At 69.2% G+C, this 57671-nt stretch carries 46 protein-coding genes (1 of these 46 running past the window's edge); 21 read left to right on the top strand and 25 right to left on the bottom strand.

Going from position 1 to position 57671, the window contains the following annotated elements; translation table 11 throughout:
• From RWN05_RS09100 to RWN05_RS09085, 4 genes are all read left to right on the top strand, one after another.
• On the top strand, window positions 1-1101 hold the 3' portion of the coding sequence (locus RWN05_RS09100; protein WP_167620465.1) for a DUF3375 domain-containing protein. 447 nt of this gene lie to the left of the window's left edge; 1101 of the gene's 1548 nt are visible here — the last part of the coding sequence; the start codon falls outside the window, past its left edge; the stop codon is at window positions 1099-1101.
• Window position 1102: 1 nt separating this feature from the next.
• A complete protein-coding gene (locus RWN05_RS09095; RefSeq protein WP_079002478.1) occupies window positions 1103-1948 on the top strand; it encodes a DUF4194 domain-containing protein in 846 nt (281 codons plus the stop codon).
• Window positions 1945-5325 carry an ATP-binding protein gene (locus RWN05_RS09090; protein ID WP_079002477.1) on the top strand — a complete coding sequence of 1127 codons (3381 nt, stop codon included), beginning with the start codon at window positions 1945-1947 and terminating at the stop codon, window positions 5323-5325. The genes RWN05_RS09095 and RWN05_RS09090 overlap by 4 nt, the downstream gene beginning before the upstream one ends.
• A gap of 71 nt (window positions 5326-5396) precedes the next feature.
• Window positions 5397-5720 carry a hypothetical protein gene (locus RWN05_RS09085; protein ID WP_064293797.1) on the top strand — a complete coding sequence of 108 codons (324 nt, stop codon included), beginning with the start codon at window positions 5397-5399 and terminating at the stop codon, window positions 5718-5720.
• A 19-nt stretch (window positions 5721-5739) separates the two neighbouring features.
• On the opposite strand, the gene RWN05_RS09080 is transcribed toward RWN05_RS09085, so the two are convergent.
• From RWN05_RS09080 to zapE, 3 genes are all read right to left on the bottom strand, one after another.
• The gene (locus tag RWN05_RS09080; RefSeq protein ID WP_240555436.1) at window positions 5740-6285 is read right to left on the bottom strand and encodes a type II toxin-antitoxin system PemK/MazF family toxin; all 546 of its coding nucleotides are present in this window, start codon (window positions 6283-6285) and stop codon (window positions 5740-5742) included.
• A gap of 98 nt (window positions 6286-6383) precedes the next feature.
• Window positions 6384-7613 carry an ammonium transporter gene (locus tag RWN05_RS09075; protein WP_064293796.1) on the bottom strand — a complete coding sequence of 410 codons (1230 nt, stop codon included), beginning with the start codon at window positions 7611-7613 and terminating at the stop codon, window positions 6384-6386.
• Window positions 7614-7811: 198 nt separating this feature from the next.
• Entirely contained in the window at window positions 7812-8873 is a 1062-nt protein-coding gene (gene zapE, locus RWN05_RS09070; RefSeq protein WP_314139326.1) for a cell division protein ZapE, read from the bottom strand.
• Window positions 8874-9009: 136 nt separating this feature from the next.
• Between zapE and RWN05_RS09065 the strand changes: the two genes are divergently transcribed.
• Both RWN05_RS09065 and RWN05_RS09060 read left to right on the top strand, forming a co-directional pair.
• Complete coding sequence (locus RWN05_RS09065; RefSeq protein WP_079002475.1) at window positions 9010-9912, top strand: sulfurtransferase; 903 nt, start codon at window positions 9010-9012, stop codon at window positions 9910-9912.
• 83 nt (window positions 9913-9995) lie between these two features.
• Window positions 9996-10430 (top strand): SufE family protein, encoded by a 435-nt coding sequence (locus tag RWN05_RS09060; RefSeq protein ID WP_071260092.1) that lies wholly within the window; start codon window positions 9996-9998, stop codon window positions 10428-10430.
• Window positions 10431-10446: 16 nt separating this feature from the next.
• On the opposite strand, the gene RWN05_RS09055 is transcribed toward RWN05_RS09060, so the two are convergent.
• Complete coding sequence (locus RWN05_RS09055) at window positions 10447-11703, bottom strand: alpha/beta fold hydrolase (protein ID WP_314139325.1); 1257 nt, start codon at window positions 11701-11703, stop codon at window positions 10447-10449.
• A gap of 25 nt (window positions 11704-11728) precedes the next feature.
• Here RWN05_RS09055 and RWN05_RS09050 point away from each other — a divergent pair, with 25 nt between their 5' ends.
• The 4 genes from RWN05_RS09050 (at window position 11729) to RWN05_RS09035 (ending at window position 16987) form a co-directional block, all read left to right on the top strand.
• Window positions 11729-12325 carry a DUF3000 domain-containing protein gene (locus RWN05_RS09050; protein WP_079002473.1) on the top strand — a complete coding sequence of 199 codons (597 nt, stop codon included), beginning with the start codon at window positions 11729-11731 and terminating at the stop codon, window positions 12323-12325.
• The gene (locus RWN05_RS09045) at window positions 12318-13565 is read left to right on the top strand and encodes an HRDC domain-containing protein (protein WP_399542904.1); all 1248 of its coding nucleotides are present in this window, start codon (window positions 12318-12320) and stop codon (window positions 13563-13565) included. The genes RWN05_RS09050 and RWN05_RS09045 overlap by 8 nt, the downstream gene beginning before the upstream one ends.
• A gap of 74 nt (window positions 13566-13639) precedes the next feature.
• Window positions 13640-14845 carry a thiolase family protein gene (locus RWN05_RS09040; protein ID WP_314139323.1) on the top strand — a complete coding sequence of 402 codons (1206 nt, stop codon included), beginning with the start codon at window positions 13640-13642 and terminating at the stop codon, window positions 14843-14845.
• Entirely contained in the window at window positions 14846-16987 is a 2142-nt protein-coding gene (locus tag RWN05_RS09035) for a 3-hydroxyacyl-CoA dehydrogenase NAD-binding domain-containing protein (RefSeq protein WP_314139322.1), read from the top strand.
• Between the two features lie 105 nt (window positions 16988-17092).
• On the opposite strand, the gene RWN05_RS09030 is transcribed toward RWN05_RS09035, so the two are convergent.
• From RWN05_RS09030 to dut, 7 genes are all read right to left on the bottom strand, one after another.
• The gene (locus RWN05_RS09030) at window positions 17093-18070 is read right to left on the bottom strand and encodes an aldo/keto reductase (protein ID WP_314139321.1); all 978 of its coding nucleotides are present in this window, start codon (window positions 18068-18070) and stop codon (window positions 17093-17095) included.
• A complete protein-coding gene (locus RWN05_RS09025) occupies window positions 18067-18450 on the bottom strand; it encodes a MerR family transcriptional regulator (protein WP_314139320.1) in 384 nt (127 codons plus the stop codon). Before RWN05_RS09025 ends, RWN05_RS09030 begins: the two co-directional genes overlap by 4 nt.
• A gap of 55 nt (window positions 18451-18505) precedes the next feature.
• A complete protein-coding gene (gene dxs, locus RWN05_RS09020; RefSeq protein WP_314139319.1) occupies window positions 18506-20470 on the bottom strand; it encodes a 1-deoxy-D-xylulose-5-phosphate synthase in 1965 nt (654 codons plus the stop codon).
• Between the two features lie 143 nt (window positions 20471-20613).
• Window positions 20614-23433, bottom strand: coding sequence for an aconitate hydratase (locus RWN05_RS09015; protein ID WP_071260076.1), 2820 nt, complete (start codon window positions 23431-23433; stop codon window positions 20614-20616).
• Window positions 23434-23679: 246 nt separating this feature from the next.
• Window positions 23680-24357: a DUF3159 domain-containing protein gene (locus tag RWN05_RS09010; RefSeq protein ID WP_314139318.1), complete on the bottom strand. Its 678-nt coding sequence runs from the start codon at window positions 24355-24357 to the stop codon at window positions 23680-23682.
• A 117-nt stretch (window positions 24358-24474) separates the two neighbouring features.
• On the bottom strand, window positions 24475-25095 hold the full coding sequence (locus tag RWN05_RS09005) for a DUF3710 domain-containing protein (RefSeq protein WP_071260074.1): 621 nt from the start codon (window positions 25093-25095) through the stop codon (window positions 24475-24477).
• Window positions 25092-25601: a dUTP diphosphatase gene (gene dut, locus RWN05_RS09000; protein WP_079002467.1), complete on the bottom strand. Its 510-nt coding sequence runs from the start codon at window positions 25599-25601 to the stop codon at window positions 25092-25094. The genes RWN05_RS09005 and dut overlap by 4 nt, the downstream gene beginning before the upstream one ends.
• A gap of 38 nt (window positions 25602-25639) precedes the next feature.
• Between dut and RWN05_RS08995 the strand changes: the two genes are divergently transcribed.
• On the top strand, window positions 25640-26086 hold the full coding sequence (locus RWN05_RS08995; RefSeq protein WP_071260072.1) for a DUF3093 domain-containing protein: 447 nt from the start codon (window positions 25640-25642) through the stop codon (window positions 26084-26086).
• An 87-nt stretch (window positions 26087-26173) separates the two neighbouring features.
• On the opposite strand, the gene RWN05_RS08990 is transcribed toward RWN05_RS08995, so the two are convergent.
• A complete protein-coding gene (locus RWN05_RS08990) occupies window positions 26174-26467 on the bottom strand; it encodes a DUF4193 domain-containing protein (RefSeq protein WP_056005937.1) in 294 nt (97 codons plus the stop codon).
• Window positions 26468-26666: 199 nt separating this feature from the next.
• Between RWN05_RS08990 and sepH the strand changes: the two genes are divergently transcribed.
• Window positions 26667-27785 (top strand): septation protein SepH, encoded by a 1119-nt coding sequence (gene sepH, locus RWN05_RS08985; protein ID WP_314139316.1) that lies wholly within the window; start codon window positions 26667-26669, stop codon window positions 27783-27785.
• 12 nt (window positions 27786-27797) lie between these two features.
• Here the strand turns inward: sepH and RWN05_RS08980 are convergent, their stop codons facing one another.
• Entirely contained in the window at window positions 27798-28940 is a 1143-nt protein-coding gene (locus RWN05_RS08980; protein WP_314139315.1) for an alkaline phosphatase family protein, read from the bottom strand.
• 87 nt (window positions 28941-29027) lie between these two features.
• Between RWN05_RS08980 and RWN05_RS08975 the strand changes: the two genes are divergently transcribed.
• Window positions 29028-31535, top strand: a complete 2508-nt coding sequence (locus RWN05_RS08975) for a DNA topoisomerase IV subunit A (RefSeq protein WP_314139314.1) — start codon at window positions 29028-29030, stop codon at window positions 31533-31535.
• A gap of 91 nt (window positions 31536-31626) precedes the next feature.
• Here RWN05_RS08975 and RWN05_RS08970 read toward each other — a convergent pair whose 3' ends face one another.
• Window positions 31627-33705, bottom strand: coding sequence for a DNA topoisomerase IV subunit B (locus RWN05_RS08970; protein WP_314139313.1), 2079 nt, complete (start codon window positions 33703-33705; stop codon window positions 31627-31629).
• A gap of 231 nt (window positions 33706-33936) precedes the next feature.
• Here RWN05_RS08970 and RWN05_RS08965 point away from each other — a divergent pair, with 231 nt between their 5' ends.
• A complete protein-coding gene (locus tag RWN05_RS08965) occupies window positions 33937-34167 on the top strand; it encodes a hypothetical protein (RefSeq protein WP_056011197.1) in 231 nt (76 codons plus the stop codon).
• Between the two features lie 107 nt (window positions 34168-34274).
• Here RWN05_RS08965 and RWN05_RS08960 read toward each other — a convergent pair whose 3' ends face one another.
• From RWN05_RS08960 to RWN05_RS08940, 5 genes are all read right to left on the bottom strand, one after another.
• Window positions 34275-35024, bottom strand: coding sequence for a hypothetical protein (locus tag RWN05_RS08960; protein WP_314139312.1), 750 nt, complete (start codon window positions 35022-35024; stop codon window positions 34275-34277).
• On the bottom strand, window positions 35021-36283 hold the full coding sequence (locus tag RWN05_RS08955) for a MurT ligase domain-containing protein (RefSeq protein WP_314139311.1): 1263 nt from the start codon (window positions 36281-36283) through the stop codon (window positions 35021-35023). Before RWN05_RS08955 ends, RWN05_RS08960 begins: the two co-directional genes overlap by 4 nt.
• Window positions 36284-36287: 4 nt before the next feature.
• Window positions 36288-37610 (bottom strand): RNA polymerase sigma factor, encoded by a 1323-nt coding sequence (locus tag RWN05_RS08950; RefSeq protein WP_079003921.1) that lies wholly within the window; start codon window positions 37608-37610, stop codon window positions 36288-36290.
• Window positions 37611-37795: 185 nt separating this feature from the next.
• Window positions 37796-39103, bottom strand: coding sequence for an MFS transporter (locus tag RWN05_RS08945; RefSeq protein WP_314139310.1), 1308 nt, complete (start codon window positions 39101-39103; stop codon window positions 37796-37798).
• 9 nt (window positions 39104-39112) lie between these two features.
• Entirely contained in the window at window positions 39113-40036 is a 924-nt protein-coding gene (locus RWN05_RS08940; protein WP_071260060.1) for a proteasome assembly chaperone family protein, read from the bottom strand.
• 120 nt (window positions 40037-40156) lie between these two features.
• On the opposite strand from RWN05_RS08940, the gene RWN05_RS08935 reads away from it, so the two are divergent.
• From RWN05_RS08935 to sucB, 3 genes are all read left to right on the top strand, one after another.
• Window positions 40157-41659 (top strand): leucyl aminopeptidase, encoded by a 1503-nt coding sequence (locus tag RWN05_RS08935; protein ID WP_314139309.1) that lies wholly within the window; start codon window positions 40157-40159, stop codon window positions 41657-41659.
• Between the two features lie 95 nt (window positions 41660-41754).
• Complete coding sequence (gene lpdA, locus RWN05_RS08930) at window positions 41755-43128, top strand: dihydrolipoyl dehydrogenase (RefSeq protein WP_064293772.1); 1374 nt, start codon at window positions 41755-41757, stop codon at window positions 43126-43128.
• Window positions 43129-43189: 61 nt separating this feature from the next.
• Entirely contained in the window at window positions 43190-44515 is a 1326-nt protein-coding gene (sucB, locus tag RWN05_RS08925; RefSeq protein ID WP_314139308.1) for a 2-oxoglutarate dehydrogenase, E2 component, dihydrolipoamide succinyltransferase, read from the top strand.
• Window positions 44516-44545: 30 nt separating this feature from the next.
• On the opposite strand, the gene RWN05_RS08920 is transcribed toward sucB, so the two are convergent.
• A complete protein-coding gene (locus tag RWN05_RS08920) occupies window positions 44546-46063 on the bottom strand; it encodes a protein kinase domain-containing protein (RefSeq protein ID WP_314139307.1) in 1518 nt (505 codons plus the stop codon).
• Window positions 46064-46194: 131 nt separating this feature from the next.
• Between RWN05_RS08920 and RWN05_RS08915 the strand changes: the two genes are divergently transcribed.
• Window positions 46195-46899: a DUF4191 domain-containing protein gene (locus tag RWN05_RS08915; protein WP_071260054.1), complete on the top strand. Its 705-nt coding sequence runs from the start codon at window positions 46195-46197 to the stop codon at window positions 46897-46899.
• Window positions 46900-46987: 88 nt separating this feature from the next.
• Here RWN05_RS08915 and RWN05_RS08910 read toward each other — a convergent pair whose 3' ends face one another.
• Window positions 46988-47419: an RDD family protein gene (locus RWN05_RS08910; RefSeq protein ID WP_064293768.1), complete on the bottom strand. Its 432-nt coding sequence runs from the start codon at window positions 47417-47419 to the stop codon at window positions 46988-46990.
• Between the two features lie 139 nt (window positions 47420-47558).
• Here RWN05_RS08910 and glnA point away from each other — a divergent pair, with 139 nt between their 5' ends.
• The gene (glnA, locus tag RWN05_RS08905) at window positions 47559-48983 is read left to right on the top strand and encodes a type I glutamate--ammonia ligase (protein WP_056005986.1); all 1425 of its coding nucleotides are present in this window, start codon (window positions 47559-47561) and stop codon (window positions 48981-48983) included.
• 75 nt (window positions 48984-49058) lie between these two features.
• Here the strand turns inward: glnA and RWN05_RS08900 are convergent, their stop codons facing one another.
• From RWN05_RS08900 to RWN05_RS08885, 4 genes are all read right to left on the bottom strand, one after another.
• A complete protein-coding gene (locus RWN05_RS08900) occupies window positions 49059-52052 on the bottom strand; it encodes a bifunctional [glutamine synthetase] adenylyltransferase/[glutamine synthetase]-adenylyl-L-tyrosine phosphorylase (RefSeq protein ID WP_314139305.1) in 2994 nt (997 codons plus the stop codon).
• Window positions 52053-52073: 21 nt separating this feature from the next.
• Window positions 52074-53429, bottom strand: a complete 1356-nt coding sequence (locus tag RWN05_RS08895; protein WP_064293766.1) for a glutamine synthetase family protein — start codon at window positions 53427-53429, stop codon at window positions 52074-52076.
• Window positions 53430-53526: 97 nt separating this feature from the next.
• Complete coding sequence (locus RWN05_RS08890) at window positions 53527-55494, bottom strand: hypothetical protein (protein WP_314139304.1); 1968 nt, start codon at window positions 55492-55494, stop codon at window positions 53527-53529.
• Window positions 55495-55598: 104 nt separating this feature from the next.
• The gene (locus RWN05_RS08885; RefSeq protein WP_064293764.1) at window positions 55599-55784 is read right to left on the bottom strand and encodes a hypothetical protein; all 186 of its coding nucleotides are present in this window, start codon (window positions 55782-55784) and stop codon (window positions 55599-55601) included.
• A 34-nt stretch (window positions 55785-55818) separates the two neighbouring features.
• Here RWN05_RS08885 and map point away from each other — a divergent pair, with 34 nt between their 5' ends.
• Both map and ppgK read left to right on the top strand, forming a co-directional pair.
• Window positions 55819-56721: a type I methionyl aminopeptidase gene (gene map / locus RWN05_RS08880; RefSeq protein WP_314139303.1), complete on the top strand. Its 903-nt coding sequence runs from the start codon at window positions 55819-55821 to the stop codon at window positions 56719-56721.
• A gap of 9 nt (window positions 56722-56730) precedes the next feature.
• Window positions 56731-57507, top strand: coding sequence for a polyphosphate--glucose phosphotransferase (gene ppgK, locus RWN05_RS08875; RefSeq protein WP_121290762.1), 777 nt, complete (start codon window positions 56731-56733; stop codon window positions 57505-57507).
• Window positions 57508-57671: the final 164 nt, after the last annotated feature.

Below are 57671 nucleotides of genomic sequence, written 5' to 3'. Positions count from 1 at the left end.
CGTGACGAGCATCTGCGTCGTATCGACGCGCAGCTCGCCGAGCTCCAGGCGGAACGCGAACGGGTCGCGGCCGGTGGCACCGTCGTGGCGGCGAGCGACGACCGGATGCAGGACGGCTACGCCAACATCGCCGACCTCATCCGTCAGCTCCCGAGCGACTTCCGCCGGGTCGAGGAGTCGGTCATCGCGATGCACCGGCGGATCGTCGAGGACTTCCGGAACGACACCCGACCGATCGGCGAGATCCTCGACGACTACCTCCGGCGCACCGACGAGCTGATGACGGCGACGGCAGAGGGTCGGGCCTTCGAGGGCGCTTTCGAGCTCCTCCGCAACGACGATCTGCTCCAGGACCTCAAGCGCGACCTTTCCACGATCCTCGACCACCCCTTCTCGGCCAGGCTCGGGCCCGCGGAGCTCCGTGGCTTCCGGGGTGCCGTCGGGATCATCCGACAGGGGATCGACGACGTCCTCGCGCAGCGTCGGCGGCTCACCGCGACGCTCCGTGACCACATCGTGCATCACGACGTCGTGCAGGACCGCGAGCTCGACACGACCCTGCGAGCATTGAACCAGCGCCTCGGCATCTGGATGCGGACCGCGGGACCACGCGCCTCCGTCGACCTGCCGCTCCTCCCCGAGACCATCGACATCGAGCACCTGCGCGAGCGGTTCTACGATCCGGACGTCGAGGTCGCACCGCCGCCGATCGCGACGTCCGTCGAACGGATCGACGGCGCGGCGATGTCGCTCGACACCCTCCGGTCGCAGGGTGGTCCGCTCCTCGACGAGCTCCGGGCCGGACTCCTCGATGCGGTGACCTCCGGTGCCGAGGACGCCCATGCGGCGTTCTCGGCGCTCGATCCGGAACTCCGACGACCTGTGGAGCTCTTCGGCCTCGTCCACCTCATGACCCAGCTGGGCACGTACGACGAGCAGGCACCACGCCGTCGCTACGAGACGGTCCGTCCGGACGGGACGACCACCGGGTTCGAACTCCCGGCCTTCCCACTGGGTGAGGCCGGTGTCGCAGCGCTGACGCGAGCCACGACGACCACGACGACTGTTCCGGCCGACCAGGCCGGGCGCGGAACGGAATGACATGACCTCCGAGACGGATCCCACCGTGACGGCGACGACCGATTCGACGTCGGTCGACCTGACGACGGACGGACTCGACGCCTTCGCACCCGCCGAGGCGCCGGTCGCCGACCCGGATGACGACTCGTTCGCCCTCTTCGAAGGGGACGAGGGACGCCTCGACGCCGCTCAACGTCGTGCGCTGGTCGCTCTGCTGAAGCACCGCTACGTCAGCCCCGCGCTCCAGCCTGCCGAGTGGCGGACGGTCCTCGAGTCCGAGTCGCTGCTGCGGTCCCGCCTCAACGAGCTGTTCCTGGAGCTCGAGGTGGACCGCTCGGCCGAGGTCGCATTCAAGCGCCAGGCGGGCTCGGAGAGCGGGCGGCGTCCCTTCCCGACCCTGCTGCACGACACCAGCTACAGCCGCGAGGAGACGATCCTGCTCGTCTACCTGCGGACGCGTCTCCGGACCGAACTGGCCAACGGCGCACGGGCCGCGATCGTCGAACACGACGAGCTCCTCGGCTTCGTCGCGAGTTTCCGGCCCGAGCACGCCACCGATCGCGCCCGCGACGACGGACGCGTCGAGCGCGCGATCGACAAGCTGCTGACCGCGCGCGTCCTGCTGCGGACCAAGGACGCCCGCCGCCACCGGATCGCGTCGGTGGTGGAGACGCTCCTCCCCCTCGAGCGCCTCCAGGAACTCCTGGAGTGGCTCGAGACGCAGACCGCAGCGGTCGATCCGGCCTCCGAACAGCCGCGAACCGATGCCGACGCGGACTCGGACGACGAGCCCGACGGCACCGTGGCCGAGTCGCAGGACTCCCCCGACGACCAGACCCAGCCACAAGCAGCAGAGGACGACCGATGAGCCGCTCCACGGACACCGACACCCTGCTGGACCTCGTCGAGCAGTGGCGCATCGAACGGATGCAGGTCATCAACTGGGGTGGGTTCGACGGGTACCGATCGGTCGATTTCGCCTCCCGCGCGACGCTCATCTCCGGCGCTTCCGGAACCGGGAAGAGCTCGCTCATGGACGCGTATCTCGCGGTCATGATGCCGTCGGACGTGCCGTTCAACGGAGCCTCCAACGACGCGGCGGTCGGACGGGCGCGGAATCCCGACCAGCGCAACCTGCTCACGTATCTCCGCGGCAAGGTCGACTCGGCACGGGACCCGCAGACCGGGGCGATGCGCGACATCAACCTGCGCGGCACGGATCAGCTCACCTGGGGTGCCGTGGCGGTGACGTTCCTCAACGACGACGACCGTCGCTTCACCGTCGTGCGCGCCTACCTCGTCCCGCGACGTGCGCTGCGCACCGGTGACCTGTCGATGACCATGGCGACCGTCGACGGGCCGTTCGAGCTCATGGACCTCGAGGCGTTCGTGCCGAAACGGTTCGACGCCGGTGAGCTCCAGGGTCGCATCCCCGGATTCGTCGTCCGCGACACCTACGCGGAGCTGTCCTACACGCTGCACACTCGTCTCGGCATCGGTGCCGGTGGCGACGGTGGACGGGCGATGCGTCTGCTGGCCAGGATCCAGGCGGGCCAGCACCTGCCGACGGTCGACGGCCTGTACAAGTCGATGGTGCTGGAGCGTCCGAGCACGTACGACGCGGCCGACCGGGCGCTGTCGCACTTCGAAGCGCTCGACGAGGCGTACCTCGCGATGGAGACCGAGAGCCGTAAGGCTCGGGTGCTCGAGCGGCTCGGTGAGCTGCGTCGCGACTACGAGGACGGGCACCGGGCGGCGGCCGACCTCGAGCGCCTCGGCTTCACCGAGGACGGCACGACCCCCTTCACCGTCTGGCGCAGTCGCGCACACGAGGCATTGCTCGACGAAGCGGTCTCCAGGAACCGGCGGGAGAAGCTCGAGGCCGGGGCCACGTTGGAAGCGGCGCGGGCACGAGCTGCTGCCGCAGGTGTCCGCGTCCGCGAGCTCGAGCGTCAGGTGTCGGAGCAGGGCGGGAGCGCGCTGCGGCGTGCCGAGGAACGCCGTGAGGCCGCGGAGGCGACGCACGCCGAGGTGGCACGAGCCAGGTCGCTGTTCGACGAGCGCACCGAGGTCCTCGACGATCCGATCGAGGATGAAGCCTCGTTCCGGCGTGCGCTGGGCCGCAGTGAGGACTTCCTCGCCGACGACGACACCGCGCTCGACGCCATCGAGACCGATCGCGCCCAGCTGCATCGCGAAGCGTTCCCCCTCGAGGAGCGCAACACCGAGCTCCGCCGTGAGCTGCAGTCGCTTCGCGGCCGTGACGGCGCGGTCCCCGATCGACTCCACCGGGCGAGGCTCGCCCTCGCCGAGGCGGCCGGACTCGATCCCGAACAGCTGCCGTTCGTGGCCGAGCTCATCGACGTCGCTCCCGCCTATGCCGCCTGGCGTCCCGCGATCGAGGTCACCCTCCACGGTCTCGCGAGGACCGTCCTCGTCGACGAGGAACACCTCGACGCGTTCGGCCGCGCGATCGACGCCGTCCGGATCCCGGTCCGCCTGCAGTTCGAGGGTGTCCCGCTGCATGAGCCGTCCTCCCCGGACGCGGGCGACCCCGCGTTCATCTCCGGCCGCGTCACGTACCGCACCTCCCCGTTCAGTACGTGGATCGAGCAGCGCGTCACCTCGGACCGGATCGACGCGCGGTGTGTGGAGACACCGTCGGAGCTCTCGGGCGGAGGTCGCCGCGTGACCGTGAACGGCCAGCTGCGTGACGGCCGCCGCGGCTCTCACGGCGACACGGGCGGCGCACCGATCCTCGGCTTCACCAATGAGGCGCGGATCGCGTCGATCGAGGCGGAGACGGCCGACATCCGCGGGCGACTCGAGGTCATCGCCGGTCGACAGGCCGGGATCCAGCAGCGGCTGTCGCGTCGTGAGGCCGAGCGGGCCGCCCACCGGTACCGACTCGACACCGAGTGGGCCCGGATCGACGTCGCCGGTGCAGCAGCGCTTCGTGACGCCGCCGCGGCCGAGCTGGAGCGTCTACTCGACGCCAGTGACGTCCTGCAGGAGCTTCAGGGCTCGGTGGCGGCCGCCCAACGTGAACTCGACGCCGCCAACGCGGAGCGGTTCCCGGCCGAGGACCGTGTCAGACGCCTCGACGAAGAGCACGGGGTGCTCGTCGATCAGCAGGACGCGGCGACGACGGTCATCGACCGCTTCGAGCGCTCCGAGGTGGAGGAGGTCTCCCCCGCCGACGTCGAGCGGATCGAAGCCGCCCTCGCAGCGGTGGGAGGCGTGCCGTCACTCGGTGGGTTCGGCGATGCGATGAAGCGGCTCCGCGCCCGGCTCGGTGACGAGTTGTCGTCGGCCGTCCGCCAGGCGGAGCAGGCCGCGCTCGCACAGGTGCACGTGTTCGAGCAGTACCAGTCGATCTGGCACGACCCCAACCTCGGCACGACGCTCGAGTCCTACGGCGACTACCGGGCGATCCTCGACGGCATCCTCGGCACCGGTCTCCCCGAGCGCCGCCAGGAGTGGCGCCGCCGGCTGTCCCAATGGAGCGGCGAGGACCTGGTCCCCCTCAGCAGCGCGTTCGACAGCGCCGTCGAGGAGATCGAGGACCGCCTGGTCCCGGTCAACGACATCCTGCGCGACCTGCCGTTCGGACCGGCGCACGATCGTCTCAAGATCGTCCTCCGCCGGGTGCATCGCGAGGAGGCCTCCGCCTTCCGGCGCGAGCTGCGCGCCCTGTCGAGCGAGGTCACCGCGAACCTCGGCGACGACGAGTTGGAGGCCCGGTTCCAGCGGCTCCGCCGGTTCATGGAGTCGATGCGCGACACGGGCGCCGGCGCCCAGTCGACCCGCGACCAGGTGCTCGACGTGCGCCGTCACGTCGAGATCACCGCCGTACGGTACGACACGTCGGGGCAGGACGTCAGCGTCTACTCCTCGCTCGGCGACAAGAGCGGTGGCGAGACCCAGGAGCTCGTCGCGTTCATCGTCGGCGCCGCCCTGCGCTACCAGCTCGGTGACGAGGACCGCCCACGTCCGAGGTTCGCGCCGGTGCTGCTGGACGAGGGCTTCATCAAGGCGGACTCGGAGTTCGCCGGCCGCGCAGTGGTCGCCTGGCTGCGGCTCGGCTTCCAGCTCGTCATCGGTGCGCCGCTCGACAAGGTGACGGCGCTCGAGCCCTACATGGACCGGCTCCTGTCGATCCGGAAGGATCCGCAGACCCGACACGCCTGGGTCGCCGAGATCGAGCGGTCGGCCCCGGCCGAGCCGCTCGAACGCGTCGGATAGCGCTGTTCCGTCGATCTCAATCGATCGCGGCGTGACTTGACACGACGCGTGTTCGAACATATGTTCGAACCATGTCCGATCGGCCCGCCGCCCCGCCGATCCGCATCGGCGAGGCCGAGTGGATCGTGATGCGGGATGTGCCCGACCGGCCGGCCGGTCTCGTGAAGTATTTCGCGCCGAGCGGCGCACCGGCCTACTTCCGCTGCGTCACCTGGGCTCCGCGGTCAGAGGACCGCCGACTGATCGGTCGGTTCGCGACGCTCGCCGAGGCGGAGCGCGCCGTGCCGGGTGGACGCCGGTCCGCCGCACCGGCCACTCCCAGCTCCGCGGACGCCTGGGAGCACGGGCAGGTCCCGTGGGACGCAGCGCCGCGACGGAGCGACCGGTACGCCTGAGCGGCTGGTCACCGCTCGGTCAGCGCCACCCGTACCGCGACCGGAGCCCGTTGGCGACTCGGGCGAAGCGATCCCGCGGGACCTGAGCCGCTTCCCGTCGCATGCCGTCGGGGTGCACGCGGAAGACGCGGTCGAGGTTCGCCCAACTCGGACGGCCGGCGCTGTCCCATCCGCCGGTGCCGAGCGGCACGAACTCACCGTCCTGCGAATGATCCTTGCTCGTCAGCTGCACCGCCAGCACCCAGCCTCCGGTCGAGCGCGCCACGATGAGCACCGGGCGGTCCTTGCCACGTCCGTCGCGCTCCTCGTACGGCACCCAGGTCCAGACGATCTCGCCTGGGTCGGGATCGCCGTCGACAGCCGGGGCGTAGTCGATCGACACGGCGCCCACCGTCCGCGGATCGACCTCGACCGTCGCCGTCCGGCCCGAGCGTCCGGGTGAAGCGGCGGTGGTGGTCGGTGGCGTCGCGAGGCCGGCGGTCCGCACCGCACTGGAGGCGGCGCGGGTGGAGGGGCCCAGGAGTGCGTTCGCGACGCGACGGATGATCGAGGTGAAGGTTGACACGCCGTCACCCTACCGTCCGCGGCCGCCACCCCAGCGAACGACGGACGGGCGCCGTCCTGATGGACGACGCCCGTTCGGCGAATCGATGGTGGTCGAGGTCAGTCGACGAGCGCGTACCCCTCTTCGCCGTGCACGGAGGTGTCGACGCCGGCGATCTCGTCCTCGTTCTTGACGCGGAAGCCGATGGTCTTCTCGATCGCGAAGCCGATGACGAAGGCCACGATGAAGGAGTAGACGAGGACGGCGAAGGCGGCGATGGCCTGGACGGCGAGCTGCTCGATGCCGCCGCCGACGAAGAGGCCGGTCTCGGTCGCGAAGAAGCCGAGGTACAGGGTGCCGATGAGACCACCGACGAGGTGGATGCCGACGACGTCGAGGGAGTCGTCGAAGCCGAGCTTGAACTTGAGCTCGACGGCGATGGCGCAGACGGCGCCGGCGACGATGCCGAGGAGCAGCGCCCAGCCAGGCGTCAGGTTCGCGCATGCCGGGGTGATGGCGACGAGACCAGCGACGGCACCGGACGCGGCGCCCACCGAGGTCGCCTTGCCGTCCTTGAACTTCTCGACGACGATCCAACCGATGATGGCGGCCGCGGTGGCCCCGACGGTGTTGACGACGATGAGTCCGACGTTCGCGAGCTCGTTCAGCCACTCGGCGCCGGCGTTGAACCCGAACCAGCCGAACCACAGGATGGCGGCACCCAGGAGGGTGAGCGGCACGTTGTGCGGCTTCGTGATGCCCTTCTGGAAGCCGATGCGCTTGCCGAGCACCAGCGCGAGGGCGAGGGCTGCGGCTCCGGCGTTGATGTGCACCGCGGTGCCACCCGCGTAGTCGATGACACCGATACCGGCATCTTCACCGAACAGCGTGGTTCCGAGGTTCATGATCCAGCCGCCGCCCCAGACCCACGCGGCGATCGGGAAGTACGCGATGGTCGCGAAGAGACCGGCGAAGATCATCCAGGAGCCGAACTTCGCGCGGTCGGCGATGGCGCCGGAGATCAGCGCGATCGTGATGATCGCGAAGGTGGCGCCGTAGGTCGCCCCCACCAGGTCGGTGTTCGCGGTCTCGCCGCTCGCGAGTGCGGTCATCCCGAAGTCGGAGAAGGGGTTGCCGGCGAACTCCAGCGGGCTGCCGACGGCCGACATGTTGAAGCCGTAGAGGATCCACAGCACGCTGATGAGGCCCAGCGCGCCGAAGCTCATCATCATCATGCTGACGACGCTCTTCGCCTTCACGAGGCCGCCGTAGAAGAATGCGACGCCCGGGGTCATGAACAGCACCAGAGCGGTTGCCGTGACTCCCCAAGCGATACTGCCTGTATCCATTGGATCTTCCTCACACATCGTGGTCTTGCAACGGGTGCCCGAGATGGCGAGGACCGGCTGAGCTCGGCCTCGCCGTCCGACTCGGTACAGCGACCAGTCTGGGGAACGGAGGTTTCCGCACGACTGTCAGCGTGTTTCCGATGTGTTACGCGAGTGCCGCCCAGGTAAACAGCGTGTTTCGTGACCGGGCGGGACCGGTCAGTCCATCGAGGTGAGGGCGATCATGCGCGACATCGCGCGCAGGTACTTCTTGCGGTACCCACCGTTGAGCATGTCGCCGCCGAACACCTCGTCGAGGGCGGTGCCGGTGGTGACCACGGGGATCTGTGCGTCGTACACCCGGTCGATGAACGCGACGAGCCGGAGCGCCTGGCCCTGGTCGGTCAACTCGTGGACGTCGCGGAGCGCGATCAGGTCGACGCCGTCGAGGAGTCCGATGAACCGTGAGGGGTGGACGGCGGCGAGGTGCGTGATGAGACCGTCGAAGGTGTCGACCGTGACGTTCCGGCCGGCGGCCGCCGCCTCCTCGGTGCGGGCGTCGAACCGCTCCTCGGAGCTCACCACGGCGTGCCCCTCGATGCTGCGACGGCGGTAGTCGGTGCCGTCGATGCGGAGGGTCTCGAAATTGGCGCTCATGGCCTGGATCTCGCGGAGGAAGTCGGCTGCGGCGAAGCGGCCCTCCCCCAGGGCGTTCGGCGGCGTGTTGGAGGTCGCCGCGATCCTCGTCCCGGTCGCGACGAGTTCCCCGAGCAGTCGGGTCATGACCATCGTGTCGCCCGGGTCGTCGAGCTCGAACTCGTCGATGCAGATGAGCGTCGCGCCCGTCAGCTGCGCGACCGCCGCCGCGTAGCCGAGCGCTCCGACGAGGGCCGTGTACTCGATGAAGGTGCCGAAGTACTTCTTCCGACCGGGCGCATCGTGCCAGAGCGCGGCCAGGAGGTGGGTCTTGCCGACGCCGAAGCCACCGTCCAGGTAGATGCCCGGCTTGGCCGCCGACACCTTGGGCTTCCGCCGTCCGAAGAAGCCGCCACCGACACCGGCCTGGGGCGCGAAGAAGGCGCGGAGCTTCTCGACCGCGGCCGCCTGGCCAGGGAAATCGGGATCCGGACGGTACGAGTCGAAGCTCGCCTGCTCGAACTGCCGGGGTGGCGTCAGGCTCGCGACGATCTCGGCGCCACTGACCGTGGGGACACGGTCGGCGAGGCTGCGGAATCCGGTCGGGACGGAAGGCGTGGTCACGGCAAACCTCTGGCTCTGCATGGGTGCTGGGTTACGGCGTCTGACGCATCGGTGTGGTTCGGTGGCGCGGACGGCGTACTGTCGAAGGGACAGGCTTCCAGCCTAGATGCACGACACCCGAGCCACACCGCAGCCAGCTGCACGACCGGAGGTACCCATGACCGTCGACGCCGATTCGACCTCGACCAAGTTCACCGCCTACGCCCACCCCGAGCGCCTCGTCACGGCGGAGTGGCTCGAAGCGCACCTGGGCGAACCCGGTCTCGTCGTCGTCGAGTCCGATGAGGACGTCCTCCTCTACGAGACCGGCCACATCCCCGGCTCGGTGAAGGTCGACTGGCACACCGACCTCAACGACCCGGTTGAGCGCGACTACATCGACGGAGCCGCCTTCGCCGCGCTGCTGGGGTCCAAGGGGATCTCGCGAGACGACACCGTGGTCATCTACGGCGACAAGAACAACTGGTGGGCCGCCTACGCCCTGTGGGTCTTCAGCCTCTTCGGACACGAGGACGTCCGGCTGCTCGACGGTGGACGCGACAAGTGGATCGCTGACGGCCGGGCGGTCACCCGCGACGCCACGGAGCGCGACGCCGTCGAGTACCCCGTGGTGGAGCGCGACGACACGGCCCTCCGCGCCTACAAGGACGATGTGCTCGCCCACCTCGGCAAGCCGCTCATCGACGTCCGCTCCCCCGAGGAGTACAGCGGTGAACGCACCACGGCGCCCGCCTACCCCGAAGAGGGTGCGCTCCGCGCCGGTCACATCCCGAGTGCGCGGAGCGTCCCGTGGGGCAAGGCGGTCGCCGAGGACGGCACCTTCCGGCCGGCGGAGGAGCTGGACGCGATCTACCGCGACGGCGCGGGCCTCGCCGAAGGTGACGAGGTGATCGCCTACTGCCGCATCGGCGAGCGGTCGAGTCACACGTGGTTCGTCCTGCAGCACCTGCTCGGGTTCGACAACGTCCGCAACTACGACGGGTCCTGGACGGAATGGGGCAGCGCCGTGCGCGTGCCGATCGTGCAGGGCGCCGAGCCGGGCGACGCACCGACGCGCTGAGCCCGTCCACCCACCGCCCTTCCGCACGGCGTCACGGTGCGGGAGGGCGGTCCGCTGTTCCCGGCTGCGATACTGGAGTGACCATGACCGATTCCCTCCTCGCCCCGAACCTCGCCGAGATCCGAGATGAGTTCCTCGCCGTCGAGGAACGCTCACGGCTGCAGCTGCTCCTCGAATTCAGCGACGAGCTGCCGGACCTCCCGGAGCGCTATCGCGACCACCCCGATCTCATGGAGCGGGTGCTCGAGTGCCAGGCGCCCGTGTTCTTCTTCGTCGAGGTCGACGAGGACGGCATCGTGCACCTGTTCGCCACGGCTCCCGAGGAAGCGCCGACCACTCGCGGGTTCGCGAGCATCCTCGTCCAGGGGCTCGCGGGACTCACCGTCGACGAGGTCCTCGCCGTTCCCGACGACTTCCCGCAGATGATCGGACTCTCCCGGGCGGTGTCGCCCCTGCGACTGCGCGGGATGTCGGCGCTGCTCGGCAGGACGAAGCGCCGCCTCCGCGAACTCGCCTGAGTCGTCGGTCCGTCGGTCAGTGCCCGGGCGGTAGCGGCACGAGCTCGTCGAGCCAGTCCGAGACCGCGGCGGTCCAACGCTCCGGGTCGTAGTTCCAGAGCTTCGTGTGACGGGCGACGGTGAACGGGACGAAGGTCACGATGTCCGGTCGTGCGAGGGCGAGCGCCCGCGACGGCCCTGCCGGGACGTAACCGTCGTCGTCACTGTGCATCAGCAGGATCGGCAGCGCGAGGTCGGCGGCGTTGGCGACGTAGTCGAGCCGTCCGAGATCGATGCTCGTCGCCTGCCCGGTCAGGAGGCGTCCCCACCGGCGGCTGATGGCGAGCAGGGCGACCCGACCCACGACGCTCGGGATCCGGTTCTCGCGGGCCTGGTGCTGCAGGACGTCCACCCAGTCGATGACCGGCGAATCGAGCGCGACGGCGCGGAGGAGTTCGGGGTGCGTCGTCCGCCGTGAGGCCTGGAGCACGATCGCTCCGCCCATGGACCAGCCCATGAGCACGACGTCTGCGGCGCCCTGTTCGCGCACCCAACCGATCGCGGCGTCCACGTCGCGCCACTCCTCGTCGCCGAGCGCGTAGCGGAAGTCCAGCGCGGGCGGAGCGTCGCCGTCGTTGCGGTAGGAGACGAGCAGGCACGAGTACCCGGCGTTGCGGAAGCTCGGCACCGCTCGGAGCGCTTCGGATCGCGTGGTCCCCCGGCCGTGCACCAGGACGGCCCAGCGGGTGGACGGTCCGTCCTCCGGGTGGATCGCCCACGCCGGCGCCGGCCCGAGTGTGGTCGGGACGAGCACGTCCTCGTGGGCGAGGCCCAGTTCCTCCGGGCGGCGGAAGAACCACCCGCTGAACTCGGCCTCCTGGCCGACGCGGAGCGCGTCGACGTCGCCGCCGAGGAGCGTCCGGACCACGGTGTGCTGCCGCCTCTCGAGGATGTCGCCCAGCTGCACGTAGGCGGCCCTTCTCGTCACCCAGCTGCCGTAGCGGCCGGGGACGATCGTGTCCGGGGACGCGACGAGTTCGACCGTCCCGCCGGCACGGTCCAAGCCGACGATGCGTGCCTCGCTCGGGCGGTCCCGAGCCGGGACCACCACCTTGCGGGCGATGGTCGCGACGACGGCGAGTCCGAGGGCGCCGACGGCGGCGGCGGCTCCGCCGGCGATGACGATCGCATCCGTCGCCGAACCGCGCCGCCGGATGCCGGTGCTCGCCGCTCCTCGACCGCTTGCCTGCGACCCGGGTCCGCGTCTCCGCCCGGCGTGCCTCTGCCCATTCATCGGGATGTAACTCTAGTCTTCACTCGTGGTAGAGAGTCCGACGACGGCAAAGGTTCCCGAAGAGTTCGCCCGAGCGGTGGACGCTGTTCGCGCTGCCGCCGTCCGTCCCGATCTGAGAGTCACGGAGATCCCCGCGCCGAGCAATCTCGCGCCGTTCGCCATCGCGCTCGCGGCCGACGTCTCACCGAGTCGCCACGATGCCGACTCCGACCTCGGTACGGGGCGGTTCGTCCTCCTCTACGACCCGGACGGCTCTGACGCCTGGGGTGGACGCTTCCGCGTCGTCTGCTTCGCCCAGGCTCCCCTGGAGACCGAGATCGGACTCGACCCGTTCCTCGCCGAGGTCGCCTGGTCTTGGCTCGTGGACGCCCTCGACACCCGCGGCGCCTCGTACCAGGCGGCGTCCGGTACCGCGACGAAGATCATCTCGAGTGGTTTCGGGGAGCTCGCCCGGCAGGGCGACGGCGCACAGATCGAGCTCCGAGCGTCGTGGACACCGCTGGAGAGCGACGTCGCGGCGCACGTGGAAGGATGGGGAGAGCTGCTGTGCATGCTCGCCGGCTTGCCTCCGACCACCGAAGGGGTCTCCCTGTTGTCCGTCAAACGAGCTCACCGTGAGTGACGCGGCGCCGGAATCAGCACCGCTCCTCCCCCCACCCGCGGCCACCGCACCACGGGTCGTCACCGACACCCGCGAGGCCTACCTCGCCTCCCTCGAGGTGCTCGCCGCGGGTCACGGACCGTTCGCACTCGACGCCGAACGCGCGTCGGGCTACCGGTACTCGCAGCGGGCCTACCTGATCCAGGTCTACCGTCGCGGTGCCGGGGTCTTCCTCTACGACCCGCCCGCGATCGGCTCCATGGCCGAACTCGGTGCCCTGATCCAGGGTGAACGCTCGATCCTGCACGCGGCCAGCCAGGACCTCGCCTGCCTCCGCGAGGTGGGCGTCGACCCGAGCGAGCTCTTCGACACCGAACTGGGTGCCCGTCTGCTCGGGCTGCCGCGTGTCGGGCTGGGTGCCGTGGTCGAGGAACTGTTGGGCATCCATCTGGCGAAGGAGCACTCCGCCGCCGACTGGTCGACCCGCCCGCTCCCCGCCTCCTGGCTCGAATACGCGGCGCTCGACGTCGAGCTGCTCGTCGACGCCGCGGAGGAGCTGGCAGCCCGCATCGAGGATGCCGGGAAGAGCGACATCGCGCGCCAGGAGTTCCAGGCGACGCTGGCCCGGGAGGCGAAGGCACCCCGCGCCGAGCCCTGGCGCCGCCTCTCCGGACTCCACGCCGTGCGCGGACAACGCAACCTCGCCGTCGCTCGCGAGCTCTGGATCGCGCGTGACGAACTCGCGCAGCGCCGCGACACCGCCCCCGGGCGGCTCATCCCCGACGCCTCGATCACCGCGGCCGCGAAGGCCAACCCCAGCTCGAAGCGCGACCTCGCAGCCCTTTCGGACTTCCGTGGGCGCGCGAGCCGCACCGAACTCGACCTCTGGTGGAACGCGATCCACACCGGCCAGACCACCGAGGACCTCCCCGGTGCCCGACCGGCGAGCGATACGCTGCCACCGCCACGCAGCTGGTCCGACAAGAATCCCGACGCGCACGCCAGGTACACCGCGGCACGGACGAAGATCCTCGCGACGGCGGAGTTCCTGACGATGCCGGTGGAGAACCTGCTCACGCCGGAGACGCTGCGCCGACTGGCCTGGACGCCGCCCGAACCACTCACCGTCGAGACGGTCGCCGCAGCACTCGCCGAGCACGAGGCACGCCCCTGGCAGATCGACGCGACCGCCCGGGCGATCACCGACGCCTTTGTCGAGTCGGCCCAATCCCCGGTGGAGCCTGACCCGGACGCTTCGTAGGAAGCGCTGCACCCGGGTGTCCACCCGTGTCCGCCGCCTAGGATCGGGGCGTACCCCGAGAATGAGGAGGCAACGTGGCCGAACAAGCCGACGTCGTATTCGTTGATGGAGTCCGGACACCGTTCGGACGAGCCGGCGAAAAGGGCATGTACTGGAACACCCGGGCTGACGACCTGATCGTCAAGGCGATCATCGGGCTGCTCGAACGTCATCCCGGTCTGCCGCTCGACCGTATCGACGAGGTCGCCATCGCGGCGACGACCCAGCAGGGCGACCAGGGGCTCACGCTCGGCCGCACCGCCGCGCTGCTCGCCGGCCTCCCGAAGTCCGTCCCCGGATTCGCGATCGACCGCATGTGCGCCGGAGCGATGACCTCGGTCACGACGCTCGGCAGCGGCATCGCGTTCGGTGCCTACGACCTCGTCCTCGCCGGTGGCGTCGAACACATGGGGCGTCACCCCATGGGGCTGGACGCCGACCCGAACCCGCGGTTCCTCGCCGAGCGCCTCGTCAGTGAGGACGCGCTCAACATGGGCAAGACGGCCGAGCGCATCCACGACCGGTTCCCGCAGCTCACGAAGGAACGCTCCGACCTCTTCGGCATGCGCAGCCAGCAGAAGGTCGCGGCCGCCTACGAAGCCGGACGGATCCAGCCCGACCTCGTCCCGGTCGCGCTCCGGAGCGACAGTGGATGGGGTCTCGCCACCGGCGACGAAGGACTCCGGCCCGAGACCACGATGGAGGGGCTCGCCGGACTGAAGACGCCGTTCCGGCCCCACGGCCGTGTCACCGCAGGCAACGCCTCGCCGCTGACCGACGGCGCCACGGTGAGTCTGCTCGCCAGCGCCTCGACGGCGAAGGAGCTCGGTCTCACGCCGAAGATGCGCCTCGTCAGCTTCGCGTTCGCGGGCGTCGAGCCCGAGATCATGGGTATCGGTCCCGTCCCCTCCACGGAGAAGGCGCTGCGGAAGGCCGGTCTGTCGATCGAGGACATCGGGCTGTTCGAACTGAACGAGGCCTTCGCCGTCCAGGTGCTCTCATTCCTCGACCACTTCGGCATCGACGACGAGGACCCGCGGGTGAACCCGTGGGGTGGCGCGATCGCGGTCGGGCACCCGCTCGCAGCCTCCGGCGTCCGACTCATGATCCAGCTCGCGGCGCAGTTCGCCGAGCACCCCGAGGTGCGTTACGGCCTCACGGCGATGTGCGTCGGCCTCGGCCAGGGCGGCACCGTGATCTGGGAGAACCCGTACTTCACCGGCAAGAAGGGACGCAAGTAGATGACCGACTACACGACCATCGACTTCTCGGAGCTCGTCGCGATCAGCGGCGACGACGAGGTCGTGACGCGCTCCTTCGTCAAGGACGTGCGCCTGGCGAGCGGACGCACGATCGCGCTCATCACCCTCGACAACGGACGCGACCACACGAGGCCGAACACGCTCGGCCCGGTCACGTTGCTGGAGCTCGACGGCGTCCTCGAGGCGCAACGGACCCGTGCCGCATCGGGCGAGATCGACGGCGTCGCCATCACGGGCAAGCCGTTCATCCTGGCGGCCGGCGCCGACCTGAGCAAGGTCGGCGACATCCCGTCCCGTGAGGTCGCGACCAAGCTCGCGCAGCTCGGCCACCATGTCTTCGGCAAGCTCGAGGACCTCGGTGTACCGACCTTCGTCTTCATCAACGGACTCGCGCTCGGTGGCGGACTCGAGATCGGCCTCAACGCGAACTACCGGACCGTCGACGCCTCGGCGCCCGCGATCGCGCTCCCCGAGGTGTTCCTCGGACTCATCCCGGGCTGGGGCGGCGCCTACCTGCTCCCGAACCTGATCGGCATCGAGAACGCGCTCAACGTCGTCATCTCCAACCCGCTCAAGAACAACCGGATGCTCAAGGCGCAGGACGCGCTCGCCTACGGCATCGCCGACGTCATGTTCCCCGCCGCCAACTTCCTCGAGGACTCCTTGCGGTGGGCCGACGGGGTGCTCGGTGGCACGGTGACCGTGCAGCGCAAGAACGTGCCGGGCAAGGTGGAGCGGACGATCAAGTGGCCGCTCGCCATCAGCACCGCCCGCAAGATGCTCGAGAGCAAGATCGGCACCGTCGCGAAGTCGCCCTACGCGGCCCTCGACCTGCTCGAGGCCGCCCGCAGCGGCACGAAAGCGCAGGGGTTCGAGCGGGAGGACCGGGCGCTGTCCGAGCTCATCGTCGGCGACCAGTTCCAGGCCAGCATGTACGCGTTCGACCTCGTGCAGAAGCGGGCCAAGCGTCCTGCGGGTGCGCCCGACAAGCAGCTCGCCCGACGGGTCACCAAGGTCGGCATCATCGGTGCCGGGCTCATGGCGAGTCAATTCGCGCTGCTCTTCCTCCGGCGACTCCAGGTGCCGGTGGTCATCACCGACCTCGACCAGGGCCACGTCGACGCCGGGGTCGCCCGGATCCACGGCGAGATCGACACCCTCCGCGGGAAGGGCCGCATTTCCCCCGACGAGTCGAACCGTCTGAAGGCGCTCCTGTCCGGAACCACGGACAAGGCCGACTTCGCGGACTGCGACTGGGTCATCGAGGCCGTCTTCGAAGAGGTCGGCGTCAAGCAGAGCGTCTTCGCCGAGGTCGAGCAGTACGTCTCGGAGCAGGCGGTCCTCGCGACGAACACGTCCTCGCTCTCCGTCGAGGAGATCGGGGGGAAGCTCGCGCACCCCGAGCGGCTCGTCGGCTTCCACTTCTTCAACCCGGTCGCCGTCATGCCGTTGCTCGAGGTCGTCCGCACACCCCAGACCGACGACGAGACGCTCGCGACGGCCTTCGCCACTGTGGCGAAGCTGAAGAAGAGTGCCATCCTCACCGCCGACGCTCCCGGCTTCATCGTCAACCGACTCCTGGCGAAGGTCATGGGTGAGGCGGCGCACGCCCTGGACGCCGGCACCCCGCTGCTGACGGTCGAACGTGCCTTCGCGCCCATCGGCCTGCCGATGACGCCCTTCCAGCTCATCGACCTCGTCGGTTGGAAGGTCGCCGCGCACGTGCAGGACACGATGGTCGGGAAGTTCCCCGACCGGTTCTTTGCGTCGGAGAACCTCCACCGGCTCGCGGGCCTGGACTCGGTCGTCGAGAAGGACAAGGGCGGCAAGGTGACCGGCTTCACGAAGCAGGCTCAGAAGGTGCTCGTCACGGGCGACAGCCCGCTCAGCGAGGACGAGATCCTGCGACGGGTCGAGGACGGCCTCGCGTCGGAGATCAAGCTCATGTTGGACGAGGGCGTCGTCTCAGCCGCCCAGGACATCGACCTCGGGCTCATCCTCGGTGCGGGTTGGCCCTTCCAGGACGGCGGAGCGACGCCGTACCTGGACCGTGTCGGTGCGAGCGAGCGTGCCTTCGGCGACACCTTCCACCACCCGCCCATCCGGGGCGTCCAAGCGTAGTCCGCGCGGTGTCGCGAGAGCGGGGTGTCCTCCACCATCGGTGGACGGCACCCCGCTCTCGTCGTCGAGCCTCGAGCGACGCTGGCCCTCAGCGCATGCAGGAGCTCAGCGGTTGACGGTGCTCATGTCCGGATACCGGTCGCCGGCCGGGAGACGGAGCGCGTCGAGTCGAGCGAGCGCGTCGGCCGACAGGGAGAGCTCGTCGGCGCCGAGGTTCTCCTCGAGGTACGGGATCCGCTTCGTGCCGGGGATCGGTGCGATGTCGTCACCCTGGGCCAGCAACCAGGCGAGCGCCACCTGGGCCGGTGTCGCTTCGAGCGACGCGGCGATCCGGTCGACCTCTTCGACGATCGCGATGTTCGCACCGAGGTTGTCCCCCGTGAAGCGCGGGTTGGCGCGACGGAAGTCGGTTTCGTCGAGCACGTCGAGCGATCGGATCGTGCCGGTGAGGAACCCGCGACCGAGCGGCGAGTACGGGACGAAGCCGATGCCCAACTCACGGACGGTCGGCAGGATCTCCGCCTCGGGGTCGCGGCTCCAGAGCGAGTACTCCGTCTGCAGAGCCGTGATCGGGTGCACGGCGTGTGCACGCCGGATCGTGTCCGGAGCCGCCTCCGACAGACCGATGTACCGGATCTTGCCCTCGGTGACGAGCTCCGAGAGTGCACCCACCGTCTCCTCGATGGGCACGCCCGGATCCACGCGGTGGAGGTAGTAGAGGTCCACGACGTCGGTCCCGAGCCGGCGCAGCGATCCCTCGATCGACAGGCGCACGTTCGCGGCGCTGCCGTCAGCGCCGAACTGTCCGTCACTGGAATTGCGGATCGTCCCGAACTTGGTCGCGAGGGTCACCTCGTCCCGGCGTGATCCGAGTGCAGCGCCGAGGAGTTCCTCGTTGAGGTAGGGACCGTACATCTCGGCGGTGTCGAAGAAGGTGACGCCGAGGTCCAGGGCACGGTGGATCGTCGCGGTCGACGCCGCATCGTCGAGGGCGGCACCGGTGTAGAACGCCGACATCCCCATGCAGCCGAGGCCGATCCGGGCGATGTCTGGTCCCGCCGTGCCGAGTGTGATGTGCTTCATCGTGTTGCCACCTGTCCTGTGTAGAGTGCGATCTTGCGATCGATGACCTCCAGCGACTGCTGCATCTCCTCGAGGCGGGCCAGGAACGAGATCCGATGCCGCAGCAGCAGCTCGAGCCTCGCCTCGGCGGTGTCGTCGCCACGCTGCGCCAATTCCGTGTACTCGCGGAGCGTCGCGATCGGCATGCCCGTCGATCGGAGTCTCGTCAGGAACACGACCCAGGACACGTCGCCCTCGCTGTAGCGGCGGTGCGTCGATGAGCTGCGGCCGATCGGACGTGGCATGAGCCCTGCGCGCTCGTAGTACCGGAGCGTGTGGACGCTCAGCCCGGTTCGTTCGGCGACGTCGGAGATGGCGTAGCCCTCGTGGAGAGTGGTCATGTCCACACGATACGACTTCGAGCGCACTCGAAGTCAAGCGCGCCACAGCCCGCGGTCAGGCGCCGTGCGGCCTCGTCGTGCTCCGCTCCGAAGACGTGTCCTGCTCGACGCGGTCGTCAGGCAGCGGGCGGGCCACGGGGATCCGGCTACCGAGGACCTGTGCCACGACGTCGCGGGCGATCTGCTGCGCCGTGAGGCCGGCATCCTCGAGGATCTGCTCGCGGGACGCGTGGTCGATGAACTCGTCCGGCACGCCGAGCTCGTCGACGGCCGTGTCGACGCCGGCCTCGCGGAGGGTCTGCCTGATGCGGGTGCCGATGCCTCCGACGCGGATGCCGTCCTCGATCGTGATCACGAGCCGGTGCGCCGCGGCGAGCTCGACGAGCGATTCGGCGACGGGGACCACCCAGCGGGGGTCGACGACGGTCGCGCCGATGCCCTGCTGGGCGAGTCGGTCCGCCACGTCGATCGCGATGGGCGCCATCGGGCCGACGGCGACGATGAGGACGTCCGGCTGCTCGGTCGTCCGGAGGACGTCGACGCCGTCGTGGAGACGCTCGACGGCCGGGAGTTCGGCGGGGGCGCTGCCCTTCGGGAACCGGATGACGGTCGGGGCGTCGTCGATCGACACGGCCTCACGCAGTTCCTCGCGCAGCCGCGAGCCATCACGCGGTGCCGCGATCCGGATACCCGGGACGACTTGCAGGATCGCGAGGTCCCAGATGCCGTGGTGGCTCGGTCCGTCGGGGCCGGTCACGCCGGCGCGGTCGAGGACGACCGTGACTCCCGCACGGTGCAGCGCGACGTCCATGAGCAGTTGATCGAAGGCACGGTTCACGAACGTCGCGTACACGGCCACCACCGGGTGCAGCCCGCCGAAGGCGAGCCCGGCCGCCGAGGTGAAGGCGTGCTGCTCGGCGATGCCGACGTCGTGCACGCGCTCGGGGAAGCGTTCGGCGAAGGCATGGAGCCCGACCGGTCGCAGCATGGCGGCGGTGATGGCGACGACGCGGTCGTCGGCCTCGGCTACCGCGAGCATCTCCTCGCTGAACACGGCCGTCCAGGACGGGCGGGCGGCCGCCCCGACGGGCTCCCCGGTCTCGGGGTCGATCACGCCGACGGCATGGAACTGATCGGCGTCGTCGTCCCGTGCCGGCTGGAAGCCACGACCCTTCTCGGTGATCGCGTGGACGATCACCGGTGCGCCGTAGTGCTTCGCCTGGGTCAGGGCCTCCTCCATCGCGTGGATGTCGTGTCCGTCGACCGGCCCGATGTACTTGATGTCGAGGTTGGAGTAGAGCGCCTCGTTGTTCGTGAGACGGGACAGGAACCCGTGGGCGCCTCCGCGGACACCCCGATAGAGCGCGCGTCCCGGACCGCCGAGGAGGTTGAAGGCCCGCTGACTGCGCTCGCGCAGGTCGCGATAGCTCCGGCGGGTCCGCACGCCGCTCAGGAACCGCGCCATACCGCCGATGGTCGGCGCGTAGGACCGGCCGTTGTCGTTGACGATGATGACGAGCCGGCGGGTGTTGTCGTCGCTGATGTTGTTGAGCGCCTCCCACGTCATGCCGCCCGTCAGTGCGCCGTCGCCGACGACCGCGACCACATGGCGCTCGTCCTGCCCGGTCATCTGGAAGGCGCGGGAGATGCCGTCCGCCCAGCTGAGCGAGCTCGAGGCGTGCGAGCTCTCGACGATGTCATGCTCGGATTCGGAACGCTGCGGGTAGCCGGCGAGGCCGCCGCGGGTCCGCAGCCCGGAGAACTCCTGACGGCCGGTCAGGAGTTTGTGGACGTAGGACTGGTGACCGGTGTCGAACACCATCGGATCCGTCGGGGAGTCGAACACCCGGTGCATCGCGATCGTGAGCTCGACGACGCCGAGGTTCGGACCGAGGTGTCCGCCGGTCTTCGAGACGTTCGCGATGAGGAAGGCGCGGATGTCGCCGGCGAGTTCGACGAGCTCCGCCTCGGAGAGGCCGTCGAGATCCCGGGGTCCGTTCACCTGATCGAGCACTGTCACGCTGTCGTCCCTCCACCGTGGGCCGACCGATCGCTCGGAGCCCGTCTTTCGAGTGTACGCGTCGTGGGCGGGGTGGGCGGCGAACGCCGCAGGCCGGCCCCGACGGTTGCTGTCGGGACCGGCCTGGTGGTAGAGCCTCGTCGTCAGACGAGGCTGCGGAGCACGTACTGCAGGATGCCGCCGTTGCGGTAATAGTCGGCTTCACCTGGCGTGTCGATGCGGACGACCGCGTCGAACTCGACCGGCTCCTTGCCGGGAGCCGAGTGCTCGCTCGGGACGGCGCTCACGCGGACCGTCTTCGGCGTGGTGCCGTTGTTGAGCTCCTCGAGACCGGCGATCGACACGATCTCCGTGCCGTCGAGTCCGAGGGAGGCCCAGCTCTCGCCTTCCGGGAACTGCAGTGGGACGACGCCCATACCGATGAGGTTCGAGCGGTGGATGCGCTCGAAGCTCTCGGTGATGACCGCCTTGACACCGAGGAGGCTCGTGCCCTTCGCCGCCCAGTCGCGGGAGGAACCGGAGCCGTACTCCTTGCCACCGAAGATGACGAGGGGCGTGCCCTCGGCCTGGTAGTTCTGCGACGCGTCGTAGATGAACGACTGCGGTGCGTCGGGCTGCGTGAAGTCGCGGGTGTAGCCGCCCTCCACACCGTCGAGCAGCTGGTTCTTCAGGCGGATGTTCGCGAACGTGCCGCGGATCATGACCTCGTGGTTGCCGCGGCGCGAGCCGTAGGAGTTGTAGTCCTTCCGACCGACACCGTGCTCGTCGAGGTACCGGCCTGCGGGCGAGTCGGCCTTGATGTTGCCGGCCGGGCTGATGTGGTCGGTCGTGACCGAGTCGCCGAGCTTCGCGAGGACGCGCGCACCGACGATGTCGGAGACGGGGGTCGTCTCCATGGTCATGCCGTCGAAGTACGGGGGCTTCCGCACGTACGTCGACTCCTCGTCCCACTCGAAGGTCGAGCCCTCTGGGGTCTGGAGCGAACGCCAGCGCTCGTCGCCGTCGAAGACGCCGCTGTACTCGTGGTCGAACATCTCCTTGTTGATGGAGGTGTCGATCGTGTCCTGGACCTCTGCCGCGTCGGGCCAGATGTCCTTCAGGAAGATGTCGTTGCCGTCCGCGTCGACACCCAGGGCGTCGACCTCGAAGTCGAAGTTCATCGACCCCGCGAGGGCGTAGGCGATGACCAACGGCGGGCTCGCCAGGTAGTTCATCTTGACGTCCGGGTTGATCCGGCCCTCGAAGTTGCGGTTGCCCGAGAGGACGGCGGTGACGGCGAGGTCGTTGTCCTGGACGGCGGTCGAGATCTCGTCGAGCAGCGGACCGGAGTTGCCGATGCAGGTCGTGCAGCCGTAGCCGACCGTGTAGAAGCCGAGGTCCTCGAGGTACTCGGTGAGACCGGCCTTCGCGTAGTAGTCGGTGACGACCTTGGACCCCGGAGCGAGCGTGGTCTTGACCCACGGCTTCGCCTTCAGGCCCTTCTTGCTCGCGTTCCGGGCCAGGAGGCCTGCGGCCAGCATGACCGACGGGTTCGAGGTGTTGGTGCACGAGGTGATCGCGGCGATAGCGACGGCGCCGTGGTCGAGGGTGAAGTCGACCCCGTTCTCCTCGAGGGTGACCTGGGTCGGCTTCGAGAGGGACGCCGGAGCGTGGCTGCGGTGCGTGTGGTGGTGGTGGTTGTTCTCGTCCTCGTCCTGCGGCGTGGTGCCGGCCGGGTCGGAGGCGGGGAAGGAACCGGCGCCGACGAGGTCGACGATGTCGTGCTCGACCGTTGCGTAGTCGACGAGGTCCCGCTCGAACTGCGACTTGGCGTCGCTCAGCTCGATGCGGTCCTGCGGGCGCTTCGGGCCGGCGATCGACGGCACGACGGTGGCGAGGTCGAGTTCGAGGTACTCGCTGAAGACCGGCTCGACGTCCGCGTCGTGCCAGAGCTTCTGGGTCTTGGCGTAGGCCTCGACCAGCGCGATCTGCTCCTCGCTGCGGCCGGTGAGGCGCAGGTAATCGAGCGTGACGTCGTCGATCGGGAACATGGCGGCCGTCGAGCCGAACTCGGGGCTCATGTTGCCGATGGTGGCGCGGTTCGCGAGCGGCACCTCGGCGACGCCTGCTCCGTAGAACTCGACGAACTTGCCGACGACCCCGTGCTTGCGGAGCATCTGAGTGATGGTGAGGACGACGTCCGTCGCCGTGACGCCCGTCGGGATGGAGCCGTTCAGCTTGAAGCCGACGACCTTCGGGATGAGCATGGAGACGGGCTGGCCGAGCATGGCGGCCTCCGCCTCAATGCCGCCGACGCCCCAGCCGAGCACGCCCAGGCCGTTGACCATGGTCGTGTGCGAGTCGGTGCCGACACAGGTGTCGGGGTAGGCGCGCAGGACGCCGCCGACCTCGCGCGTCATGGTGACGCGAGCGAGGTACTCGATGTTGACCTGGTGCACGATGCCGGTTCCCGGCGGAACGACCTTGAAGTCGTCGAACGCCGTCTGACCCCAGCGGAGGAACTGGTACCGCTCGCCGTTGCGCTCGTACTCGAGTTCGACGTTGCGCTCGAGCGCGTTCTCGCTGCCGAAGAGGTCGGCGATGACCGAGTGGTCGATGACCATCTCGGCCGGGGCGAGCGGGTTGATCTTGTCGGCGGAACCGCCGAGTGCCTCGACCGCTTCGCGCATGGTGGCGAGGTCGACGATGCACGGCACGCCGGTGAAGTCCTGCATGACGACACGGGCCGGGGTGAACTGGATCTCGGTGTCGGGGTCCGCGGTCGGAACCCAGTCGCCGATAGCCCGGATGTGCGCCTCGGTGATGTTGGCACCGTCTTCGGTGCGCAGCAGGTTCTCGAGGAGCACCTTGAGGCTGAACGGCAGCTTCTCGTGACCCTCCACCGTGTCGATGCGATAGATCTCGTAGTCGGTCGTCCCGACAGTCAGGGTGTCTTTCGCCCCGAAGCTGTTCACGGTGGACATATCGTCTTCTCCTTCGTTGGCGGCGGCGAGTGCTCACTCACGTGCGTTCCGACCAATCTTGCTGCTGGCGGGTGCTCCGCGGCTAGCAAGGCTTGCCTAACTACAGGCTCGGGCTCGTCGTGTCATCTCGGCATCGCTCATCTATCTTGATGTCGAGACAATTCTAGCATCGAGGATGAGGTCCTCCCGACATGACGAGAGCCCGGCCCGAGACGCGCTGACGCGTCGGGCCGGGCTCTCGGCGGATCACTCGGTGGATGCCTGCGGCGCCTTCGGGAACACGGCGCGGACGACGAGCCAGCTGAGGACGAGTAGCGGCGCGTAGAGCGGGATGCCCATGAGGAGCCGGAGCGTCCCGAGGAGTTCGACGTTCCCACTGAAGTAGAGGGGCAGCTGCACGAGGAGTCGTGCGGCGAACATTGCCACCCACACCAGCGTGAGCCACCGCATGGCGCGTCGTTGTCCGGGGTGGGACCGCCAGCTCGTGCCGCTGCCCATGAGGTAGCCGGCCACGAGCCCGACGACGGGCCACCCGACGAGCACCGAGACGAGGAGGGCCACGGCGTAGGCGCCGTTGGTCCAGAACCCGACGACGTAGAAGTCCTCCGCGCGCCCGGACAGCAGAGCCAGGGCTGCTGAGAGTGCGATCCCGAGGAGGCCGCCGACGGCCTGCGTGACCGGCTGCCGCTGGACGAGGCGTGCCACGGAGAAGAGGACCCCGAGTGCGACCGGAGCGATGATCGACGGGACCAGGTCGAGGGTCAGCGTGTAGACGACGAGGAACAGGAGTCCGGGCAGGATCGCCTCGACGATGCCGCGCACGCCGCCCATGGCGAGCAGCAGTGCCTTGCCGGTGGGGGCGTCGCCCTCGGCCATCGCGCCCAGACCGGACTTGCGTGCGGCGGCACCGAACGCGGCGGACATCGATTCACCGAGCCGCTGCCGATCCGTGTCACCCGTGGCGTCAGGGGAATCCGACGCGTCACGGCGCTCGACCGGGTCGACTCCGCGGGGCTCTGGTTCTCGTGCGTCCGTCATCGACTACGCGCTCGTGGCTGTCGGCATGCGCAGCGGGATGAGGTCGCGCGGCGGCATGGGCGAGTTGCCCCGGACGACGACGAGGCTGCGGAAGAGGTCGTCCACGAGCGCTGCGGCGTCCGGCTTCGACGCGCCCTCCCCCGCGACGACGCCGCGGAGGAACCAGCGCGGACCGTCGACGCCGATGAAGCGTGCCAAGTGGGTCGCGTCGGTGCCTGCGGCACCACCGGTCGGTACCTCGGCGACGAGCTCCGGGCCGAACTCGCCTTCGCGCTCGGTCACGGTGCCGCCCTGCTGGGCGATCTGCTCGGCGATCTGCGCGCGGGTCTCGTTCCACAGGCCGGTCGACCGCGGGGCGGCGAACGGCTGGACCTGCAGGGTGGAACCGGCGTAGTCGAGGCCGACCGCGACGACGCGCTTCGTCGCCTCCTCCACCTCGAGGCGGAGGTTCAGACCTTCCCGCGGCAGCACCTTGACGCCACCGAGGTCGATGTAGGGGCGGACGGGGTTGGCCTCGCTCTCGTCGAACGGGCCGGCGGTCTCGCGGTCCTCGGGTGCGGACTTCGCGTCGTCGGGCAGCTCCGCGTCGAGGTCGAGGTCGGGGAGGTCTTCGAGTTCGCTCATGCGAGGGTTCCTGTCTGCGCGGCACCGTCGGTGCTGATGGTTGGGTCGGTGGCGGCCGGTGACGCGGCGAGCGAGCCGACGCCGGTCGAACCGAAGCCTCCGGCTCCACGAGCGCTGCCTGGCAATCGCTCCACCGGGATGAAGTTGGCCCGGGACACCGGCATCACGATGAGCTGGGCGATGCGGTCGCCCGGCTCGACGGTGAAGGAGGTGTGACGGTCGGTGTTGAGGAGCGTGACCTTGATCTCGCCGCGATATCCGGCGTCGACCGTGCCGGGTGAGTTGACGACGGTGATGCCGTGTTTCGCCGCGAGGCCGCTTCGCGGGACGACGAACGCGGCATGGCCGTCGGGCAGGGCGATCGAGACGCCGGTGCCGACGAGGGCGCGCTCACCCGGTTCGAGCACGACGTGTTCGGCGGACACGAGATCCGCACCCGCATCGCCGGGGTGTGCATAGCCGGGCAGATCCGGCGCGATAATGAGTACGTCAACGCTTTCGGTCACGAATCGAGGGTAGTGCAGTTCTCTGAGACAAGGCAGACATGCAGCCGTACCGTGAAACCCTCTGGCCCAGCCCCTGGGTCATCATCGCCCTCGCCCTCGTGGTGCCGGCGACCATGCTTGTCCTCGCGCCCGTTTCACTCGCGGCGGGGATCGTCGGGGCGGTGGTGCTGTACGGCGGATGCCTTGCGCTGGCGTTCGGGACGGCGCCGAGGATCCAGGTCTCCGAGTCGAGCCTCTCGGTCGGGAAGGCGTCGATCCCGCTCGGGTTCATCGGTGAGGTCGTGGTGTACACCGGGACGGACGCGACCGCTCAGCTCCGCACCAAGCTCGATGCACGCGCCTGGCTCATGATCCGCGGGTGGGTGCACAGCCTCGTGAAGGTGGAGATCGTCGATCCGGCCGATCCGACGCCGTACTGGCTGCTGTCGTCCCGTCGCCCGCAGGCCCTCGCGGACGCGATCGCCAGCGCGCGCACGCACGCCTGAGGCTGCCGCCGCTCGAATCTGCAACGACAGAACCCCTCCGGATCGTGATCCGGAGGGGTTCTGTCTGCCGCTCGCGCGGCGATGCTGTCAGGCTGCGCACTCCGCGCAGATCGGGCCGAACTTGCCCTCGTGGTCGAGCTGCGAGCGGTGCTTCACCAGGAAGCACTCCATGCAGGTGAACTCGTCCGCCTGGGGCGGGAGCACGACGACGTCGAGGTCGAGGTCGGAGAGGTCGGATCCACCCAGGTTGTAGTCACCCGGGTTGTCAGCGTCTTCGGAGTCGACGACTCCGGACAGCTTGTCTGGAACGCGCTCCTTCAGGGCCTCGATCGACTCGGAATCGTCGTCGGTCTTGCGGGGAGCGTCGTAATCAGTTGCCATGCCTATCCACTTCTCGATGCCGTCGGAACAAAATCGGCGGGCACAGTTTGCATCAGTTCCGCATGAATTGCAAACCGTGTTCGGGAGGGTGTGCGGAACCTTCCCGTGCAACTGACGGCACGCCCGGCGTATTCCCCGAATACGCCCGTGATCCGTGAGAACGTGGGTCAATCACGTGGCACGCTGAGAGGCATTCATCATGCAGGAATTGAAGGTAGTCGGAGCGGAGCTCGGCGCTCTGATCGTTGCAGATCGGAACGAGGAGGAATACCGCCTCATCGTCGACGATTCGTTCCACGTCCACCTGCGGCGGGCGAAGCCGGCCGGTGCGCCGATCGGTGGGAACACCAAGATCTCTCCGAGGGAAGTGCAGGCGCACATCCGCAGCGGGCTCTCCGCCGAGGACGTCGCAGCGGTCACCGGTGCCTCGCTGGAGTATGTGCAGCGGTTCGAGGGTCCGGTGATGGCGGAGCGCGAGCACATCGTCGGCACCGCCCTCGGCGTCGCCGTCCTGCCGACGACCGACACGTCGGCCGACGACATCGAGGCCACCTTCGGGAACGTCATCCGGGCTCGACTCGAGAAGCTCGGCGCTACCGACGAACGGTGGACGAGCTGGAAGGAACCCGAGGGCGGCTGGATCGTCAAGCTGTCCTTCACTGCCGACCAGGTCGACCACGACGCCCGCTGGGCGTTCGAGCCGAAGAAGCTCGCCCTCACGCCCATCGGGAGTGAAGCCACGACCCTCTCGCGTCAGGGCGACCTACCGGCCGCGCTGATCCCCCGGTTGCGTGCGGTCGACACCGACGACTCCCCCGACACCTCACGCTTCGACAGCGGCGCGTTCTCCCTGGACCGGGTATCGACGCCGCAGCAGTCCGAGACCGACCGGCCCGCGGAGACGCGTCCGATCGAGCCGTTGCCGTTCGCGGCCGACACGGGCTTCGGCCGTGCACCGTCCTCGAAGGCTGCGACCCAGGCCGCAATCAACCGTGAGGCGTCGAGCCCCGAGCAGCACAACCAGACCGCCGACCTGTTGGAGGCGCTCCGCAAGCGCCGTGGCGAGCGGGAGGCCGCTCCCAGCGAACCCGAACCGGCCGAGCGCCCCAGTGCGCCGCACGCCGTCCCGGATCAGCAGACGCCGCTGGCGGTGTTCGACACCGGTGAGTTCGAGGCGGCGCAGCAGCGACGCGCGGGCGATGCCGAATCCTCCGATGGTGGCGCGCCGTCCGGGGCCAAGGCGCGCCGCGGCCGAGCGTCGATGCCGTCCTGGGACGAGATCGTGTTCGGTGCGAAGTCCGACGACGACCCGGTCTGATCGGTCAGGGCTTCAGGGCTCGTAACGACCGAGGCCGAGGAGCGGTATCCGGCGTTCGTCGTCGGTGAGCGATCCGTGCTGTCCGATCATGCCCCTCGCGCTCTGATCGGCGGGACGTGAATCGTAGTAGGCGATGCGCTTGCGGGCGGCCACGATGACGTCGCCGATGCGCGGCAGCACCTCAGGGTCGATCTCGCCGTACCAGCCGTGGTCGACCGCCTGCTCGCGTGTCGCGATCCAGGCGCGGCCACCTTCCTCGGCTCGCCAGGCCTCAGCCAGGCGCTCCCGATCCGCCGGACCCGCATCGGCGTCGAGATAGAGGTGGAGGCATCGGGGCTCCCCGCCGATGTGGCGGACACCGGCGACCAGCTCGGGGACCTGGTCGAAGAGCACGTGCTGGTGGGGTGCGACGTCGATCACCCCGTGGTCGGCGGTGACGAGCGCGCCGGTCGACGCGGGCAGACGGGACGACCACCGCTTGAGATCGCCGTCGAGTTCCTCGAGGAGCGCCGTCCAGCGTCCCGACTCCCACCCGTACTCGTGCGCCGCCTGATCGAGCTCGGGGACGTACACGTAGCTGAGTGTGGGTCCGGCGGTCGTGGACGCGATCTCGCGGGCCGCGTCGAGGCGGTCCGCCATCGAGCGTCCTGCCCGGTAGTCCGCCCCTCGGAGCACGGCCCGGGTGAAGCCCGACTTGCGGTATCGCTCCTGACCGATCACCGTCGTCGTGACGCCCTCGGCTCTCGCCCGCTCGAACACGGTCGGGAGGCGCTGCCAGGTCTCGGGCACCATGCCGGCGTCCCAGCCGCTGAGCTGGTTCACGACCCGGTCGCCCGCCACGTCCCGTGCTCGGTAGCTGACGAGGCCGTGCCGACCCGGCAACGCCCCCGTGGTCAGCGTCGCGATCCCGGCAGCGGTCGTCGACGGGAACGCCGACGTCGTGGTGGAGCGCGGACCGAGGCGCGGCGCGAGGAACCGAGCGTGGGCGGCTGCTCCACGGAGGTTCGCGGCGCCGAGGCCGTCGACGAGGACGACGACGGCATGATCGGCCGCGGGCAGCGATCCACCGCCCACCGTCAGGGATGCGAGGCAATCCGGGAGGACACCGGCAAGGCTGCGTGACTCCGGATCGACCGTCGGTAGCATGGTGGTCATCGGGCTCAGTCTCGCACACCGCGCTGACGACCACGCCCCGCCATCCTCGCCGAGCACCGGCTCGACTCCCCTCAGCAGAGACACGGAATGACCCGCCAACAGCAGACCCCGCCGACGGAGACCAGTGGCGAGCGCATCGAGGACATCGATGTCTCGTCGGAGATGCAGACCTCCTTCCTGGAGTACGCCTATTCGGTCATCTACGCCCGCGCCCTCCCCGACGCGCGCGACGGCCTGAAGCCGGTGCAGCGCCGCATCCTCTACCAGATGACCGAGATGGGCCTGCGCCCGGATCGTGGCCACGTGAAGTCGGCCCGCGTCGTCGGCGAGGTGATGGGGAAGTTGCACCCGCACGGCGACACGGCGATCTACGACGCCCTCGTCCGCCTCGCACAACCCTTCACGCTCCGCGTCCCGCTCATCGACGGGCACGGGAACTTCGGCTCACTCGACGACGGGCCCGCCGCGCCGCGGTACACGGAGGCCCGGCTGGACGCCGCCGCGCTCGCCCTGACGGCCGACCTCGACGAGGACGTCGTCGACTTCGTCCCGAACTACGACAACCAGTTCATGCAGCCCGAGGTCCTCCCGGCCGCGTTCCCGAACCTCCTCGTGAACGGCGCCAGTGGTATCGCGGTCGGTATGGCGACCAACATGGCGCCGCACAACCTCGTCGAGGTGATCGGCGCCGCACGGCACCTCCTCGCGCACCCCCAGGCCACCCTCGAGGACCTGATGGAGTTCGTCCCGGGTCCCGACCTGCCCTCCGGCGGCACGATCGTCGGACTGGACGGCATCAAGGACGCCTACGCCACCGGTCGCGGCTCCTTCAAGACCCGCGCCAAGGTCTCCGTCGAAGCGGTCACCGCGCGGAAGACCGGTCTGGTCATCACCGAACTGCCCTACCTGGTCGGTCCGGAGAAGATCATCGAGAAGATCAAGGACGGCGTCAGCTCCAAGAAGCTCAACGGCATCTCCGACGTCACCGACCTGACGGACCGCATCCACGGGCTCCGCCTCGTGATCGGGATCAAGACCGGATTCTCCCCCGAGGCCGTCCTGGAGCAGCTCTACCGCTACACACCACTCGAGGACTCCTTCAGCATCAACAACGTCGCGCTCGTCGACGGTGGCCCGCAGACGCTCGGCCTCCGGGACCTGCTGCAGGTGTACGTCGACCACCGCATCAGCGTGGTCACCCGCAGGAGCCGGTTCCGATTGGCGAGACGCAAGGAACGCCTCCACCTCGTGGAGGGGCTCCTCATCGCCATCCTCGACATCGACGAGGTCATCCAGGTCATCCGCGCGAGCGACGACTCCGAACAGGCCCGCGCGCGCCTCATCGAGGTCTTCGACCTCTCGCAGCTCCAGGCCGAGTACATCCTCGAACTCCGTCTCCGACGACTCACCAAGTTCTCGCGGATCGAGCTCGAGGCCGAGCGCGACAAGCTGTTGGCCGAGATCGCCGAACTCGAGCGGTTGCTCGGGAGGCAACGACTCATCCGCGCGGCGGTCTCCGCAGAGCTCGCTGCGGCGGCCGAGCAGTTCGGCACACCGCGCCGGACCATGCTGACGAACGCGAAGCCGAGCGTCGCGACCACGGGCCGGGGGAAGAGCGCCCCGGTCCTCGAGCTCGCCGACACCCCGTGCCGCGTCTACCTCAGCGCGACCGGACGGGCGCTCCGCGTCGACCTCGAGCAGGACGCGCCCGCACCACGACCCGGTCGACGGAGCAAGCACGATGCGATCCTGAGCGTCGTCGAGACCACGAGCCGCACCGAACTCGGTGCAGTCACGAGTCTCGGTCGCGTCATCCGGTTCACCCCGCTCGACCTCCCCGCGGTGCCGGCGGCCTCCATCCAGCTCGCGGCCGGAGTCCGGATGGGCGAGTACCTCTCGCTCCCGAACCGCGATGAGCGCGTGCTGGCGATCGTCTCGCTGACCTCGGAGCAGCCGATCGTGCTGGGAACCGAGACCGGCGTGGTCAAGCGGGTCATCCCCGGCGACCTGCCGAACAAGCCGGATTTTGAGGTCATCACGCTCAAGCCGCGCGACCACGTCGTCGGGGCGACGCAGGTCGGCGACGACGCGGAGCTCGTCTTCGTCGCCTCCGACGCACAGCTGCTCCGTTTCCCCGCGACGTCCGTCCGTCCGCAGGGGCGGGCCGCGGGTGGCATGGCCGGCATCAACCTGGCAGCCGGTGCGAAGGTCATCTCGTTCACGGCGGTCCTGCCCACCGACGACGTCGTCGTCGTGACGGTCGCGACCAATTCGCTGACCCTCGCCGGAACGGACACCGGGAGCGCGAAGGTGTCGGAGTTCTCCGAGTTCCCCGCCAAGGGTCGCGCCACCGGCGGTGTCCGATCGCAACGCTTCCTGAAGGGCGAGGACCAGCTGGCCGTCGCGTGGGTCGGCGCCGCTCCGGCACACGCCGTCGGGACGGACGGGACACCGCGGACGCTCCCAGAGGTCGGCGCGAAGCGGGATGCCTCAGGGGTGCCGCTCGACGCCCCCGTCGGGTTCATCGGCGGCGCGATCACCGCACCGGCGGCACCGGCGACGGACGACGCGGTAGCGAGCGACGAATCGTCCTGATCGGAGCTGCACACCGACGAAGGCCCGGATCGAGCGCACTGCTCGATCCGGGCCTTCGTCGTCGGTGCTGCGCCCGATGGACGACCGACGATCAGACGTCGATGCTCTCCCGCGACAGCCGGTCGGAGCTGTCGACGATGAACTCCTTCCGCGGGGCGACGTCGTTGCCCATGAGGAGTTCGAAGATCCGTCCGGCCGACTCCGCATCCTCGACCCGGACACGCCGCAGCGTCCGGTGACGGCGGTCCATGGTGGTCGTGGCCAGCTGGTCGGCGTCCATCTCCCCCAGGCCCTTGTAGCGCTGGATCGGTTCCTGGTGCTTCTTGCCGGTGCGCTTGAGATCGCTGAGCACCGCGTGCAGTTCGGCTTCGGAGTAGGTGTAGATCGTCTCGTTCGGCTTGGACCCGGGGTTCATGAGGATGACGCGGTGGAGCGGCGGTACCGCGGCGAACACGCGGCCCGCTTCGATCAGCGGACGCATGTACCGGAAGAAGAGCGTGAGCAGGAGCGTCCGGATGTGGGCGCCGTCGACGTCGGCGTCGCTCATGAGGATGATCTTGCCGTAGCGGGCGGCGTCGAGATCGAACGATCGTCCGGAGCCCGCTCCGATGACCTGGATGATGGACGCGCACTCCGCGTTCGACAGCATGTCGGAGACGGAGGCCTTCTGCACGTTGAGGATCTTGCCTCGGATCGGGAGCAGCGCCTGGTAGGAGCTGTCTCGGGCGAGCTTCGCCGTGCCCAGCGCCGAGTCGCCCTCGACGATGAAGAGTTCACTGGACTCGAGGTTGCCCGAGCGGCAGTCGACCAGCTTGGCCGGGAGCGACGAGTTCTCGAGCGCGTTCTTGCGGCGTTGCGTCTCCTTGTGCGTCCGCGCGGAGATCCGGGACTTCATCTCCGACACGATCTTCTCGAGCACGAGCGCGGTCTGCGCCTTGTCGTCGCGCTTGGTCGAGGCGAACCGCTCCTTGAGCTCCTTCGTGACGACGTTGGCGACGATGGCGCGGACGGCCGGCGTGCCGAGGATCTCCTTCGTCTGGCCCTCGAACTGCGGCTCGGCGAGACGCACCGTCAGCACCGCCGTGAGGCCCGCGAGGACGTCGTCCTTCTCGAGCTTGTCCGAGCCGACCTTGAGTCGGCGGGCGTTCTGCTCCACCTGGGCGCGGAGGAACTTCAGCAGGCCCTGATCGAATCCGAGTTGGTGCGTGCCGCCCTTCGGCGTCGCGATGATGTTGACGAAGCTGCGCATGACCGTCTCGTACCCGGTCCCCCACCTCAGCGCGATGTCAACCTCCGCCTCGCGCTCCACCTCGGTGGCGACCATGGTGCCCGACGGAGACAGCACCGGGACGGTCTCGGTGAACGTCCCGCTGCCGGTGAGGCGCCAGGTGTCCGTGAGTGCGGTGTCTACCGCGAGGTGGTCGACGAACTCGGAGATCCCGCCCTCGTAGCGGAACACCGCCTCGGTCGGCTCCTCGACGGTCTCGTCGCGGATGTGGATCCCGAGTCCCTTGATGAGGAAGGCGGTCTGGCGCGCGCGGCCGAGGAGCTCCTCGGCCTGGAACTGGGCGCCCTTCGTGAAGATCTGGCGGTCGGCCCAATAGCGGATCCGGGTACCGGTCACGCCGCGCTTGGTCTTGCCGATGACGCGGAGTTCACTCTGCTTCTCGAACGGCGTGAACGGTGCGTCCGGGGTCGGCTCCCCCGTGTCGGCGAAGATCCCCGGCTCACCGCGGTGGAAGGACATGGCGTAGGTCTTGCCGCCGCGATCGACCTCGACGTCGAGCCGCTCGGACAGGGCGTTGACGACTGATGCGCCGACGCCGTGCAGCCCGCCGGACGCGGCGTAGGAACCGCCGCCGAACTTCCCGCCGGCGTGGAGCTTGGTGAAGACGACCTCGACACCGGAGAGGCCGGTCTTCGGTTCGATGTCCACCGGGATGCCACGCGCGTGGTCGCGCACCTCGACGCTCTGATCGGTGTGGAGGACGATCTCGATCTGATCGCCGTACCCGCCGAGTGCCTCGTCGACGGAGTTGTCGATGATCTCCCAGAGGCAATGCATGAGGCCACGCGAGTCGGTGGAACCGATGTACATGCCCGGTCGCTTGCGCACCGCCTCGAGGCCTTCGAGGACGGAGAGATGCCTGGCGGAGTAGTCGCTGCTCACGCTTCCCAGCGTAGTCGTCGCCGCCGACACGCCGAGGGAGACACTCGGCGCGTGGTCGTCCGGACCAGCTCGACGGCGCGTTGTCGCGGGCCGTCGACCCATCCGGCTGCGCGGTTGATCCGAATCATCTACGCGCACAGCGAAAAGAGCACGGAATGGGACCCCGTTGTGACAATCGCGTGCTTTCATGAGTACTACGAGTTTCGTAGCCGCCCGAGTCAGGAGGAGCACATGTCACAGACTGCTACCGAGAGCACGCCGAGTGACCTCGACGCCCAGCAACTGACTGCCGCCGATCGTTGCGATCTGTGCGGAGCACAGGCCTACATCCGCGTGCAGATGAACAGCGGTGAGCTGCTGTTCTGCGCGCACCACGGCAAGAAGTACCAGGAGAAGCTGACGCAGGTCGCGACCGACTGGCACGACGAGTCCGCACGACTCTTCACCGAGCAGCGCGCCTAGTCCGTCGGCATCATGACGAAGGGCCCCGGATCCGAGATCCGGGGCCCTTCGTCATGTCATCGAGGAGGCGCGGTCTCAGACCAGCGCGGGCTCGTTCACCCGCGGCCTCAACCGAGAGCGGAGACGATCTGCGCTCTGGCGTTGGCGGCGATCTCGTCGAGGGCGTGGAGTTCCGGTGATTCGTCGAGCATCGAGGTGCCCGCGGCGACCGTGATCGCCAGACGGAGCAGCCGATCGGCCAGCTCCGGGTTCTTGGCGAGGACGGGACCGTGCAGGTGGGTTCCGACGAAGGGGCCGACCAGCGCACCCTCCGTGCCGTCGCCGTTGCCTCGTCCGTGCTGCACGGCGCCGATCGACTCGACGCCCGTCCCGGCTCGGAAGTCCCGCCCGTGGTTCTCGTACCCGACGAGTACCGGGGCGTCGAGCTCGAGGCCGCCGCTCGGAACGACGACGAGGTCGTCACTCGCCCGCGTGCGCCGCAACGGGGCGTCGCCCTCGATGATGGCGAGGCCCTCGACCCAGCTCCCCGGCGCGAGCTCGAGCCGACGAGTGAGGAGCTTCCACCCGTTGGCGACCGCGAGGACGGGCACGCCGGCCTCCACCCAGGCGATGAACGCGTCGCGGAACGGCCGGAGCGCCTCGAGCACCTGTGGCGCCGACGGGTCGTCGCACGACCCGAGGACGACCGCGTGGACCGTGCTCGGGAGCTCGGCGACCGACTCGACCGGGACGAGCTCGACGGCGAGGCCACGCGCGCGCGCCCGGCGAGCGAGGACCGCACCGTTCTCGGCGTCGCCGTTCACATTGCAGCTCGAGGGCAGGAGGACGGCGATGGTGATCGTCGGCTCGGTCGTCATGCGTCGTCCTGATCGTTCGAGGCGAGGCCGAGGTGCGCGCGGGTGCGGCGCATCGAGTCGGCGGTGAAGATCACGGTCTTCCGGCCGTGCGCGGGCGCCGGGAGGGCGAGGAACGCGTCCAACGCCGTGCCGAGGTCCGGTTCGATGCGGTCGATCTCGACGCCGTCGTAGCCCAGCTGCAGCGCGGCCTCCCAGGCCTTGGACCCCGACACGAGCGCCACACGACCGAGCTTGGACGTGTCGACCGGCCAGAGGTACGAGGGATCGCGGACGTCGCTCCCGACGGCGACCAGGATCTGCTCGGTGTCGGCCGCCAGGCTGTCCACGTTGAGCTGGTAGCTCGCGGGGTTCTGGACGAGGACGAATTCGACCTCGACACCGCGGACGGTCGTCACCTCACCGCGGCCGAACACCGGCGTGAGCGCGCGGAACGACTCCGCCGCGGTGGTGAGCTGGAATTCGGGACCGAGGATCGCGGCGGCGCCGGAGAGGGCGGCAGCCGCATCCACGGCGTAGTGCACGCCTCGGGCCGGCAGACGGAACCGGACGGTCTCGCCGCGGTGGGTGATGGACACCAGGTCGCCCTCGAGGGCTTCGACGACGGTTCCGGAACCGGGATCGACCCGATCGGACGAGGTCGTGCTGTACCCGAGGCCGCGTGCGCTGGCACCGAGCACGACCGTCGAGACGCCGTACCGCCATCGCGTCGCGTCGCTGCCCGGCGCGACGGCGTCGACGAGCGCGTCATCGCCGTTCAGGACGAGCGACGTGCTCGATCGGGCAGCGATCGCGTCGAGCATGCGCGCCACCATGGCAGCGTCGTGGAAGCGGTCGATCTGGTCGACGGACACGTTGGTCAGGATGACGTGGGCGGGCGAGAGTCGCGGCGCGATGAGCGCTCCGTGTCCTTCGTCCATCTCGAGCACCCCGAGCTCGGCGTCGATCCGGCCGCGGAGGTCGGCTCGTTCGAGGAGGGCCGAGGTGAGGCCCTGGGAGATGTTCGCCGTGGACGGGTTCGTGAAGACCGACACACCGTGGGCACGCAGGATGCCGACGAGCATCTTGGTGGTCGTCGATTTCCCGCTCGAGCCGCTCACGATCACGAGACCACGCGGGAAGGCGTTCAGCGTGTCGGGGAGGAACCCGGGCGCGATGCGGTTGACCACGAGGCCGGGAACGGCCGATCCCCCGCCCGGCTTGCGCAGCCTGGCGAGGAATCGGACGGCACGACCGGCGAGGATGGCCGGGGCGTAGCGCATGCTCCTACTCGAGGTAGTCGCGGAGCGACTGGGATCGGCTCGGGTGACGCAGCTTCGCCATGGTCTTCGACTCGATCTGCCGGATGCGCTCACGGGTGACCCCGAAGGTGTCGCCGATCTGGTCGAGCGTCTTCGGCATGCCGTCGCCGAGGCCGAAGCGCATCCGGATGACGCCCGCTTCCCGCTCGGAGAGCGAGTCGAGGAGCGACTCCAGCTGCTTCTGCAGCATCGTGAAGCTGACGGCGTCGGCCGGCACGACCGCCTCGGTGTCCTCGATGAGGTCGCCGAACTCGCTGTCGCCGTCCTCGCCGAGGGGCGTGTGCAGCGAGATGGGCTCGCGGCCGTACTTCTGGACCTCGATGACCTTCTCAGGCGTCATGTCGAGTTCGCGGCTGAGCTCCTCGGGCGTGGGCTCGCGGCCCAGGTCCTGCAGCATCTGCCGCTGGACGCGGGCGAGCTTGTTGATGACCTCGACCATGTGCACCGGGATGCGGATGGTGCGCGCCTGGTCGGCCATGGCACGCGTGATGGCCTGACGGATCCACCAGGTCGCGTAGGTGGAGAACTTGAAGCCCTTGGTGTAGTCGAACTTCTCGACCGCGCGGATGAGGCCGAGGTTGCCCTCTTGGATGAGGTCGAGGAACTGCATGCCGCGGCCCGTGTACCGCTTGGCGAGGCTCACGACGAGTCGGAGGTTCGCCCCGAGGAGGTGGCTCTTGGCACGGGCGCCGTCCTTCGCGACCCACTGGAGCTCACGACCGACCCGCGAGCGCTTCTCGAGGTCGGAGAGCTGGGCGAGTTTGTCCTCGGCGAAGAGGCCCGCCTCGATGCGCATCGCGAGTTCGACCTCTTCGGCCGCGTTGAGGAGCGCGACCTTACCGATCTGCTTGAGGTAGTCCTTGACCGGGTCGGCGGTGGCGCCGGTGATCGCGGCCGAGTACACCGGGATCTCGTCGTCGTCGCTGTTGGAGAGCACGAGTGCGTCGGTGGGGAGGGTGATCTCCGGCACGGACTTGTCGTCCTCCTCCTCGACCGCCTCGGTGGCGTCGCCCGCGGGCGCGTCGACCACGGCGTCGTCGGCGACGACCTCGACGACGACGTCCTCGTCGTCCGAGCCCTCATCGGGCTCCGTGCTCGACGTCGTACCCGCCTTGGCGCGGGTGGCCTTCTTGGGAGCAGCCTTCGCTCGGGTCGTGGTGGCCTTGGTGGTCCGAGCCTTCGCTGCGGGAGCCTCCGTGGCCTCGTCTGCTGGCGCTGCTTCGTCTGCGCGAGCCGTCTTGGTGGCCATAGCTGCACCTTCCTGTTCGGACCCGGCATGGACAGTCATCGCCGGATCGTCCGTGATTTCGGACATTACGAGGACCCATGTCAAGTCTTGGTGCAGTGCAACCCGAAAAGGGCCGCCGACATTCCGAGAGGTGAACGGGTCCGTGTTCCATTATAGCGCGCGCAGGAAGGCCACAGAGCCACAGGCCGTTTGTCAAGGGTGGGATCAGGGGACGAAGCGAACGCTCAGCGACGGCGCCCGAGCCTGGCTCGGACCGCGATCCACAACGGACCGACGGCGATGCCCTCGTCCTCGGCGAAGCGTCTCCGGGTGCGGGACCGGGCGACGAGCAGCATCGCCACCCCGAACCCGACCACCAGGTACTGCACGGAGAAGGCGATCCGGAAGCTGTCCATGGAGTAGTCGGCACGGGATCCCCCGCTGACCGCGTCGATGATGAGTCCGATGAGGAACATCATGACGAAGCTGGCGAGGAACCCACCGACGTTCACGATGCCGTTCGCCCCGCCGAGCGCGCGGATGGGGTTGAAGGTGCGCGCGAAGTCGAACCCGATGAGTGAACCGGGGCCCCCGACGCCGACCACGACGAACAGGACGATCACGAGCCACATCGGCGGGATGCCCGGCCAGAGGAGGAGTGCGGCCCAGGCGACGCCCATGACCGTGACGATCCCGAGCACGAGGTTGCTCCGCCGGTACGGGAAGCGGGCGGTGAGCACCCCGAGGACGGGTCCGGCGATCATGCCGGAGACCACGATCACGATGAGCAACGATGCGGCGAGGGGCTGCGGGTAGCCGAGGGCGTAGACCATGAAGGGGAAGCCCCAGAGCAGCGTGAGGACCGTGCCGGAGGACTGGGTGACGAAGTGCGACCAGAACCCGAGACGCGTCCCTGGCCGACGCAGACTGATGAGGACCTCGCGGACGACGTGGCCCCAGGTCTCCGGGCGCGGTGCCTCGTCGGAACCGGACGGCCGGTCGCGGACGACGATCAACACCCCGACGAGTGCCAGGAGGACGAGACCGGCCGCACTGAGGAACGCCGGCGACCAGCCGAAGGCGTGCAGGACGAAGGAGAACGGCACCGCCGAGAGGATCTGGCCGATCTGCCCGATGTTGCCGACCCATTGCGAGACGATCGGTACCCGACGGGTGGGGAACCAGGAGTTCACGAGCCGCAACACGGAGGTGAACACCGCGGCGTCGCCGAGGCCGACCAGCATCCGGCCGACGATCGCGCCGCCGAGTTCGGTCGTGAGACCCAGCCAGATCTGGCCCGCCATGACGACGGTCAGCCCCGCGATGATCAGGACGCGAGGCCCGAGGCGGTCGATGAGCACCCCGACCGGGACCTGCATGGCGGCGTACACGATCAACTGCGCGACCGCGAGGGTCGAGAGCGCGGCGGCGTCGATCTGGAACCGCTCGGTGGCGTCCACCGCCGCCACACCGAGCGTCGACCGCTGCATGACGGTGATGAGGTAGGCGAACACCCCGACGCCGAACACCCACCAGACGCGTCGAGATCCCACCGATCCAGCTTAGGTGGTCGAGCGGTCCTCGTCGCCGTGGCGCCGGCTCGCGAGGAACTTCTCGAGCTCCGCGGCGATCTCGTCGGCCGTCGGGAGCGCCCCGTCGATGTCGGTGAGCGGCGATTTCGGCGAGTTGTCGGCCATGTAGGCGTCGTACCGCTCCTCCAGCGTCGTGACCAGCTGGCCGAGCTCGTGGTTGGTCCCGACCTGCTCGTCGATCTTGGCGAGGAAGTCGCGGCTGTCCTCGCGGAGGCGGTCCGTGGGGAAGATGAGGCCGGTCGCCGCACTGAGGCTCTCGATCGCCGTGATCGCCGCGGCCGGGAACTCGGTGTCGGCGAGGTAATGCGGAACGAGGAGCACGAAGGCCGCGATGCTGTCGCCGCGCTCGTAGAGGCGGTACTCGAGGAGGTGGAGCACGTTGGACGGCACCTGGGTGCGGGGGCGCCAGACCGAGAGCGACTCGATGAGGTCGAACCGGTTGCCGCTGACGGTGACGCCGATCGGCCTGGTGTGCGGGACCGGCATCGGGATGGCGTGCACCCACGTGGTGTCGCTGACCCGGAAGCGGTCGACGAGCTCGAGCACGGCCGCGACGAAGCGGTCCCAGAGGAAGTCGGGCTCGAAACCGGTGAGCAGCAGGAACGGCGACCCGAGTTCGTCGTGGGCCAGCGACAGGGTCAGCCGAGGCGGCCGGTACTCCGTCAGGTGGTCCTGGTCGAACGAGATGATCGGCCGGCGGGCGCGGTAGTCGAGCAGGACGTCGGCGTCGAACTCGGCGATGACCGTCGTGTCGAGGACGTCGTCGAGGTAGGCGTTCAACTGCCCGACCGCGCCGCCGGCGTCGGAGAACCCGGTGAGCCCCGCGACGAGGTGGAGGCCGGCGGGGATGTCGATCTCCGGGTGCACCTCGTAGAGGTCGTCAGGCGTAGGCATGGTTCAACTCTAAACGGGGGTGTCGCAGCGCCCTTCCCCTCCGAGCCTCGGCCGTACCGCCGAGAGCGAACACCGGCGGCCCCGCCTCGGTCCTGAACCGCTCGTGCCTACGATGGAAGCATGACGATCCCCGTGCTCTCCGTGTTGTCCGCCGCCGTCGAGGGAATCGAGGCCGAGCTGCTCGTCCTCGCGGTGAGGAAGGGCGACGACGGACCGGAGCTCCTGGCGCCCGACGTCTACGCGCCGCTCGCGGACGAGCTGCGCGCCTCCGGAGTCACGGGATCCGAAGACCAGGTGCGACGCCTCCCGGACCGGTTCGGTGCGGCCTCCGGTCTCGTGCTGGTCGGTCTCGGCCCGGATGCGGACGACGCGGCCTTCCGACGAGCGGCAGGTGCGGTGACCAGGACGATCGACGGCCAGGCCTCGATCGCGTTCGCGTTGACGGAGGAGACGGCCGCCGCCGCCGAAGCCGTCCTCGAGGGGGCGGCCATCGGCGCCTACCGCTACACCGCGTCGCGCGGTGTCGGATCCGCGCCGGCACCGACACCGCTCGGGTGGGTCACCGTCGTCGTCCCGTCGACCGTGGACGCACCGGATGCCGGGCTCGCGGAGCACGCCACCGCGGTCGCCGAGGCCATCGCGCTCGTCAAGGACCTGGTCAACACGCCGCCGAACGAGCTCTACCCGGCGACCTTCGCCGACGCGGCCCGCGCAGCGGTCGACGGCCTCGACGTCGAGGTCGAGGAATGGGACGAGACCCGCTTGGCCGAGTACGGCTTCGGCGGCATCCTCGGTGTCGGGCAGGGTTCCTCCCGGCCTCCGCGACTCGTCAAGCTGAGCTACCACCCTGAGGCGGCCCGGAGCCACCTGGCCCTCGTCGGGAAGGGGATCACCTTCGACAGCGGCGGCCTCTCGCTGAAGCCGCCGGTCTCGATGGTCGGCATGAAGTACGACATGACCGGCGCGGCGACCGTGCTCGCCGTCCTGGCCGCGGCCGCGCGTCTCGGAGTGCCCACCCGGCTGACCGCGTGGCTCTGCCTCGCCGAGAACCTCCCGTCGGGCACGGCGATCCGGCCGAACGACGTCCTCACCATCCGGGGTGGACGCACGGTCGAGGTCACCAACACCGACGCCGAGGGCCGGCTGGTCCTCGCCGACGGACTCGTCGCCGCAGGCGAGGAGGGCCCGGACGCCATCATCGACGTGGCGACCCTCACGGGAGCGGCGGTGGTCGCGCTCGGCAACCGCTACACGGGCGTCATGGGTGACGCTTCCTTCGTCACCGACCTCATCGCGACCGGTTCCGGTGCGGACGAACTGTTCTGGCCGATGCCGTTCCCCGCGGAGCTGCGCAAGGTCCTCGACTCCGACGTCGCCGACCTCGCCAACGCGAAGCCCGGCACCACCGCGGGCGGCATGCTCGTCGCAGGCACGTTCCTGCAGGAGTTCATCGCGGACCGCACCGACGAGGACGGCGGCACCACCCGAATCCCGTGGGCCCACCTGGACATCGCCGGGAGCGCGATGAACGGCGACGCCCCCTACGGCTTCACCGCCAAGGGCCCGACCGGCGTCGCGGTCCGCACCCTCCTCGCAATGGCCGAGGAGATTAGCCACCCGTAGTAAGGTCGGTGGGGGCGGTTCGACCCGCCTCGACGCCGCCGAACACACCACGACGGTTTCCGATCGACCACGAAGCACACACAAGGAGCAACGGAGTGTCCGAGCAGAATTTTGACCTGGTAGTCCTGGGAGGCGGAAGCGGCGGATACGCTGCGGCGTTGCGCGCCTCGCAGCTCGGCCTCACCGTCGGCATGATCGAGAAGGACAAGGTCGGCGGCACCTGCCTCCACCGCGGTTGCATCCCGACGAAGGCGCTGCTGCACTCCGCCGAGGTCGCGGACGCATCGCGCGAGTCGGAGAAGTACGGCGTCAAGTCCACCTTCGAAGGCATCGATATCGAGGGCGTCACGAAGTACCGCGAGGGCATCGTCGCGAAGAAGTACAAGGGACTCCAGGGCCTCGTCAAGGCCCGCGGCATCACCACCATCGAGGGCGAGGGCCGGCTGGTCTCCCCGACGAGCGTGCAGGTCGGCGACGACCTCATCACCGGCAAGAACGTGATCCTCGCGACGGGCTCCTACAGCCGCTCGCTCCCCGGTCTCGAGATCGGTGGCCGCGTCATCACGAGCGAGCAGGCGCTGCAGCTCGACTTCGTGCCGAAGAAGGTCGCCGTCCTCGGCGGCGGCGTGATCGGCGTCGAGTTCGCGAGCGTCTGGAAGTCGTTCGGGACCGAGGTCACGATCATCGAGGCGCTCCCCCACCTCGTCCCCAACGAGGACGAGTCGATCAGCAAGGCCCTCGAGCGCGCGTTCCGCAAGCGCGGCATCGAGTACTCGCTCGGCGTGCGGTTCCAGGGCGTCACCCAGGACGACTCGGGCGTGCACATCACGCTCGAGGACGGCAAGACGATCGACGCCGAGCTGCTGCTCGTCGCCGTCGGCCGTGGCCCGTCGACCGCCGGACTCGGCTTCGAGGAGGTCGGTGTCACGATCGACCGCGGCTTCGTCATCACCAACGACCGTCTCGAGACGAACATCCCCGGCCTCTACGCCGTGGGCGACATCGTCCCCGGCCTGCAGCTCGCGCACCGCGGCTTCCAGCAGGGCATCTTCGTGGCCGAGGAGATCGCCGGTCTCAAGCCCGTCATCATCGAGGACGTCAACATCCCGAAGGTCACGTACAGCGACCCCGAGATCGCGTCCGTCGGTCTCAGCGAGGCCAAGGCGGCCGAGCAGTACGGCGCCGACAACATCACGAGCTACGACTTCAACCTCGCCGGCAACGGCAAGAGCGAGATCATCGGCACGAGCGGCAACGTCAAGGTCATCCGCGTCAACGACGGCCCCGTCATCGGTGTGCACATGATCGGCGCCCGCGTCGGTGAGCTCATCGCCGAAGGCCAGCTCGCCGTCAACTGGGAGGCCTACCCAGAGGACATCGCGCCGCTGATCCATGCGCACCCCACGCAGAACGAGGCGCTCGGCGAAGCATTCCTCGCGCTCGCAGGCAAGCCCCTGCACGCGCTGTGACGCGTTCCGAACACCCCAATAAGCTAGTGAACACACAACAGGTTTCAAAGGAGACAAGGTCATGAGCGAATCCGTCAGCCTCCCGGCACTCGGCGAGAGTGTCACCGAGGGTACGGTCACCCGCTGGCTGAAGAATGTCGGCGACACCGTGGAGGTCGACGAGCCACTGCTCGAAGTGTCGACCGACAAGGTCGACACCGAGATCCCTTCGCCCGTCGCGGGTGTCATCGAAGCGATCCTCGTCCAGGAGGACGAGACCGTCGAGGTCGGCACCGCTCTCGTGACCATCGGTGATGGTTCGGGTGCGGCTGCGGCCGAGGAGCCCGCGCCCGCCGCAGAACCGGCTGCTGCCGAGCCCGCTCCCGCTGCCGAGCCCGAGCCGGCACCTGCTGCCGAGCCGGCTCCCGCCGCTGCGCCTGCTGCTGCTCCGGCACCTGCTGCTCCCGCTGCTCCGGCACCTGCCGCCGCTTCGACGCCCGCCGCCGGCGGGGTCGTCAACTCCGGCTACGTCACGCCGCTGGTGCGTCGTCTCGCCAACCAGCACGGGGTCGACCTCAGCACGGTCACCGGCACCGGTGTCGGCGGACGTATCCGCAAGGAAGACGTCCTGCAGGCTCAGAGCGCCGATGGCGCCACGGAGTCGCCCGCTGCTCCGACCGTCCAGGTCTCCGAGCTGCGTGGCACGAGCAAGGCCATGTCGCGTCTGCGCAAGGTCGTCGCCGAGCGCGCCGTCGCTTCGATGCAGGGCACCGCCCAGCTGACGAGCGTCGTCGAGGTCGACGTCACGAAGGTCGCGGCACTCCGCACGGCCGTCAAGGACGAGTTCCTCGCCAAGACCGGCAACAAGCTGTCGTTCCTGCCGTTCTTCGCCCTTGCTGCCAGCGAGGCGCTCCAGACGTACCCGATCATCAACGCCACCGTCGACGGCGACCAGATCGTGTACCCGGAGACGGAGAACCTCGCGATCGCCGTGGACACCGAGCGTGGCCTGCTGACGCCGGTCATCCGCAACTCGGGCTCCAAGTCGATCGCCGAGCTCGGCGCCGAGATCGCCGATCTCGCGCAGCGCACCCGCGACAACAAGCTGCAGCCCGATGAGCTGTCGGGCGGCACGTTCACGCTGACCAACACCGGTTCGCGCGGCGCCCTGTTCGACACCCCGATCGTGTTCCTGCCGCAGTCGGCGATCCTCGGTACGGGTATCGTCACGAAGAAGCCGGTCGTCGTGACGGTCGATGGTGCAGACGCCATCGCGATCCGTTCGACGGTCTACCTCGCGCTGAGCTATGACCACCGCATCATCGACGGCGCGGACGCTGCACGCTTCCTCGTCCAGGTGAAGAAACGCCTCGAAGCAGGCGACTTCCGCGGCTCGCTCGGGATCTGATCCCGAACCGACCGCACCGTGTCCACCGCCTCACCCGGCGGTGAACACCTCTCGCAGACGCCAGCCCGTCTCGCCCCTCACCACGAGGAGCGTGACGGGCTGTCGTCGTCCTGCGGTGGCGTCGTCCGTCTCGGACGGCTCGGCCGTGCCGCGAAGGACCGCCGCGTCTCCCTGACGGTCGACGAGGTCCAGACTCGCCGCATCGATCGAGCCGATCCCGACACCGAGGTGCTCGTCGTCGTCGAACGGGGACCCGCGTTCGACGGAGTCCCAGACGCACCCCTCCTCCCCCGTCGTGCGGCACTGATCACGTCGACGGACGAGCTCGCGGGCCGCGGCCGCCGGATCGTCACCGGTGACCACGTCGACGGCGTCGGCTTCGTCCGCCGCCGACGTCGGCGTCTCCACCGGTGGCGCGACCGTCGTGACCGCCGCGGACGCCGGGCCGCCCGGACCGGCCGGCGTCGGTGCGATCGCGGTGCTCGGGTCTTCGGACGGCAGGAACACCATCGCCGCCGACACCAGTGCCGCTGCCGCGCCTGCCGCTCCGATGATGAGTCGACGACGTCTCGGGCCGGTGTCGACGGACGGCGTCGAGCCGGCAGTGGCCGCGGCCCGGGTACGTCGCCCGGGTCGCCAAGCCAGACGACGGCGCAGCCGCGACACAGGATGCCGCGACAGACGCCTCGATTCGACCGCGGCTCGTCGGGTCGGCGGGAGCGGAGCGGTCCGCTGCGCGCGATCGGCGGAAGCACGGATGACATCGGCAGGCGATGCGGACGACGAATCGACCCGGTCGAGCAGGACCGGGAGCGGTCGTGCCAGGGCGTGGATCCGCTGTTGCAGTCGATTGGCGACCTCGTGGTCGGCGAGTTCAGGCACGACGTCGGCCCAGGCCACGGTCGTGGGGGCTTCATCGGGGTCGGTCGCCTGCAGGACACCGTCCATGAGCCCTGCGAACGCCGTCCAATCGGCGGCGAACGCCGGTGCGGTGCGTCCGAGCCCACCATCGATGCTCTGTTGGTCCACGGGAGCTGCGCTCGACCACCCGGAGAGGACCGGTCGGCCATCGTCGGCGAAGCGCACGGCCGAAGCGCTGATCGACCCGTGACTGATCCCGGAGAGGTGCGCCGCGCGGATGGCGTCGACCAGCGGTGCCAGGATCGTGACGGCCTCACCGGGAGCGATCGACTCCCGGCGGCGCAGCAGTTCTCCCAACGTGCCGCCAGCGAGCCGCTCGACCAGCAGGCACGGGAGGCCGGTGGGATCCTCGGCGACGTCGACGAGTCTCACGATGTGCGGGTGGTCGAGTCGGGACAGGATGGCCGCGCGACGCCAGAGGTCGCGTTCGGCGGCGTCGGCCCTCGCTCGGAGCAGCACGGCGTCGCCCGCCGGGAAGGCCTGGTCGGTACGCCCTCCCTGCGCGGAGCCGGGGTGGGCGAGCACCGTCGAGTAGGCCGTCCACTCCCGGCCCTCACCCAGGCACCGGACGAGACGACGGCCGGCCACTCGGGTCGTGGTCGCGGACGGGTCTGGCAGTGTTTCCATAGCTCGATCCTCCGACGCTGAGTCCCGTCCGACGGCGTCGGCGCACGCGGCTGTGGACAAGGTCCCCGCGTCACCGGCCTGTGGAGCAGAACGCAGCATCAGGACCCTCCGTCACCGGCTATCCTGGGAGCATGGCTCAGAAGGACGCGCCCCCGGCGGCGCAGAAGGAACCAGGGCGGATCAAGCAGCTCTGGCAGGTGTTCCAGCTCACCCGTCGCCACGACAAGGCGGCGCAGTGGTTGATGCTCGGCGGCTTCATCCTGCCGGTGCTCATCGGTGTCGCGGTCGCACTGCTGTTCTCGGCGGGCAACATCTTCGCGCTCGTCATGTGGATCATCGCGGGTGTGCTCGCCGGTATCCTCGCGGCCCTGTTCATCCTCACCCGGCGCGCGGACAAGGTCGTCTACACGCAGATCGAGGGTCGGCCGGGCGCGGTGGGCCAGGTGCTCCGCGCTGCTCCGCGCTCGTGGCAGACCAGCGAGATGCCCGTCGCCGTGAACCCGAAGACCCAGGACGCGATCTACCGGGCCGTGGGCCGTGGTGGCGTCGCGCTGATCGCCGAAGGACCTCGATCGCGGACCTCACGCCTGCTCGAGGACGAGAAGCGCAAGGTCACCCGCATCCTCCCGAATGTGCCGATCACGGTGTTCCACGTCGGGCCCGACGCCGACTCGGTGCAGCTCCGTCAGCTCTCCGGCGCCCTCCGGAAGGTGAAGAAGTCCTTGACCAACCCCGAGGTGCTCGCGGTCAGCAACCGTCTGTCCTCGTTCGGTACGCAGCTCCCCATCCCGAAGGGTGTCGACCCGATGCGGGTCCGCCCGCAGCGCGCGCGCTGACCCACCGGAACCGCTCGGAACACTTCGCGGTGTCGGAACGACGGCCGCCCTCCTGACGGAGGGCGGCCGTTCGCGGTTCCTGCTGCGTTCAGCGCACCCGCAGGAGCACCGTGCCGGCCACTTTGTCGTGGAAGCCGCGCTGGTCCGAATCCCAGACGAGCGCTGGAACGACCACGCAGAGGAGCACGGTTCGCACGGCCGGCCGCCAGAGTCCGACCCACCCGCCGGTCAACGGCATCAGACGCATCCCGCAGAGGCGATGGCCGAGACTGCCGCCGATGGTCGGGATGAACACGAACTGCATGATGGCGAAGATCACGAGTGTCGCGGTGGCGTCGTAGGCGAAGAACGCGACCGAGAGGACGACCGCCACGGCCCAGTCGATGACGAGCGCGGTGATCCGCCGACCGACCCGCGCGACCGATCGGACACCGCTCTCCGGGAGTCCCAGGCGTTCACCGGGGAAGGCGCTGGGAGGAAGCTCTCCGAAGGTCCGTGGATTCTGCGGGGTGTGGGGCACTGTGCCATTCTATTCGGGCGGGGATTCTCGTAACATCCACGAAACATGGGTGTCATGGTGGGGTAACCCCCTCCCCGTAGTCTCACAGATGGCTGCGCTGTGCAGCCTCCCTGTACCAACCCCATTTGGAGCCATTCACATGTTCAGTGATTCTTCCGAAGTGCTCAAGTTCATCAAGGACACCGATGTCAAGTTCCTCGACATCCGCTTCACGGACCTTCCCGGCGTGCAGCAGCACTTCAACATCCCGGCCAGCACCGTCGACGAGGAGTTCTTCACCGTCGGCCAGCTCTTCGATGGTTCGTCCATCCGTGGCTTCGCCAACATCCACGAGTCGGACATGCAGCTCATCCCGGATGTCTCCACCGCTTACATCGACGCCTTCCGTGCCGAGCGCACGCTCATCATGGTGTTCGACATCTACAACCCCCGCAACGGCGAGATCTACTCCAAGGACCCGCGTCAGGTCGCCAAGAAGGCTGAGAAGTACCTCGCCTCGACCGGCATCGCCGACACCGCGTTCTTCGCCCCCGAGGCCGAGTTCTACATCTTCGACGACGTCCGCTACGAGGTGAACCAGCACTCGAGCTTCTACTCGGTGGACTCCGAAGAGGGAGCCTGGAACACCGGCCGCGCCGAAGAGGGCGGCAACCTCGGCAACAAGACCCCGTACAAGGGTGGCTACTTCCCCGTCAGCCCCGTCGACAAGCAGGCCGACCTCCGCGACGACATCAGCCTCAAGCTGATCGACGCCGGCCTCATCCTCGAGCGTGCGCACCACGAGGTGGGCACCGGCGGCCAGGCTGAGATCAACTACCGCTTCGACACCATGGTCGCCGCGGCGGACGACATCCTCAAGTTCAAGTACATCGTGAAGAACACGGCCGAGCTGTGGGGCAAGACCGCGACCTTCATGCCGAAGCCGCTCTTCGGCGACAACGGCTCGGGCATGCACACGCACCAGTCGCTGTGGAGCGACGGCAAGCCGCTCTTCTACGACGAGAACGGCTACGGAGGTCTCTCCGACCTCGCCCGCTGGTACATCGGTGGCCTGCTGAAGCACGCCCCCGCCGTCCTGGCGTTCACGAACCCGACGGTGAACTCGTACCACCGCCTGGTCCCCGGCTTCGAGGCTCCCGTCAACCTGGTCTACTCGGCCGGTAACCGCTCGGCGTCGATCCGTATCCCGATCACGGGCACGAACCCGAAGGCCAAGCGCATCGAGTTCCGCGCGCCCGACGCCTCCGGCAACCCGTACCTCGCGTTCGCCGCTCAGCTGATGGCCGGCCTCGACGGCATCAAGAACCGCATCGAGCCGCACGAGCCCGTCGACAAGGACCTCTACGAGCTTCCCCCCGAGGAGGCCAAGAACATCCCGCAGGTGCCCGCATCGCTCGGCGCGGCGCTCGAGGCACTCGAGGCGGACCACGAGTTCCTCCTCGCCGGCAACGTCTTCACGCCGGAGCTCATCGAGACCTGGATCCAGTACAAGCGCGAGAACGAGATCAAGCCGCTGGCCCAGCGCCCGCACCCGTTCGAGTTCGAGCTGTACTACGGCGTCTGACGACACCTGCTGCACCGCGAACCGCCCGTCATCCTCTCGGATGGTGGGCGGTTCCGTTTGGTCGAGACGATCGGCTCAGATGCCGTAGAAGCCGTGCTCGAAGACCGTCCGGGCTCGCCGGGTGGCCGCGAGGTAGTCCTGTTCCAGGAAGCTCGCCGATCCGGTCGGGTACTCCAGGAGTCGTGCCACACCTTCGAGCTGTTGTCGGTCGCTCGGCAGCACGTCCTGCGTCTTGTTCAACCACAGCGTCATGGCCGAGCGGATCCGCGAGGCGAGGATCCAGGCCTCGCGGAGCCGTTCGGCGGACTCCCGATCGACGAGATCCGCCTCCACCGCCGCGTCGAGCGCTCGGAGCGTCGAGGTGGTGCGCAACGATGGCACCGCCGCACCGTGCTCGAGCTGGAGGAGCTGCACGAACCACTCGACGTCGCTGAGCGAGCCGCGCCCGAGCTTCAGATGTCTCGTCGGGTCGGCGCCCTGCGGCAGCCGCTCGTTCTCGACGCGTGCCTTGATCCGCTTGACCTCGCGGACGGACTGCTCGCTGATGGCGGCTGGGTAACGGACCGTGTCCGCCACCTCGGTGAACGCCTCGATGAGCTCGGTGTCGCCCACGACCCCGGCGGCGCGGAGCAGCGCCTGCGCCTCCCAGGTGAGGGACCAGCGCGCGTAGTAGTTCCGGTAGGAGTCGAGGGAGCGCACGAGCGGACCGTTCTTCCCCTCGGGACGGAGGTCGAGGTCGAGGTCGAGCGGGAGCCGGGCGTCCTCGCTCAGACGCTTGAGCTCTGCGGCGATCGCTCCGGCCTGGCGCTGTGCATCCTGGGTGTCGACCCCGTCCTTCGGCCGGAACACGTAGAGGACGTCGAGGTCCGAACCGAGTCCGAGCTCAGCTCCGCCGTAGCGGCCCATGGCGATGACGGCGAACTCGATGTCCGCGCCGAGGCCGCCGATGCGTCTGACGGCGCCGAGGAGCCCTGCGAGCGTCGCCGTCGACACGTCCGTCAGTCCGGCAGCGAGGCCCTGCACGTCCAGCATGCCGACGGTCGACGACATCGCCAGCCGGAGGACTTCGCGTCGCCGTACCGCGCGGATGGCGGCGGCTGCGGTGTCCGGTGAGTCGTGTCGTCTGAGGATGGCGGCGATCTCCTCGCCGAGCGCGGTCGACGATCGCGGGAGGAGGTCCTCGTCTCCGGCGAGCCAAGCGGCCGACTCGGGGATGCGGTCCATGAGCTCGCCGATGAACCGGGACCCCGAGAGGACCCGTGTGAGCCGCTCGGCCGCGCCTGAGGAGTCGCGGAGCATCCGCAGGAACCAGTGCGACTCGCCGAGGGACTCGCTGAGCCGCCGGAACGCGAGCAATCCGTAGTCGGGATCGGCGCCGTCCGCGAACCAGCCGAGCATGACGGGGAGCAGATGCCGCTGGATGTTGGCGCGCCGCGACACGCCGGCGGTGAGCGCCCCGATGTGGGCGAGCGCGCCACGGGGGTCGACGAAGCCGATCGCCGCGAGTCGCGCCTCCGCCTGACCGCTCGTCAGACTCAGACCGCTCTCGGGCAAGGCCGCGACCGCCGAGAGCAGCGGCCGGTAGAACAACCGCTCGTGCAGCTGCCGGACACCGTGCTTCGTGGTCTCCCATCGCGTGACGAGGGCCTGTGCGGTCGTCGCGAGCGTGCTCGAGCGGGCCAGGGATCGGAGGGACGGCTCGTCGCGCGGCATCATGTGCGTGCGCTGCAGTCGCGTCAGCTGCAGGCGGTGTTCGAGCACGCGCAGCAGGCGGTAGTCGTGAGCGAACTCCTGCGCCTCGGCGCGACCGATGTACCCGGCGGTCGCGAGGCCGTCGAGGGCGGCGAGGGTGCCGCGTTGATGCACGGAGTCGTCGAGCTGTCCGTGGACGAGCTGGAGCAGTTGCACCGTGAACTCGATGTCGCGGAGCCCGCCCGGGCCGAGCTTCAGTTGGTAGTGGACGTCCTCCGCGGGGATGTGTTCGGTGACCCGTTCGCGCATGCGCTGGACCGACTCGACGAACCCCTCGCGGGACGCACTCCCCCACACCTTCGGCTGCACCGCATCGATGTAGCGGGCGCCGAGCTCGGGATCGCCGGCGAGGGCCCGTGCCTTGAGGAGCGCCTGGAACTCCCAGCTCTTCGCCCAGCGGTCGTAGTACACGAGATGCGACTCGAGCGTGCGGACGAGGGCGCCGGCCTTCCCCTCCGGGCGGAGGTTCGGATCGACCTCCCACAGACTCGGTTCGAGACCCGCCTGTCCGAGACCGCGCATGGTGAGGACCGCGAGCCGGGTGGCGATCTCGACGGCACGCCCGTTGTCGAGCCCGTCCTCGCCGTCGCCCGAACCCTCACCGACGAAGATGACGTCGACGTCGGAGACGTAGTTCAGCTCCCGTGCGCCCGCCTTGCCCATGCCGATGATGGCGAAGCGGGTGGCCGCGACCTCCTCGCGCGGGTACACGCCGGGACCGCTCGGGCCGCTCGTCTGCGTGCGTGCGACGGCGATGGAGGCCTCCAACGCACCGGCAGCGAGATCGGAGAGGGCACTGGCCACCCGGTCGAGCACCACGATCGGATCCGGGGCGCAGAGGTCGAAGAGGGCGACCTCGGCGAGCAGTCGTCGGTAGACCACGCGGATCGCGTCCCAGGCCGGCTCCTCGACCATCGCGGCGAAGCCGTCCTCGGCGCCGACGCTCGCGAGCAGTTCGTCGCGCGCCTCCTGCAGCGTCGGGACGCGGGTCACGGGCAACTCGAACACCGACAGCTGGTCGGGGTGGCGGAGGAAGAAGTCGATGAACCCCTGCGAGGCACCGAACAGTCGGAACAGGCGCTCAGCCGAGGCCTGGTCCGCCAGAAGGGCTGAGAGCTCGTCGGGTGACTTCCGACCGACCATCAGCACACCGACCAGCGCGGCGTCGGGGTCGGCCGCGACGGCGAAGGACGGAGACAGCGACGCCGGGTCGAGTCGGACGAGCTCCGCGAGCTCGTCCAGCCGGTCACGGGCCTCACCCAGACCGGTGAACCCGAGTCGGGCGAGCGTGCTCAGGGAGATGTTCTCGCGGACCATACGACCGACCGGTCCCCTCGTCTAGAGCATCTCCAGGTTGCTGGACAACTCGAAGGGGGTCACCTGGGCCCGGTACTCGTGCCATTCCTGTCGCTTGTTCAGCAGGACGTAGTTGAACACCTGCTCCCCGAGCGTCTCCGCCACGAGTTCGGAACCCTCCATGAGGCTGACGGCGCGATCCAGGCTGGCGGGCAGCGCGTTGTATCCCAGCGCCCGACGCTCGGTGTCGGAGAGCGTCCAGACGTTGTCCTCGGCCTCCGGCGGGAGCTCGTAGCCCTCCTCGATGCCCTTCAGCCCTGCGGCGAGCATGAGCGAGAAGGCGAGGTACGGGTTGGCCGCGGAGTCGATGGCGCGGTACTCGACCCGAGCGCTCTGGCCCTTGTTGGGCTTGTAGAGCGGCACGCGCACGAGTGCCGAGCGGTTGTTGTGGCCCCAGCAGACGAAGCTCGGAGCCTCGGACAGCTTGTTCGGCCCGACGCCACCCCAGAGTCGCTTGTAGGAGTTCACGAACTGGTTCGTCACCGCGGTGATCTCCGGAGCGTGCGTCAGGAGTCCGGCGATGAACTGCCGGCCCGTCTTCGAGAGCTGGTACTGCGCACCCGCCTCGTAGAAGGCGTTCGAGTCACCCTCGAACAACGACATGTGCGTGTGCATGCCGCTGCCGGGCTGGTGGACGAGCGGCTTCGGCATGAACGTCGCGTAGACGCCCTGCTCGATCGCCACCTCCTTCACGACGGTGCGGAAGGTCATGATGTTGTCGGCCGTCGTCAGGGCGTCGGCGTATCGCAGGTCGATCTCGTTCTGGCCGGGGCCCGCCTCGTGGTGGCTGAACTCGACGGAGATCCCGAGGTCTTCGAGCATCCGGACGGAACGTCGACGGAAGTCATGAGCGGTGCCACCGGGCACGTTGTCGAAGTAGCCCGCCGAGTCGACCGGCTCCGGTCCGTCGACGCCGTACTGCGAGGACTTCAGCAGGTAGAACTCGATCTCGGGGTGCGTGTAGAACGTGAACCCCATGTCGGCGGCCTTCGCCAGGGTGCGCTTCAAGACGTTCCGCGGGTCGGCGACGGCGGGCTGGCCGTCGGGCGTCGTGATGTCGCAGAACATGCGCGCCGTCGGGTCGATCTCGCCGCGCCACGGCAGGATCTGGAAGGTCGTCGGATCGGGGTGGGCCAGGAGGTCCGACTCGTAGGAGCGGCTGAGCCCCTCGATCGCCGATCCGTCGAAGCCGAGGCCCTCGGAGAACGCGCCTTCCACTTCGGCCGGGGCGATCGCGACGGACTTGAGGGTCCCGACGACATCGGTGAACCACAGCCGGACGAACTTGACGCCCCGCTCCTCGATCGTGCGGAGAACGAAGTCGCGCTGCTTATCCATCTGCCCCTCTTCCTTCGGCCGGCGGCCCGTGTCTAGGCTACTGGCTCCGTCCCCGTTCCCGCTCATCAGCGCGCGCCGGGCGTGGGCGATCCACGGCTCACCACCAGGCGAGGACGAAGAGTGCGGTCCAGCCGGCCGTCGCCGCCCACAGCAGCGAGAGCGCGGCGATCCGCAGCCGCGATCCACGGTGGGCCCCTTGCCAGACGGGCACCAACCCGAGGCAACTCACGAGGAGGGCGATGGAGAGCCACGGCAAGGCGGCGGGCACCCCGACGAGAGCGATCGCCGGACTCGAGGTGGCCGCACGGACGAGCACGACGGCTCCGCCGATCGCCCACGTCGCTCCGAACACCGGCGCGATCCCGAGCAGGAGACCGTCCTGGACCGGCTGGCGTCGAAGCGCCTGGGTGATCAACCGGTAGCCCCACGCCACGGACCATCCGATGGCCACGAGCCCGAACAGGATGGGCAGCACCAGCAGCGACCACACGCCTCCGGCGTCCGACGAGGTCTGCTGGGCCCATCGCGGGCTCGCCGCGACATCGGCTCGATCGACGACGGCGACGGCCGCGTCGTCGGCGTCGCAGAGCGCCGCCCGATAGCTCGCCGGATCGCTGAGCCACGCACGCATCGCGACCCGTGCGCACGCACTGCTCACCGATGGGACGGCTCCCGACCCGGGGAAGACCGCCACGAGCGCGTCCGCCGTGCCGCCGGCGACGGGGCCGGCGAGAGCGGCTGCCTGTTCCGGGGCGCCGAGCACGAGGACCGACGTCCCGACCGCTCCCGGTGGCGGCGTCGCAGCCACGGCGAACGAGGAGCAGGCAGCGGCCGCGACGTCCTCCAGCAGCGTCGTCGTGGTGACCTCCGCGTCCGAGCGTTCGGCGGCCCCGGGCCAGCCGGTCGTCGAACACCCGAGCACGCGGTCGAGGATGCCACCGGAGTCGCCCAGCCGGGCGATCGCATCGTTCGCCACGGGATCCAGCACCGTGCTGTCGCCGTCCGCGATCGAGCTCAGGAGCACTGGGAGTGCCGCCTGGGCGGTGGGTTCGGACAACGCGTGTGAGGCGATCGCCAAGAGCGCGTCGCCACCGAGGGTGATCGCGTGCGCGCCGGAGGTGCGGTGCGGTGCGGCGACGAGCGCATCGGTGGCGGCGGTGAGGATCCCGGCGGAACGTGTCGGCTCGCTCGGCGCGGTGTCCGGGGTCGCGGACTCCGGTTCCTCAGCGGCGGCGGCCTGTGGTGCCGCCGGCGGGGACGGGACGGGGCCCTGCGGCTCGACGCCGCGCGCACGGACGACGGCCAGGGCGGCCGCCACACCGCCTGCGGAGACGATCCCGGGTGCACCCAGGTCGGGGCCGTCGAGGACGACGCCGTCGACACCACCCGGATCGACGTCGGGGGCCGCGAGGGCCACGCCGGCCGACGTGCCCACGGCCAGGATGGTCCAACGCGCGTAGCCCAGCTGCTGCCGCAGGTCGCGGAGGTCCGCAGCCGCGGGGGCGACGCCGAAGTCGCTCGGCACGACGCCGTCCTCCTGCCAGGACGCGGTGCAGGACGCGAAGGCCGCGTCGACCGCGGCGACGCGGGATGCACGGTCCCCATCAGCCCCGAGCGAAGCGCGGATGGCTGCATTCGCCGGCGCGCAGTCGAGCGACGGTGTGGCGTCGAGACCGCCCCGGCGTTCGACGAACACCACGTCGCGGTCAGCGGCCAGCCCGTCCTCGACCGCGAGCCGCTGGATGTCCAGCGACGAGAGCGCCGACCCACCGGCGAGGTAGACGAGCGGCGGTCGTCCGGTCTCGAGGGCGGCCGGTACGAGCACGTACGGCAGGGTCGCCTCCGCCGAGTCCGGCACCGTGCGCGACAGAGGCACCGTCAACACACCGCAGCGGGAACCACCGGGGACCGTTGTGACGCACTCGGCTGCGGTGACCTCGGAGGCGACCATCGGCGCTGCAGCGGCCGGCGACGTCGGCATCAGGAGGAGTCCGAGGGTGAGGGCCGCGACGGCACCTCGTCCGACGGCGATCGGTCGCCTCCGCGGACGGTCGATCCTGTGCATGTTCCCCCCGCTCGAGCTTCATCGCTCGGCCCATCCTGGCGGATCGCACCACGCCTGCGGAAGAGGGCAGACCCGCAATCAGCTCGCGACGCGACCCGGGTGGCTCAGTCCTCGGCAGCCTCGTCGGCGTCCCACTTCGCGCTGTTGGCGCGGAGTCGCTCGAGTGCGTGCGAGGCCTCCGCAGCCGTCTCGAAGGGACCGACGCGGTCCACGACACTCGACTCGAAGCCGAACTCGACCTGGCCGGTCTTCGTGTTGTACCAGTACTGCTCGGATGGTTCCTTCGCCACGGCGCGTCTCCCCTGCTCGGTTAGGCTTGATCCTATGCCTTTCGACACCGCAGGTCACCTGGTCCCCGGTCGCGTCGGCCGCCCCCGATCGGTGCCGGAGACGATCGTCCGCCCCGAGTACGTCGGCCGCGCCGCACCGGCCACCGACACCCGGGGCGACCTGTATTCGGCTGAGGAGATCGAACGCATCCGGGTCGCCGGAACCATCGCCGCCGATGCGATCCAGGCCGTCGGTGCGGCGGTCCGTCCCGGGGTGACCACCGATGAATTGGACGCCATCGGGCATGCGTTCGTCATCGGTGCGGGCGCCTATCCGTCGACGCTCGGGTACCGCGGCTACCCCAAGTCGATCTGCAGCTCGGTCAACGAGGTCGTCTGCCACGGGATCCCCGACGACACCGCCTTGCGCGAGGGTGACCTCGTGAACATCGACATCACGGCCTACCTCGACGGCGTGCACGGCGACAGCAACGTGACCTTCCTCGTCGGCGACGTCGCCGACGACACACGGCTCCTCGTCGAGCGCACCCGGGAAGCTCTCAACCGGGGCATCAAGGCCGTCGCCCCAGGCCGGCAGATCAACGTCATCGGACGTGCGATCGAGTCCTACGCGAAGCGGTTCGGGTACGGCGTCGTCCGCGACTTCACGGGCCACGGCGTCGGACGGTCCTTCCACTCGGGGTTGATCGTCCCCCACTACGACGCCGCGCCGCTGTACGACACGGTGATGGAGCCGGGCATGGTGTTCACGATCGAGCCGATGCTCACGATCGGCTCCCAGGACTGGGAGCAGTGGGACGACGACTGGACGGTCACGACGCGCGACCGGTCGCTCACCGCACAGTTCGAGCACACGCTCGTCGTCACCGAACGCGGCGCAGAGATCCTCACGCTTCCGAGCCCGATCGACACCGACGCAGCGTCCGCGGCGCTCTAGGCTGGACGCATGACGAACGCAGCTCCCCGGTCCGCCGTCGGCATCGATATCGGAGGGACCGGCATCAAAGGTGCGGTCGTCGATCTCACGACCGGTGCCCTCCTCACCGATCGGGTGAAGATCCCCACGCCGAAGGGTGGCGAGCCGAAGGACATCGTCGTGACGGTGCGCCAGGTGCTCGAGCAGCTGTCCCCGGCCTCGGACGGACTCCCGCTCGGCGTCTGCTTCCCCGCGATCGTCCGCAACGGCCGGACGATGTCCGCGGCGAACGTCTCCGACGCCTGGATCGGCCTCGAAGCCGAGCAGCTGTTCGAGCAGGGCCTCGGGCGTGAGATCACCTTCGTGAACGACGCCGACGCGGCCGGGTACGCCGAGACCGAGTTCGGCGCGGCCAAGGGCGCCAGCGGCCTCACGATCCTGACGACGCTCGGCACCGGCATCGGCACGGCGCTCATCTACAACCGCACGTTGATCCCGAACGCGGAACTCGGACACCTGGAGATCGACGGCAAGGACGCCGAGACGCGGGCGTCCTACGCGGTCAAGGAGCGCGAGGACCTGAGCTGGGAGAAGTGGGCCAAGCGCCTCCAGAAGTACTACGAGCGCCTCGAGTTCCTCTTCTCACCAGATCAGTTCGTGGTGGGCGGCGGCGTGTCCAAGCACGCGGACCACTTCCTGCCGCTGCTGAAGCTCGACACCCCGATCATCCCTGCCGTGCACCGCAACAACGCTGGCATCCTCGGCGCAGCCGCTCTCGCCGCCGGCCCCGCCGAACGCATCGCCTGAGTGCTGCGGGGCGCTGCTGCGGTGTCGTCGCAGCGGCGCCCTGGGTGTGAACGGGTCGACCGGTACGCCGGGTTCCGTCCCAGGCTTGCGCGGGTGTCGCAGTACGGCTCGACGCAGTCGCGGCCGTGCTGGGGTGTGAACGGGTCGACCGGTACGCCGGGTTC

This window comes from uncultured Plantibacter sp. (assembly GCF_963518075.1).
Classification (GTDB): Bacteria; Actinomycetota; Actinomycetes; order Actinomycetales; family Microbacteriaceae; genus Plantibacter; species Plantibacter flavus_A.
This window is presented reverse-complemented; position numbering and strand designations above follow the sequence as displayed.

Bases quoted from the DNA above. Each gene is read 5' to 3' on its own strand.
- RWN05_RS09095 (WP_079002478.1), top strand. From the start codon at position 1,103: ATGACCTCCGAGACGGATCCCACCGTGACGGCGACGACCGATTCGACG.
- RWN05_RS09090 (WP_079002477.1), top strand. From the start codon at position 1,945: ATGAGCCGCTCCACGGACACCGACACCCTGCTGGACCTCGTCGAGCAG.
- RWN05_RS09085 (WP_064293797.1), top strand. From the start codon at position 5,397: ATGTCCGATCGGCCCGCCGCCCCGCCGATCCGCATCGGCGAGGCCGAG.
- RWN05_RS09075 (WP_064293796.1), bottom strand. From the start codon at position 7,613: ATGGATACAGGCAGTATCGCTTGGGGAGTCACGGCAACCGCTCTGGTG.
- zapE (WP_314139326.1), bottom strand. From the start codon at position 8,873: ATGCAGAGCCAGAGGTTTGCCGTGACCACGCCTTCCGTCCCGACCGGA.
- RWN05_RS09065 (WP_079002475.1), top strand. From the start codon at position 9,010: ATGACCGTCGACGCCGATTCGACCTCGACCAAGTTCACCGCCTACGCC.
- RWN05_RS09060 (WP_071260092.1), top strand. From the start codon at position 9,996: ATGACCGATTCCCTCCTCGCCCCGAACCTCGCCGAGATCCGAGATGAG.
- RWN05_RS09055 (WP_314139325.1), bottom strand. From the start codon at position 11,703: ATGAATGGGCAGAGGCACGCCGGGCGGAGACGCGGACCCGGGTCGCAG.
- RWN05_RS09035 (WP_314139322.1), top strand. From the start codon at position 14,846: ATGACCGACTACACGACCATCGACTTCTCGGAGCTCGTCGCGATCAGC.
- RWN05_RS09030 (WP_314139321.1), bottom strand. From the start codon at position 18,070: ATGAAGCACATCACACTCGGCACGGCGGGACCAGACATCGCCCGGATC.
- RWN05_RS09025 (WP_314139320.1), bottom strand. From the start codon at position 18,450: ATGACCACTCTCCACGAGGGCTACGCCATCTCCGACGTCGCCGAACGA.
- RWN05_RS09015 (WP_071260076.1), bottom strand. From the start codon at position 23,433: ATGTCCACCGTGAACAGCTTCGGGGCGAAAGACACCCTGACTGTCGGG.
- RWN05_RS09010 (WP_314139318.1), bottom strand. From the start codon at position 24,357: ATGTCCGCCGCGTTCGGTGCCGCCGCACGCAAGTCCGGTCTGGGCGCG.
- RWN05_RS09005 (WP_071260074.1), bottom strand. From the start codon at position 25,095: ATGAGCGAACTCGAAGACCTCCCCGACCTCGACCTCGACGCGGAGCTG.
- RWN05_RS08995 (WP_071260072.1), top strand. From the start codon at position 25,640: ATGCAGCCGTACCGTGAAACCCTCTGGCCCAGCCCCTGGGTCATCATC.
- RWN05_RS08990 (WP_056005937.1), bottom strand. From the start codon at position 26,467: ATGGCAACTGATTACGACGCTCCCCGCAAGACCGACGACGATTCCGAG.
- sepH (WP_314139316.1), top strand. From the start codon at position 26,667: ATGCAGGAATTGAAGGTAGTCGGAGCGGAGCTCGGCGCTCTGATCGTT.
- RWN05_RS08980 (WP_314139315.1), bottom strand. From the start codon at position 28,940: ATGACCACCATGCTACCGACGGTCGATCCGGAGTCACGCAGCCTTGCC.
- RWN05_RS08975 (WP_314139314.1), top strand. From the start codon at position 29,028: ATGACCCGCCAACAGCAGACCCCGCCGACGGAGACCAGTGGCGAGCGC.
- RWN05_RS08965 (WP_056011197.1), top strand. From the start codon at position 33,937: ATGTCACAGACTGCTACCGAGAGCACGCCGAGTGACCTCGACGCCCAG.
- RWN05_RS08960 (WP_314139312.1), bottom strand. From the start codon at position 35,024: ATGACGACCGAGCCGACGATCACCATCGCCGTCCTCCTGCCCTCGAGC.
- RWN05_RS08955 (WP_314139311.1), bottom strand. From the start codon at position 36,283: ATGCGCTACGCCCCGGCCATCCTCGCCGGTCGTGCCGTCCGATTCCTC.
- RWN05_RS08950 (WP_079003921.1), bottom strand. From the start codon at position 37,610: ATGACTGTCCATGCCGGGTCCGAACAGGAAGGTGCAGCTATGGCCACC.
- RWN05_RS08940 (WP_071260060.1), bottom strand. From the start codon at position 40,036: ATGCCTACGCCTGACGACCTCTACGAGGTGCACCCGGAGATCGACATC.
- RWN05_RS08935 (WP_314139309.1), top strand. From the start codon at position 40,157: ATGACGATCCCCGTGCTCTCCGTGTTGTCCGCCGCCGTCGAGGGAATC.
- sucB (WP_314139308.1), top strand. From the start codon at position 43,190: ATGAGCGAATCCGTCAGCCTCCCGGCACTCGGCGAGAGTGTCACCGAG.
- RWN05_RS08920 (WP_314139307.1), bottom strand. From the start codon at position 46,063: ATGGAAACACTGCCAGACCCGTCCGCGACCACGACCCGAGTGGCCGGC.
- RWN05_RS08915 (WP_071260054.1), top strand. From the start codon at position 46,195: ATGGCTCAGAAGGACGCGCCCCCGGCGGCGCAGAAGGAACCAGGGCGG.
- glnA (WP_056005986.1), top strand. From the start codon at position 47,559: ATGTTCAGTGATTCTTCCGAAGTGCTCAAGTTCATCAAGGACACCGAT.
- RWN05_RS08900 (WP_314139305.1), bottom strand. From the start codon at position 52,052: ATGGTCCGCGAGAACATCTCCCTGAGCACGCTCGCCCGACTCGGGTTC.
- RWN05_RS08895 (WP_064293766.1), bottom strand. From the start codon at position 53,429: ATGGATAAGCAGCGCGACTTCGTTCTCCGCACGATCGAGGAGCGGGGC.
- RWN05_RS08890 (WP_314139304.1), bottom strand. From the start codon at position 55,494: ATGCACAGGATCGACCGTCCGCGGAGGCGACCGATCGCCGTCGGACGA.
- map (WP_314139303.1), top strand. From the start codon at position 55,819: ATGCCTTTCGACACCGCAGGTCACCTGGTCCCCGGTCGCGTCGGCCGC.
- ppgK (WP_121290762.1), top strand. From the start codon at position 56,731: ATGACGAACGCAGCTCCCCGGTCCGCCGTCGGCATCGATATCGGAGGG.